The sequence below is a fragment of the Pseudomonas orientalis genome, assembly GCF_002934065.1.
GTDB lineage: Bacteria > Pseudomonadota > Gammaproteobacteria > Pseudomonadales > Pseudomonadaceae > Aquipseudomonas > Aquipseudomonas orientalis_A.
Genome location: NZ_CP018049.1, coordinates 3,497,083 through 3,551,402, shown reverse-complemented (window position 1 = coordinate 3,551,402; position 54,320 = coordinate 3,497,083). Strand labels below are relative to the sequence as shown.

The window sequence follows — 54,320 nt, the reverse complement described above, 5'->3', positions numbered from 1 at the left end:
GGCGAGGGCGCTATCTATCGGTCCCCGGTGCCCGTTGTGGTGGTGGGGAATATCACCGTCGGGGGCACGGGCAAGACGCCGCTGATCCTGTGGATGATCGAGCACTGCCGCCGCAGTGGCCTGCGCGTGGGCGTGGTCAGTCGGGGGTATGGTGCCAAGCCGCCACAGTTGCCCTGGCGAGTCGAAGCCGATCAGAGTGCCGACGTGGCCGGCGACGAACCTTTGCTGATCGTGCAGCGCTGCGGTGTCCCGTTGATGATCGATCCGGACCGCAGCCGCGCGGTGAAAGCGCTGTTGGCCAGCGAACCCCTGGACCTGATCCTTTCCGACGACGGCCTGCAACACTACCGCCTGGCCCGCGATCTCGAACTGGTACTGATCGATGCCGCCCGTGGTCTGGGCAATCGCCGTTGCCTGCCGGCCGGGCCGTTGCGCGAGCCGGTCGAGCGCCTGCACAGCGTGGATGCGCTGCTCTATAACGGTGCCGCCGAGGACCGCGAAGACGGCTTTGCCTTTGGCCTTGCGCCTGCGGCGCTGATCAACCTGCACAGTGGCGAGCGGCAGCCGGTTACCTACTTTCCGCCAGGCCAGCAGGTACACGCGGTTGCCGGTATCGGCAATCCGCAACGTTTCTTCAATACCCTTGAAACGCTACACTGGCAGCCGATCCCCCATGCGTTTGCCGACCACGCGCCCTACAGTGCCCAGGTGTTGGATTTCACACCGCATTGGCCGCTGGTCATGACTGAAAAGGACGCGGTGAAGTGCCGCGCCTTCGCCCGGCCCGACTGGTGGTACCTTGCGGTGGATGCGCTGCCGTCGCCGGCGTTTGTCGCCTGGTTCGACGCACAACTGATGCGCCTGCTGCCCAACCGTGTTTTGCCTTAAACCGTTTATTTCCAGGACATACCCATGGACACCAAATTGCTCGACATCCTTGCTTGCCCGATCTGCAAAGGCCCGCTCAAGCTCAGCGCCGATAAAACCGAGCTGATCAGCAAAGGTGCCGGCCTGGCTTATCCGATCCGTGACGGCATTCCGGTGATGCTCGAGAGCGAAGCGCGCACCCTGACCACCGATGAGCGCCTGGATAAATGACTACCGCCTTTACCGTGGTGATTCCCTCGCGCTATGCGTCGACCCGCCTGCCGGGCAAGCCGCTGCAAATGATCGGCGCCAAGCCGATGATCCAACTGGTGTGGGAACAGGCCTGCAAAAGCAGCGCTGAGCGGGTGGTAGTGGCGACTGACGATCCGCGCATCGTCGAAGCCTGCAAGGGTTTCGGTGCCGAGGCGGTGCTGACCCGCGAAGACCATAATTCCGGCACTGATCGCCTGGCCGAAGTGGCGACGCAACTGGGCCTGGCGCCCGACGCCATCGTGGTGAACGTGCAAGGTGACGAGCCGTTGATCCCGCCCAGCGTCATCGACCAGGTCGCCGCCAATCTGGCGGCCCATGGCGAGGCGCGCATGGCGACCCTGGCCGAACCGATCGAAGACAGTGAAACCTTGTTCAACCCGAACGTGGTGAAAGTGGTCAGCGATATCAACGGCCTGGCCCTGACGTTCAGCCGTTCGACCCTGCCCTGGGCGCGGGACGCCTTTGCCAGCAACCCCGGCGTACTGCCGCCAGGCGTGCCGTACCGGCGCCACATCGGCATCTATGCCTATCGCGCCGGTTTCCTGCATGACTTCGTCAGCTGGGGCCCGTGCTGGCTGGAAAACACCGAATCCCTGGAGCAACTGCGGGCCTTGTGGCACGGCGTGCGTATCCACGTGGGCGATGCGCTGGAAGCACCGCCCGCAGGCGTCGATACCCAGGAAGATCTTGAGCGCGTCCGTCGCCTGCTGGGGGCTTGATGGAAGTCCTGTTTGTCTGTCTGGGCAATATCTGCCGTTCGCCCACCGCCGAAGGCGTCTTGCGCCACAAGTTGCGCGAAGCCGGCCTGGCCGATCAGGTTGAGGTGGCGTCGGCGGGGACAGGGGAGTGGCATATCGGCAACCCACCGGACCTGCGCAGCCAACGCGCAGCGCTGGCGCGGGGCTATGACTTGTCAGCCCAGCGTGCCCAACAGGTCAGCCGCGCTGATTTTGCGCGCTATGACCTGATCCTGGCCATGGACCACAGCAACCTGCGCAACCTCAAAGCCATGCAGCCTGCGCAGGGTAAGGCGCAGCTGGATTTGTTCCTGCGCCGCTTCGACGGCGAAGGGGACGAGGTGCCAGACCCTTACTACGAAGGCGAGCAAGGCTTTGACCGGGTGCTGGACCTGATCGAGCGTGCCTGTGATTCATTGGTGATCGAATTGAAGGGCCGGCTATGACCTTGCAAGTACAAGCGCAGGTATCGCTCAAGCCATTCAACAGTTTTGGCATCGACGTACGCGCCCAGCTGTTTGCCGAGGCCCGCAGTGATGCCGATGTGCATGACGCCCTGGCCTACGCCGACGCGCACAGTGTGCCGCTGCTGGTGATCGGCGGCGGCAGCAACCTGCTGCTGACCCGGGACGTGCCCGCCCTGGTGTTGCGCATGGCGACCCAGGGCATTCGCGTGCTGCACGATGATGGCGTGCACGTGGTGGTTGAAGCGGAGGCGGGCGAAGCCTGGCACCCCTTTGTGTCGTGGACCCTGGAACAGGGTTTTTGCGGCCTGGAAAACCTCAGCCTGATCCCCGGCACGGTCGGTGCCGCGCCAATGCAAAACATCGGCGCCTACGGCGTCGAGATCAAGGACGTGTTTGCCGGCCTCACGGCGCTGGATCGCCAGACGGGCGAGCTGCGGGATTTCAGCCTGGACGAATGCAAGTTTGCTTACCGCGACAGCCTGTTCAAGCACGAAGTCGGGCGTTGGTTGATCCTGCGGGTACGCTTTGCCCTGAGCCGCGCCAGTCACCTGAAACTCGATTACGGCCCGGTGCAACAGCGCCTGGCCGCGCAGGGCATCACCGAGGCCACGCCGAAGGATGTGAGCCAGGCGATCTGCAGTATTCGCCGCGAAAAATTGCCGGACCCGGCAGAGTTGGGCAATGCCGGCAGTTTTTTCAAAAACCCCTTGGTGCCCCAGGCCCTGGCTGCCGAGCTGAAAAGCCAGTATCCGGACCTGGTGGCTTATCCTCAGGCCGACGGGCAAGTCAAGCTCGCCGCCGGTTGGCTGATCGACAAGGCGGGTTGGAAGGGCTTTCGTGACGGCGATGCCGGCGTGCATAAAATGCAAGCGCTGGTGCTGGTGAACTATGGCTCAGCCACCGGGCGGGATATTGCCAGCCTGGCGCTGCGTATCCAGCAGGACATTGCCGAGCGCTTCGGGGTCGAGCTTGAGATGGAACCTAACAGGTACTGAGCGTCCACCGCCCCACCAATGAAAATGCCCCGTATCTCACGATACGGGGCATTTTTTATAGCGCTGACAATCAGTCGTCACGGCTCATGATGCCGAAGATCTGCAACAGGCTGATAAACAGGTTGTAGATCGACACATACAGGCTGATGGTCGCCATGATGTAGTTACGCTCACCACCATGGATGATGGCGCTGGTCTGGAACAGGATGCACACCGAGGAGAACAGTACGAAGCCTGCGCTGATCGCCAGTTGCAACCCGCTGATCTGGAAGAACATGCCGGCTACTACCGCCGCCAGCAACACGAAGAAGCCTGCAGTGATGAAGCCACCCAGGAAGCTCATGTCCTTGCGGCTGATCAGCACGTACGCCGACAGGCCACCAAACACCAGCGCGGTCATGGCAAATGCCGAGCTGACCACTTCCGCACCGCCGGCCATGCCGAGGTAACGGTTAAGGATCGGGCCAAGGATAAAGCCCATGAAACCGGTCAAGGCAAACGCCGACACCAGGCCCCAGGCCGAGTCGCGCAGCTTGTTGGTCAGGAAGAACAGACCATAGAAGCCGATCAACACGACAAAGATATTCGGATAACCGACGCGCATCTGCTGGGCCACGTAAGCCATCACGCCGCTGAATGCGAGGGTAAGGGCGAGCAGGCCGTACGTATTGCGCAACACGCGGCTGACTTCAAGCTGCTCAGCCTGCGCGTTGCCATTCACTGCGTAATTCTGTTCGCGCATGGCGACACTCCTTCAGTTTTGAAACGTTCAGTCGCAAAGATCATAACAGACGCTCTGTAACAAGCTATGCAGAGAGTTTGACAGTGTGTTTCATTCGGGTATTATGGCGCCCGCTGAGACGGGATGAGCGACTATAATCCCGTGATGCACAAGGGAAATTGGCAGAGTGGTTGAATGCACCGGTCTTGAAAACCGGCGAACGTTAATAGCGTTCCCAGGGTTCGAATCCCTGGTTTCCCGCCAAGATTTACACGAAAGCCCCGCGATTGCGGGGCTTTCGTGTTTAAGGGGGTTTGGGTGAATCGCTACGGTTTTTGAGGGGCGTTCCGAAACTTTCGGGTAGGCGTTCCGAAACTTTGCCTATTTTGATGGTTTAGCAGTGGCGCCAATCCTCCTGTAAACCCGCTTTGTGATCTCCTGCTTACTGTGTCCCAGTAGCAGGCTTGCGTCGCCAATATCGATGATTTCCGATGCTGCTTTCGGTCGGATGTCGCGAAACTGAAAACCGCTAATCTTCGCGGCGAGGAGCGGATCGCCCTCTTCGATTGCTTTGGCACAAGCTTTCTCCCGCGCCTTGTCCCAGCGCAAGCGCAGCATTCCCTTCGTCATTCGCTTCCCGTGCCTGTTTATCAGCAGGTACTTCGAGACGTGGCCGGCATTCCTCTCCGTGATTTCCCGAATCAACCTGCCCAAGCTGTTTTCTCCCTCCTCTGTGTACATCAGGATCCTAAGCTTAAGCCCTGTCTTGCCTTGCGTGACCAAGAAGTAATCGCCCTCAACGTCGTCCCTGCGCATGACGATCACGTCTGCTGGCCGCTGGCCTGTCAGGTAGCCCAGGTCCATGGCTTCCTTGAGTTCCGGCTCAGCCATCCCGTAGACCGCATCCCAAACCGCGGCGTTGGCATAGTAATCACGTGGCGTTTCCTTGTTCTTGCGGATGCCCTGGCACGGATTCTCCCGCTCGGTCAGGCCCCATTCCCGCGCCATGTTGAACACGTGGGAGAGTAGGGCGATCTCCCTATTGGCCCGTACCTTGGCTGTACGGGCGTCGCGGTACCCGGCGATATTGGCTGGTGTGATTGAGTCGATGGGCGCCCCGTCAAACATGGGTCGCAATTGTTTGAGCTCGGCTAGGTTATCCTTCTGGGTGCGCTCGCCTTTTTTCGGAATGACGTCGCGAACGTATCGATCAAAGATCCCCTTCATCATCGTCAGATCGGCTGGCTTTTGCTTGGACTCAAGCTCTGCCCACTTCAATCGGGCTTTGCTCAAGTCTCCCCCAAGCGGGATTTCCTTACCCGTTGAGTCTCTGTAGTAATAACCAACCCACACTTTACCGTTCTTGCGAGGGCGCTTTCTCCGCACCATTCCCGGCGGTAAGTCCCTGTTCTCAGTGTTTCGAGGTCGCATCTCAGTTCACCCTGGAGAAGTCAGGTGTCCAAGCTGGTCGCGGCGGCGGTGTGCTCTGCTCTGCAGACGTTGGATTGGTCATGCCAAGCTTCATGCGAGCGTACATGCGTCCGACCAATGGGCGACCACCACGGCTCTCAACGAATACCCAATTGCGGTCGTTGAGCCATCTCCGTTGATGGGCTCGCTGCTTGTATCCAGTAAGGTCGGCCAGTTCTTCGTCCGAGAAAATTTCAGTGTCTAAAGTTCTGGTGCGTGAATGATGCGTATACCCCACGGCAGGCTGCGCGAGCGGGCGTTCCTGAGCGTTTAGCGTTGCATCAGCGAGCGCTGCCCCGCGCAGCTTTTCGTGGGGTACAAGTGCCTCGGCAGTGGCGCTGTAAGGAGCAGTAATGCCTGCTGCTGCGCAGCAGAGACTGTTTGTTTCTAGCGTGTCGCCACCATTGGCTGTGCGGAGCAAAGCGGGCAGGGCGTTGGTGTTGTCCTGGTGGTTCTTCATGCCGCTTTCCTCCGGTGTTCTATAGCGAGTTGGTCCATCAGGCGCTGGTGAAAGGTGAGTCGAGCTTCTGCTGCAGGCCAAGGGCGGATGGTTTCGGCCATGGGTTCGATGCCGACCAAGCAATCCCAGATAGCCGGATCGGTTGGCATGAGGTCGCGGCGTTCGGTAGCGAGCGCTATCAGGTCGGCTTTGTGGACGCTGGTGGGGAGTTCTGGTGCTATGTCGAACCGATCACAGACGCGCCACCAGATACAGTCCTCAAAGTATTCATAGGCACTGATCCATTGCTTAAGTGGCCGCGTCATGTCGCCCAGGTACGCCTCGGGTGCGTCATGAAGCAAGGCCGCGAGTTTGTGTTCTTCCGGCACCAGCTCGGCGACGATGCAGCTGTGTTGTGCCACGCTGTAGAACTCGCGGGTGTGGCCGTTGAAGCGGCAAAGGTGTGCCAGCGCGTGCGAGATGTCCCGTGGATCGATCATGTCGGCGTCGGGTTCAAGCAGGTCAAAGTGTTTGCCTGAGTGAGTAAGGATCCAGTTCATGCTGCCTCCTTAACGAGATCGGCCAGCAGCAGAGCGTTGTCGGTTGCCTTGTGCAATTGGCGCAGGGCGTCATACCCAATCAGGGCTTTCAGCTGCCGATCAAATTCCTTGTTATAACGGGTCAGGGCGCGAAGATCCTTGGTGGCCTTTGCATGTTGCTGTTGCAGTGTGCCGGCGGCCTGGGGCGTTAGGCGCAGCATCGGAATGGCGCGGCTCATACGTCACCGCCGACTGCTTTTTGATTTCGGGTATGAAGTTCCGCTTCGGTTCGAAAAAATAGCAGTGCTTTGCGGGCTTCTTCAGGACACATTGCTTCGGTTGGCCCTCGCTCTATCACCCATCGGCCTTGGGGCTCAGTGATTGAGCTATTTGCTGGGGTCGGTTCCAGCTTTGGTGCTGCTGGATCTAGTAACGCCGCAATGGCGAGTGCTTGGTCGCGCAGAGCTAGCGAGTCACGTTCGAGCTTCTTGCCGGTGCGGAACGCGCTGAATGTCTCGGCTGCGATACGCAGCTTTTCGGCGATATCCAATAGAGTTTTGCGAGCTGGCTCTCCCAACTTCGATGCATCCAATGCCCGCATGTAGTGGGCAAATAGTTGCTTGTGGTGAGTCTGGGCTTGCTCAAGCGATAGCTCCAAGTCCCGGATGGCGCCCGAGCTATCTGATTGCTGAATAGCCTTGCCTTCATCGATGCCTTCGATGCGACCATCAATCAAGCCCCCTCGATAGCCGATCCAATAAAGGATCGCGGCTGCGAAAATGATGCTGATCAATGCGCAGATTTGAATTGCAGTCATGTGGTGTGCTCCTGGCGGTGTTTTGGCTGGTGGTGGCAGCCGATTGATTGGGTTATTCGTCGTCTGGATCTGGTGGATCTGCCAGGCCACACATCAGCTTGGCCTGATAGGGCATGTAACCCTCCTCTCGGAGGGCGTCGTAGCGCTGATAGTCGGCGGCAAAGTAGCTGCACTCATCACACAGTCGGCTGGCCTGTTCTTCGGCAGACAACGGTGTATCGCAGTGTCGGCATTGATCTAGCAGTGACATATCACGCCTCGTCTTCGACGGCTTCTGGTCGCGGCATATCTTCATCCGCCTTGTAGGCGCGAATGTCGATTAGCGAGGCCACATGCTTGATATGAGCGTACTTCGGCGCCTTGCGGCTGTTGACCAGCGTTGTCACGGGCAGTTGAATTCGGCCTGTGGTAATTGCGTCGGCAAAAGATCCTTCGTTGAGGTTCCGGAAGTACCGTTCGCGCAACTTTTCCACCGGGATCAGAACGTCACCAAAGGTCCGGTACAGCAGTTCGACTGTCACCGGATCGGGTGCGGGCAGCAGTCTTAGTGGCTGTTGGTTAGCGTGTGCAGTCATTGGGTTTCTTCCGTTGAGGATGATTCCAGGCATTCAGGCAATGGCGTTTAGTCAGCTCCCGCAGATGCTCCGGCACTTCGAGGAGCGCGGCGTTGCGCTCCTCGCGTGTGCGCATGGCGACGATCTGGCGGGCGTACTCCCTAGGCCACGTCACGGTTATCAGCCGGGATGGCTGGTAGTTCGAGGCCGAGCAGTTCGGCCAGCCAGCGAATACCGGCTTGCCGAACCTTGGTCGACTGGCTGTACTGCATGCCCGCTTTCTCGTGGTACCAGTTGCTGTCTTTGATCCGCAGGTACTCCCGGTCACGCACGGGGAAAGCCGGCAGGTTGCGGTCGTTGAGCAAGCCCTTGTCACGCATGAGCGCGATCAGCTTGGGACGGGTCAGGCCGAAGTACTTGGCGGTTTTTTGGAGGTCACGTTCCATCACGGCCTCCTAAGCTGCATGCGCGGCAGGGGTCGCCACGGTAGCTAGGTGAGTGATGGATTCGGCCACCATGGAATAGATATCCACGTCACTTCCGCATACGGTGAAACACTTGGTGCGCGGCTTCTTCACGCCGATGCTCATGATTGTGGTGATTCCAGCGCGGGTCTTGTTACGGTGGATTGCCAAGTTGATCGGCAGCTCAAAACTCATATCGAGACTGAGTGCGCCGCCGGTGCGGATCAGCTCGAATACCTGCTGCTTGTGTTCAGTCTGGAATAGGCCATAACGGCGATCAGCGTGCGGCGGAGACGAAGGATCGACGGAAGTGGTTGGCCCGTTGACGATCTCCTCAATGAAGTCAGCAAGCTTGAGGTGCATCTTCTTGCTGTTGGTCAAGGTCAGTGTGTGGCGTTCGCTGCCCAGCTCAACGGTGAAATGCGTGTCTATTTTTCGGCGTTCGACCTGCAGTCGGAAGGCCATGACGTCGCGTTGCGTTTCGGCGCGCAGATGGTGGTTGAAGGTTTCGGTCAGACAGACCTGAGCCTTGAGCAGTGTCAGGGTGCGGTTGTCGAGTTTGTACTTCTTCATGCCGCGTGCCCTCCGCCATTTGGATCGAATGGCACAGTCGCGGAGCGCTGTTTCAGCTTGGGTTTGGAAGCGAAGAAAGCGCAGCCGCAGTGTTGTGCCAGGCGGCGGATTTCGAAGATGCGGGAGGGGTTAGCAGCGGCCGGGTGGACGTGCAGGGTGGCAGTGGTGTGCATGGTATTGCCTCGCTCTGTGGTGGAAGAGTGAGGCAAGTAAACAATATGTTTGTTTTTTGGTCAAAACATTTTGTTTGGTTTCAGATGAGAGAGGGGCCTTTCAGTGGCCGTATCGATGACCACCAGAAAATCCGGCCCAAAATCACAACGCGTTGAGCCATTATTTGATCAAAATCGTAGTCTTCGTCAGCGTACTCGTCGGAATTGAAACTCCTCATTTTTACCCCATTAGGGGTGCGCTGAAGAAATTTGATGCGGAAGTGTCCATCGTGATCTATCGCGTATATTTCTCCATCAATTATTCTGGTCATTCCCTTATCGATACCGACAGTGGCACCAGAAAGAATCAGTGGATGGTTGCTGTTGCCGCTATTTGTGGCAAACACCGCGTTCGAAGGATCAACGCCACAACTTCTCATGGTTGCCCTCGAAAATCGCAGTTTTGGTCCAGTAATCTCTTGAACCTCAGTGCGCGCAACCTTTCCTGGTCCCGACGAGAGTTCGACTTCCTTGTATAGCCTCAACTCAACCTCATCCTCTTCAAGTGGGGTGCTTGAATCCCACGGGGCCATGGGTTCAAGGACATACAGGGGGGAGTCATTAGCCGCTTGTGGCGCTTTCCCTCGTGCAGTATTCGGGGTCCGCATAGGGACATCTTTCCCCTCAAGCCAATCGCGTTCCACTACCAAAGTCATAGCGACTTGGCCTGCCATATAGGCAGGGACACCTCTCGCCTTCCAGTTGGTGACGTTCTGATCGTTTTCCAGATCAAGCAGCCGGGCGAGTTCCGCGCCAGAGAGTCCGGAGTCTTCCAGGGCTTGACGAAAGCGCTGGCCTTTTAGGCGTTGTGGTTGTTTGTTCATAAACAGAATGTTACAGCCCTTGCACAAAAATGATAACAAACGTATTGTTTGGTCTTGTCATTCGTTTTGTTTTCATAAGGTGATGTCATGACTACGCCTGACCAGGTGTTCGATTTGATAGTGCTGGTCGCTGAGCGGGCCGGTAAAAGCCCCTCGCAACTCGCACGAGAATGCGATGTAAGCCCTCAGCGCTTTTTCAATTGGCGACATAGAGGGGTTCCTGTTACTCAGGTTCGTCCCCTTGCGAAAGCTTTGGCATGGGGACTTTTGCCTCATGAATTGAGACCTGATTTGCCAGATATTTTTCCAGTGCCGGTTCAAGGTGTTTCGGCACAGGCGGCATAGAGCGCTAAGAAAAAAGGCGACCCTAGGGCCGCCCAGTTCCTCCCGGCACACACCACCACAGTGCTGTCGGGTCGCGACGAAGGTAGGAGGGCACACCACATGCAAACCACCTCCCTTTATCGCGCTGCCAAGACACGGATGTCTTGGGTTGCTGCCTTTTCCACCACAGATTGGGCAGCTGTTGCGCCAGAGGTGAGAGACGGATCACTCACCTCGGCACGGTGCCGGTTTCGATCTTGAGGATCTTGCCGGCGTTTGGGCCCTTTCAAGCCACGCGGCAAATGTAACACCACTGCACGCCGCGCGGCACTGGCAACTTATAAGGATTAATGCCATGAGCCGAATTGCTCTGAGTTGCGTTGATCGAGCACAGCGGGAAATCCTGACGCTCGAATTAGCGCTTTACCACGCCGCACGGGATTATACGGGTGGCGCCGCTGCAATCGCCGCCACCACCGGCCGCAATGCCACAACGCTGCAACACAAGTTGTCTCCTACGCACCCCTCGCACACGGTCAATATCCAAGAATTTGGCGAGATCCTCGAACTGACCAAGGACCGTCGGATTCTCGACGCTGTGCACAGCCTTGTTGGCGACACGATCTGGCAGGAGCTGGCCGAGTCGTACACCAATGACATGCCCGAAACCCTTACCACCGGGATTGCGCAGTTCTTCCGGCAGGTAGCGGACCTGTCCGAAACTTGGGCCAAGCATATTGGCGACGGCAAAGTCGACGACGGTGAGTTGGCTGAGATACGCCAGTTGGTGTTTCGCGGCATCCAGGGTTTGTTGGGTATGTACAACCGCGCCCGCTACGTCAACCAGACTACTAGTGGGGTGGAACGTGGCTGATATTGCTGACTTTGCAAATGACCTGGTGCAGGAGCGACTTGATCAGGCTTTGGCTGCTCGCGCAGCCCAGCTTTCTGCCACGACCCTGCATTCGTTGATGTTCTGTGATGAATGCGATGAGCCAATCCCGGAAGCTCGTCGGTTGGCACAGCCCGGTTGCACTCACTGTGTTGAATGCCAATCCGCAGACGATCTGAGGGCTTCCCGTTATGCTCAATGAGGTAATTAATCAGTTCGCGGATTATGGTCTTGAGCCTGATCAGCCATTGGTTTTCGGCAAGCTCACTCGCTGCAAAACCACCCAGGACAGGGGCAAGGAGAAAAATGGCTGGTATGTTGTCCACGAACACCGCACCGAGAAGAACGAAACTCTGATATTCGGTAGTTTCGGTGATTGGCGATCTGGCGATACCCAAAAAATCAAAGTAAAGGCCGGACGCATGAGCCCGGAAGAGCGCGAGGTAATGCGTGCTCGACAGGAAGATGCAAAGCGCAAGGCTGCCGAAATCGCGGTCAACGCGTCCCGCCGAGCGGCCAATCGCGCATCGGCATTGTTCCAGCGCATGCCAGAAAAGGGTAAAAGCACCTACCTGGATCGAAAGCAGATCGTAGGCTTTAAGGTTCGCTATGCGCCACGTACAGGCGCATTTTTAGTGCCCATGTGCAACGTGCGCGACCAGATCGTCGGCCTGCAGGTGATCTTCCCCGCGAAGCAAGAGGACACCGGGCGCGACAAAGCGTATTGGCCCTACGGTATGTCGAAGGAAGGCGCTTTCCACTTGATCGGCCCGCACCCTGAACCGGGTGAGCCGGTGCTGGTGTGTGAGGGTTATGCCACGGGTGCAAGCCTGCACATGGCGACTTCGCTGGCTGTCGCCGTCGCCTTCGACGCGGGCAACTTGCTGTCGGTCTCCAAGGCCATGCGCGAACGTTTCCCCGGTTGCCCGCTGATCATCTGTCGTGACGACGACTGGAAGACCAAGCGCCCCAACGGCGATGCCTGGAACCCTGGCGAAGAAAAGGCCAACAACGCCGCTCTGATCGTCGGTGGTCAGGTGGTTGCTCCGGTGTTCTCCGGTGAGCGCGAAACCAAGTGGACCGACTTCAACGACCTGCATATTGCAGAAGGCCTAGAGGCTGTCCGCCGTCAGGTGCTGGCGGTGGTCAGGCCTCCTGCAGCTGGTGGTTGGAAGGATCAATTGGCCCGAACCGAAAACGGATCTTTGATAGCGCACATGCAGAATGTCGAGCTGATTCTTGGCAACGATGAGCGCTGGGCGGGAGTGATCGGCTTCAGCGCGTTCAGCTCAAAAATCGTTAAGTTACGTGCTGCCCCATACGGTGGCGGTGTCGGCGACTGGGCAGATATCGACGACATGCTTGTAATGAAGTGGCTCGCACAACAGTACAACCTTCGGGTCAAGGCCAGCAGCGTGATCGAAGCGGTTAGTGTGGTTGCCCATGATCATGCCTTCCATCCTGTACGCAATTACCTACATGGTCTGGAATGGGACCGTGTTCCACGGTTGGCTACGTGGTTGACTGACATCATGGGCGTTGAAGCAACTGACTACAGTTCGAAGGTTGGTAAGCGCTGGATGGTGTCAGCGGTCGGGCGCGTGATGCAGCCAGGTTGTAAGGCTGACTCGGTGATGATCCTCGAAGGGGCACAGGGCGCTGGTAAATCAACAGCAATGTCTGTGCTTGGCGGTGCCTGGTTTATGGATACACCTTTCGCCCTGGGCGATAAGGACGGCTTCCAGGCGATCCGTGGTAAGTGGATCATTGAGTTGGGGGAGTTGGATAGTTTCAACAAAGCTGAGTCGACCAAGGCTAAGCAGTTCTTCTCTGCTTCGACTGACACCTATCGCGAGAGCTATGGCCGAAGAACGATGGACGTGCCACGCCAGTGTGTTTTTGTGGGTACGACGAACCAAGACGAATATCTCAAAGACGCCACGGGTAACCGGCGTTACTGGCCTGTCGCGTGTACCAAAGTCGATTTGGAACAGTTGCGCGAAGTCCGCGACCAGCTCTGGGCCGAAGCGATGTTCTGTTATCAGTCCGGTGACATTTGGTGGGTCAACCGGGATGAGGCTCCACTATTCGCCGAGGCGCAGGAGTCGCGCTTTGTCGTGGATGAGTGGGAAGGTCCGGTCGTCAAGTGGTTGGAAGAATCTCAGATCGGCGCAACAGCGAGCGGCGAGGATATTTTGGCTGGTGCGTTGAAGCTCGATTATGGCCACTGGGGCAAGCCTGAGCAGATGCGTGTCGGGGCGATCATGCATCGACTCGGATGGCGAAAGGTGCGACTGCCGCCGTTGCCCAAAAGTGGTATTCGGCCATATGCCTACAAGAAGCCAGATCATTGGGGCAATACATCAGCGCTGCAGGTTGATAGCGCACGGGATGAGGAGCCTTGCTTTGATTAAACGAATCGATGAAATGCTCAAGCTCTGGGCGCAGGATCTGCATTCGCCAGTGCCCGAAGGCTCTGGTGGGCCAAGTGGCGGCAACATGATTGCCATGCTGATGGAGTGCAAAGGGGAGTTGATACGCGGCACGCGTGGCAGTCGGGTACTGTTAGATGAATCGGCCGACATCGAGCTCATCGTCAACAAGCACTTGCCGCCGCAGCTGTCGGTCGTCGTGCGTGAACACTACTGCAACCACGAAAGCTTCCTGTCGCAGAAGTACACTCACTGTGGGTGTAGTCGCGATACCTACTATCAGCGCCTGCATGAAGCGCACCTGCACATTGCCGGCATGCTGATGGGGAAGGCTGCGTGACCTTTCGCACACTTCCGCCTACAACTTTCCTACTGTCCGGCCTTGCCCTACCTCAAGTTTGCAAGGTAGGACTGCTGGAGGCCGCGCATTCCGTGGCCTGTCCTACCTCCCTACCTAATATCGCACGACGCACACATGAGCGTAGCGCGTCGCATCACGCGCCGCTGGCGCGCATGCGTTTTTTTAGTTTTCTCTCTTTACACGAGAAAAAGTTAAAAGAGGTAGGGCAGTAGGGCAAGGCCCCGAATTCAGCGGGCTCCAGCTGTCCTACCTCCCTTCTGAATAGTGGGGCAGGTAGGACAGCGCCGGAGGCGCTGGAAGCCGAAATAAAGATATTCACCGACATTGCCTAGGCGTAGACCAGACATTCACCGGGTGGCATTAAAACAGGGTTGCTGCCACCGGAATCCACCTGTAAAAAGTAGTCATCTTCGATAGGTGCGACCGCAAGCAGCGGGACACACCACCACACTAGACCCGGCCATTGCGCCGGGTTTTTGCGTTTATGGGGTAGGGCGATGACAAACGAGCAGCAAGCGCTTATTGAGATGCCGATCTGGATGGTGATCCTGCTATCCCTGATCGGCGGTATTTCCGGCGAGGCATGGCGGGCCGACAAAGCGGGGGTAAGCGGCTGGTCATTGGTTCGCCGCTTGCTGCTTCGATCCGGGGCCTGTGTGGTCTGCGGGCTCTCCACCATGATGTTGTTGCACGCATCGGGCATGTCGGTCCTGGCGGCGGGGAGCATTGGCTGCCTCACCGCGATGGCCGGCGCCGATGTCGCCATTGGCCTGTACGAACGCTGGGCCGCCAAGCGGTTGGGCGTGTGCGATGTGCCGCCCTCGGGCAGCGGGCAGGTCTGATGCTCTGGAGGCAACGAAATACGTTGTCTGTAGAGGGTTGCATCAAAATGGGGCGCCGAAAAGTCGCCAGGGACCCTGGCAGCATTCGAGGGACACGGGGCATGAAACCCGCGGGAAAGCGTTAGCGAACAGTTCACCAGCTTAGTGAACTGAGGTGAACAGGTGAACTAACCCGGATTCATTTGGTGAACAGGACATTCCATCATGACCGTAATCAGCAAAACGGAGTTTGCGGCGCGACGTGGTTGGGCCAAATCGTATGTTTCTAAGCTGGCTAATCAGGATCGGCTGGTGCTGACTCACGACGGCAAAGTCGACCTGGAAGCCACCGAGGCGTTGCTCGCTGACTCTGCTGATCCGAGCAAAGCCGCTGTCGCGGACCGCCACAATCGGCTTCGCCTTCAAAGGGAGGCTCAAAACGCCGCCGAAGAACCTGCGGTGCCGCAGGTTGGGCTGGCGGCAGACTTTCAAAAGTCTCGTGCGCTGCGTGAGCACTACCTGGCACTGCAGGAGCAAGCCAACTTTCACAAACAGCAGGGTTCTCTGGTCGAGCGAGAAGCAGTTGAAACCGGTGCTTACAACGCTGGACGTCTTTTGCGGGATCAGCTCCTAGGAATGTCCCCGCAGCTCGCTCCTGAGCTGGCAGCGATGACTGATCCATGGCAAATCGAGAGGCACTTAACAGCGGCGATCCGCCGTTCTTTAGAAGACGCTGAGCGTATGTCTTCATCCGACCTTGAACATGCACTGAACACGAGTTAAGCCCATGCATACGCAATTGCCTGATGGTAAAGAGGTTTATCGTAATGCGTATTTCCGTGGGCTAAAACCTGACCCGGATATCTGGATTGATCAGTGGGCTGACGAGTATATGCGGATCCCGCGTGACACCGGGGCTGCTGAGCCAGGCCAGTATCGCACCTCACGGACTCCCTACGCTCGTGAACCCATGCAGTGCCTCTCGCCGGCGCATCCCTGCAAGCGTGTGATCACTATGGTCGCATCGCAATTGATGAAAACGCAGATCGGTCTGAACTGGATCGGCGGCCTGATTCATATGGCTCCGTCGAATATCCTCGCGCTGTTACCTAGTCTTGGCCTGGCAAAACGGGTGTCCTCCAGGATCAACAAAACCATCAAAGCCACGCCTGTGTTACGTGAGCGTGTCGCTTCCACCAGATCGCGAGATGCACGCAATACCATGGACACCAAGGAGTTCGAGGGTGGCTCACTTTATGTAACCACTGCGGGATCCGCAGCAAACCTTTCAGAGCTGTCGGCGCGTTATATCTATGGCGATGAGATCGACCGGTGGGAGGTTGACGTAGGCGAAGAGGGCGATCCTATCGAGTTGGCAGAAACGCGGGGCAGTACCTTCGGCCGCAACGCCAAGTTCTATTTCTCCAGTTCGCCGACAATTAAGGGCGCTTCGCGTATCAGCGACCTGTTCGAGTCAAGCGATCAGCGTTATTACTACGTTCCATGTCCGTACTGCGGTCACATGCAAGTACTCGAGTGGGAAAATCTTCTCTATTCTGCAGACTTTAGTGTGGTGCATTACAAGTGCGCAGCGTCCGGGATGGACTGCGACGTGCTGATTGAAGAGCACTTCAAGGGTCAAATGCTGGCCCAAGGTGAGTGGCGTTCCCAGGCTGAAGGCGATGGCGAGACCGTCGGCTTTCATCTGAATGCGCTGTATTCCCCTCCGGGTTGGATGGACTGGCGCACGCTCGCCAGGCAATTCGAAAAGGCAAAAAAAGCTCAAGCAAAGGGCGACCTAGAACCTATGCAGGTGTTCTACAACACTCGTCTAGCTAAGGTTTGGGACAGCGCACAAGAGCAGACCAAGGCATCGGTGCTAATCGAGCGCGCACGGCGGGAAGGTTTCTCCCTCGGTGCGATGCCCGCCGCCGTGATGATGATCACTGGCGCTGTCGACGTGCAGGCTGATCGCCTGGAGTTCATGGCGATGGGCTGGGGCGTCGGCATGGAGCGCTGGGTCATCGACCACAGGGTGATCGCGGGCGATCCTTCGGACGAGCGCACCTGGGCTGTGCTGGATGAACTGCTGAAAAAGCGATACCGGCATCCCTGCGGTGTTGGCCTGGGCATTCTCGCGGTTGCGGTCGACTCGGGTGGTCACCACACCGACGAGGTCTACCAGTTCTGCCGCGTACGACGCTGGCGCAACATCTTCGCCATCAAGGGCGCGAGCAAGCCCGGTAAGCCGGTGATCGCTCAGCGGCCGTCCATGGTCGACGTGACCTGGAAGGGCCAGACCGAACGCGGCGGCGCCGAGCTTTGGTTTGTCGGTACCGACACCGCAAAGGATTGGATCTACAACCGCTACCAGTTCGAGTCCGGTCCAGGGGCTTTGCATTTCGCCAATGACCTGCCGGACGAGTTCTTCGCCCAGTGCGTGGCCGAGCGCAAGGTCGCCAAGTACGTGCGCGGTCACAAGCGTATTGAGTGGATCAAGGGCAAAGCCGAACGAAACGAAGCGCTCGACCTGATGGTGTACTGCCTGGCAATGGCGCATTACCTCGGCATCAACCGGTACCAGGAACATGACTGGGAACGGGTTCGTAACTCGCTGGCCCAGGCCGGTCTGTTCGATGAAAAAGTGATTGAGGCTGAACGCGTGACAGTGGTCGAGCAGTCCCCTGCGCCGCCGCAGCCGGCACCGCAAGCCGTCGCTTCGGTCGTTCAACCGCGACCCGCTGCAACCCCACAACGCCGCAGCTCAACCAGCGGTTACCTGAAGAGACGCTGATATGTCGTTTACCCCGAAGCACCTCGAAGCCATCGAGCGCGCCATTGCACGCGGTGAAAAGACCGTGCGCTACAGCGACCGCACGGTGGAATACCGTTCCATCGATGAACTGCTCAAGGCTCGTGACGAGATCCGCACGTCGCTGAGTCAAGCCGCCGGGCCGCGCTCTCGCGTGGTTCGGCTCATGCATGGAGGCAAAGGACTCTAATGGCACGACACTATCCGACGCTGACCCGTAATGGATTCTTGCTGCCGTCGAACATCAAGGCCAGTTACGAAGGCGCGGGTGAGGGCCGACGCTCGGCCGGTTGGGAAGCCACCGACAACGGCATCAACAGCATCAACACCCCCGCCCTGCGCAACCTGCGGGCACGTTCGCGGGCGGCGGTGCGCAATGACCCGTACGCCTTCAATGTCATCGACAAGCGCGTCAGCAACCTGATCGGCACCGGCATCACGCCCAGGCCGACCACGGATGACGCTGAACTGCGCAAACTCCAGCAGCAATTGTGGGACGACTGGGTTGACGAAGCGGACGCCGATGAACTGACCGACTTCTACGGCATGCAGGCCCTGGTCGCGCGCACGGTTGAAACGGCCGGTGAGTGCTTTGTGCGATTGCGGCCGCGCAGCCTCAGTGAGGGGCTAGCGGTGCCGCTACAACTGCAGGCGCTGGCACCTGAATTTGTCCCACATGACAAGTTCGAGACGGCCAAAAACGGCAACGTCATCCGCGCCGGGATCGAGTTCAACCCGGCCGGCAAGCGCGTAGCGTATTGGATGTACTTGTCGCACCCACGCGATTCATCGTCGCTGAATGCCGGGTACAACCAGTTGGTGCGGGTGCCGGCGACGCAGGTGCTGCACATCTTCGAACCGATGGAGCCAGGGCAACTTCGCGGTGTGCCGCGTCTGGCACCGGTATTGAAAAGATTGCGCAGCCTGGACAACTACGATGACGCGGTGCTGTTTCGCCAGGAGGTGGCAAATCTGTTTGCTGGCTTCATCAAGCGCCCCGCGCCGGACAGCGGGCATCAACCGCGTGACCCAGTAACGGGGCAACTGCTGACCACCGACCGCGACGGCTTCACACCGATGGTGGCCCTGGAGCCCGGCACCATGCAGGAGCTGGGGCCAGGTGAAGAGGTGGAGTTCTCCAAACCACCGGACGCCGGCAACAACTACCCGGATTTCATGCGGCAGCAGCTGATGGCTGCGGCGGCGGGTTCGGGCACCCCGTACGAGATCCTTACCGGCGATATGCGCGAGGTCAACGACCGGGCGCTGCGGGTAGTGCTCAACGAGTTCCGGCGGCGCCTGGAGCAACTGCAATTCGGCGTTTATGTGCATCAGCTGTGTCGTCCGGTGCGTGCCGCCTGGATGGACATGGCGGTGCTGTCCGGCGCCCTAGTGCTGGATGACTACGCGCAACGTCGGCGCGAATACCTGCGCACACGCTGGGTGCCACAAGGCTGGGCCTACATTCAGCCGGTGCAGGACGTCCAGGCGCGGCGGATGGAAGTGCAGGCGGGCTTCGGTTCGCGCAGTGAGATGTGTCTGCGCAACGGCTACGACGCGGAAACCATCGACGCGGAAAACGCGGCCGACCTCGCCAGGTCCACGGAACTGGGCCTCAACTACACCACGCTTGATGCCATCGAGCCGATTGATGACAAGGAACAACCATGAGTAAAAAAGCGATCCCGCGCATTTATGACAAGGCTGGCAAGCAGGTAAAAGTCGCGGATAAAAGTTGGTACACCTTCCAGGCCAGCGGTGAAGCCGAGCAACAGACCATTGAGGTCTTTGTATACGGCGAGATCGGCACCTGGGGTGTCAGCGCTAATCAGTTTGTGCAGGACCTGCGGGCCATGGATGACGGCGTTTCCCCTGTCGTTGTGGCGTTCAACAGCATCGGCGGCGACCTGTTCGACGGCCTTGCTATTCACAACGCGCTGTCGCGCTTGGGCGAGCGCTGTACCGGGCGCATTGATGCGCTGGCGGCCAGCGCGGCCAGTGTTGCCGTGTGTGGCGCTCACCGGGTGGTCATCGCGGCCAATGCCATGCTGATGATCCATAACCCCTACACCTTTACCGGCGGTGATGCCGAGGACTTCCGGCGTGTTGCCGACGTGCTGGACCAGACTCTGGAAGCGATCATCGCGGCCTACAAGTCCAAGGCGCCGGACATCGACGAGGTCGAGCTGCGGCGCATGGTCAACGCCGAGACCTGGCTGACAGCCAACGAAGCAGTGGCCCTGGGCTTGGCAGATGAAGTGGGCGACGGGCTGAAAGTGAAAGCCTGCCTCGGTCAGGGCAGCGTGTTGCAGCGCTTCCAGAATGCCCCGGCTGAATTGCTGGCCCAGTTGGACGAAGAGCCGGATGTCGAGCCGACTGATCCTGTAAACCCTGCGGATCCAGCACCCCTATTGGATGCTGTCGGATTGGCGTTGATGGTCACCAAGGGGTGTGCGGCGGCAGGCATCAGCAACCTGGTGGACCCGATACTCGCTTCGACGAAGCTAGAAAGTGAAGCGGTAGTCACTGCGGCGCTGACCAAGGCGAAAGCGCTGCACGGTCTCTGTGTTGCGGCACGATTGCCAGAACTGACTGGCGAGTTCATCACTGCCGGCCTGGATGAAAGCGCTGTCAGGGCGCGCCTGTTCGACAAGCTGGTGAGCAGCGGCGGTGGCTTTGAAATCAACAACAGTCTACCTCTGGACGACGACCCTGAACTCAAGGTCAAGGCAAAGCAGGTTGACACCCATGCAATCTGGTCCGGCCGTCAGGCGGTTCAGAACGGAACGAAAGGAGTAAGAGCATGAAAATTGAATCGATGCACGCGGGCGAGTTCCTGCTGTCCGAAGGCCCCGGCACTATTTCACGCGAAGCAATCAACGTCGCCGCCGGGCCGGCGTTGGAGCCGGGCCAGATCCTTGGGCTGGTGACTGCTACGGGCGAGTTTGCACCCTATCAGCCGACAGCTGAGGACGGCTCTGAAAACGCCATCGCGATCCTCTACGGCCCGCTGGGGCAGTCTGATGTGGTCCGTCGCGGCCGCGCCATCGTGCGTCAGGCCGAAGTCAGCGAAGCTCATTTGACCGGCCTCGACCCCGCAGCCGAAAAGGCCCTGGCCGCCCATTTCGTGATCGTCCGTTAAGACGCTCACCTCATTTATCCATCCCGCCGAGTGCGGGATTTTTTGTTTCTGGAGAGTACCCCCATGGCCGATATCGCCATTTTTGAAGACGATGCGTTCAGCGTTTCCTCGTTGACTGCCGCAATCAATGAGCAGGAATACCTGCCGGGCCGCATCAGCAGCCTTGGCCTGTTCCGCGAAGAGGGCATTAGCACGCTGACCGTGCAGATCGAGAAGGACGGCGACACCCTTGCGTTGGTGCCAGCGGGTGAGCGTGGTACCTCGGGCCTGGTGGTCGGCGCGACTAAGCGTATGTTGATTCCGTTCAACACCGTGCACCTGCCGGAACGCTTCACCATCAAGGCAGATGAGATCCAAGGCATACGCGCCTTCGGCTCTCTCACCGAGTTGCAGGCCGTGCAGGACGTAGTCAACAAACGTCTGGGTAAGGCACGCCGCCAGTTGGATGCCACCCACGAATTTCAACGCATGGGTGCATTGAACGGGAAGGTGTTGGACGCGGACGGCAAGACCGTACTGTTGGACATCCATGACCGTTTCGGTGTCGAGCGACAGAAGCTTCCCATGGAACTGGGCAACCCGGACACTGATGTCCGTGTTAAGTGTGGCGAAGCCTTGGATATGCAGGAGGACGCTTTGGGCAACGTCACTACTACCGGCTCCCGCGCCTTTTGCGGCAAAAACTTCTGGAACAAGTTGCTCGACCACGAGTCGGTCAAAGAGACATACCTCAACACCATGCAGGCCGCGTCTCTGCGTGGCGATGCCCGTGAAAGTTTCGAGTTCGGCGGAATCGTCTGGGAGCGTTATCGCGGCAAGGTTGCTGGCGTTGCGTTCGTCCATGACGACAAGGCACTTCTGGTCCCCGAGGGCGTGCCTGACCTGTACATCTCGTCCTTCGCACCGGCCGACTACATGGAAACGGTCAACACCCAGGGCATCCCGTACTACAGCAAGATCGAGCCGCTTCCTTTCAACAAGGGTGTCGCCGGGGAAGCCCAGTCCAACCCGCTGCACCTGTGCACGCGGCCTCGCGCGCAGATCCTGCTGGAGATGTGATCGTGGCCTTCCGCGATCTGATCGACGACATCGACGAAGTGGTCTTCGAAACACTGGGCGATAGCGCACGGATCGAGGGCCGCGAAGAGCCGGTGCTTGGTATGTTTGCGGCGCCCTGGTTGCAGCCGAAGCTCGGCAAGCTCAATACCGGCTTGCGTGAGCCTCGGTTTGAGATCCGCGTCAGTGATTCGGAAGGCTTGAAACGCGGGCTTTTGGTCAGCATCGACTTGCCCGCCCTGGACGGCGGCGGCGATTACGACTTGCTGCAGCTGGAGCCGAGCGGCGACGGTCTTGTCGCCTTGATCCTGAGGCTGCGCCCATGAGCATCGGTAGCTACGTCAAACCCTCGGCCGGCGGCGGGATGATCTCGATCCAGTCATCAGCTGCAGATCTCCAGGAATTTCAGGACTTCGCCAAGTTGGTGCCCAAGGCAGCTGCTGCGGCCCACCGACGCGCGATCAACAAGACGTTGGGCTGGTTGCGCACGCACATTGCCCGCGCAGTCAGCAGGCAGGAGCGCATTGCTGTCGCGGCAGTGCGTCAACGGTTACGCAGCTACCCAGTATCCGGCGGGGCATCGAGCGGCAAGCTGTGGTTCGGCTTGAATGCCATCGAGTCCAGCCGGATCGGCCGGGCGAGGCAAACCGGCAGCGGTGTGTCGGTTGCGGGAAGGCGTTACCAAGGCGCATTTCTCAAGAAGGTCTACGGCAACAAACCAGACATTTGGATTCGCACTGCGAGCAAGCACTTCAATGCTGATGATTATCCAGACAGCACGGTGTCACCTGGTCGCGGTGCAAGTTCTGGATGGGTCGCAGAAAATGGAAATCGCTTTCCATTAGCGAAAGCCAAGGTATCTCTGGAACAAGCCCGTCCGCACTTTGAAAGCTGGGTACAAAAGGCGGACGAGCGTCTGTTGGAGATCCTGCAGCAGGAGCTCAACTTCGAACTACAGAAATACTTGAAGAGGATCGGTTAATGGCTGACCAACCTTTTAGCCTGGACCAGCTTTACCGGGCGGTTGAGCAACACCTGGTGAGCCATCTGCAAGGGGTTCAGACGGTAAGTGCCTGGCCGGACATTCAGGATCGCATCGCTTTACCAGCGGTCTTTCTGGAGCTGGCCGAGATCGAGCCCGGTACCGATATCGGCACGGGTGAAACCACATTGGTGTGTAAGTTCGAGGCACGTATCGTCGTCGACCCGATCTATCCTCTGCATCAGCAGCAGGCGGTGCAGTTGGCTACCCAACTTGCGGTCCTACTCCGGGCTCAGACCTGGGGGCTGGAAGTCGAGCCGGCAGAGTTCGTTCAGGCACTACAGGACTGGACCCAGCCAGTGTTGGATGGTTACACCGTTTGGCTGGTGGAGTGGACGCAGCAGGTGTACCTCGGCCCTGAAAAGTGGCCTTGGCCCGATCAGCCGCCCGGCATGCTGTTGTTTGGCTTTAACAACGACGTCAAAGAGGACTTTGTTCCAGCGGAGGACTTGTGAGCGGCTATGTTGCTGCCCAGCACGACCGCATGCTTGCGGGGGTGGTCAAGGATTGTTTTGTGGTAGCAGTCGACTTGGCTGCCTCTCCGCCGGTGTGTCGGGTTTCGGACGGCGAATGGACTAGCGCCTGGGTGCGCTGGCACAGCGTCGCCGCCGGCAAGGCCAGGCATTGGAGGGCTCCGTCTCTGGGTGAGCAGGGGACATTGGTCAGTGCCAGCGGTGACGTGTCACAGGGCACGTTCATTCCGGGATTGTATGGCAACGCGGGTCCGCCACCGGATAACCGGGATCATGTGGAAGTGTGGCGGTTTGATGATGGCGGCTCGCTGATTTACGACTGGCAGGCCAAGAGCTACAGCATCACCCTGCCGAGCGGTACGGTGACCATCAAAGTCGCCAGTACAGAAGTGGTCGTGACGGACAGCGCCGTGAACGTGACCACCGGCAACATCAATCTGAAAGCAGCGGTGATGATCGACGGGGCGTTACACGTCACGAAAGGCATCACCAGTGCCGGTGCGATCATCGACGCTGGTGGCAACAGCAATCACCACACACATTAATTTCAACCCACAAACAGCCCGCCCAGTGCGGGCTTTTTCATATCTGGGGTTTGCCTTATGAGTAAGTCTAGAACTGATAGCGATTCTGCCGAGGCCATTGTGGTTCCGGGGTTGAAGCCGGCACCGCTGGGTTTCCCCGTTACTGCTGAAGCGGTTGAGTCCATCGGAACAGCGCGTGTTTTTCGCGACAAGGTTTTCACCTCGCGGACATTGATCCTACCCGGCGGCGGGACGCTTCCTGTTGTTGCTGGTCGAGTTACCGCATGTGGTGATGATCAATTTGCGTTCTTGAAAGCGCATCCAGATCTGGAGCAATTGAAGGAGTAATGACAATGATCGGAATGGATCGCCACACCGGCCAACCCATTTCCGGCATCGCGCACTTGCGGCAATCGGTTCCAGACATTTTGGGTACGCCGTTGGGCAGCCGGCGGCATCGGATGGATTACGGCAGCAAGCTGCGGCGATTTGTTGACTTGCCCGTTACTGACGGCTGGAAAAGCGCCGTACAGGCGGAAGTCGCCCGCTCACTGGGTCGCTGGGAGCCGCGATTGAAGCTGGATCAAGTGCGCGTCATTTCCGTTATCGGCGGGCAAATTAACCTGAAGATCGTCGGGCAGTACCTGGGCGACAGCGTCACGCTGGAGGTGGCCGTATGAGTATAGTGGACCTGTCGTCGTTGCCGGCGCCGACCGTGTTGGAACCGCTCGACTTCGAAGAGGTTTTTCAGGAGGGGCTGGGCGTCTTTCGCGGATACATGGGCGGCAACTGGACTGCCGCGCTGGAGAGCGATCCGGTGCTTAAGGTGCTGGAGGTTGGCGCTTACATCAAGGTCGGCAACCGCGCCCGAGTCAATGACGCCGGCAAAGCGGTATTGCTGGCGCACGCCATACGCGGTGATCTCGATCACCTGGGTGCCAACGTCAACCTCAAGCGCCTGATCATTCAAGCTGAGGATCTGCTGGCCTTTCCGCCGGTTCCAGAAGTCAAAGAAGACGACGATGCGTTCCGAGAGCGCATCCAGTTGGCCTATGAGGGACTGACCACGGCCGGCCCGCGTAACAGCTACATCCTGCATGCGCGTAACGCCTCGGGGCTGGTGGCGGATGCCACGGCCGAAAGCCCGGCGCCTTGCTACGTGACGGTAACGGTGCTGGGATTGGACGGGGAGGGGGAGGCTTCTCCGGAGTTGCTCGCCACGGTGGCAACCGCGCTGAATGACGACGATGTGCGGCCGGTGGGGGATAGGGTGACTGTTCAGAGCGCCCAGGTGATCCGCTACCAAATCAAGGCGATCCTGCACATGACCAGCGCGGGCCCAGAAGCTGATGCCAGTTTAGCTGAAGCGAAAAGTCGATTGGCGGCGTGGATCAATCCGCGTAAACGGCTAGGCGTTGAAGTAGCGCGTTCCGGCGTAGACGCTCAGTTACACGTTGCCGGCGTTTCTCGGGTTGAGCTGGTCGGCTGGCAGGACTTGGCCCCGACCAAAGCTCAGGCGGCGTACTGTACGGGCTACACCGTGACGCTGGCGGCTTGACATGAAAAGCCTACTGCCGATCAACAGCACGCAGCTCGAACGGGCCATGGAGGCTACGTTTTTCGAGAAAACGATTGTCCCGCTTCGCGACCTCTACAACGCTGATACCTGCCCGGTACATTTGCTGCCGCATCTGGCATGGGCATGGTCTGTGGATCGCTGGGATTACCGATGGACCGAGGCGACCAAACGCGCCGCCATCAAGGCCTCTTATTACATACATGCCCACAAGGGCACCATCGGCGCGTTACGCCGTGTGGTAGAGCCTCTGGGCTACCTGATCGAGATTATCGAGTGGTTCAACATGAGGCCCGAAGGGACCCCAGGCACCTTTGCGTTAAAGGTCGGGGTGTTGGACACCGGTATCACTGAGGAAATGTATCAGGAGCTGGAGCGGCTGATTGATGACGCCAAGCCCGTCAGCCGTCATCTGACAGGGCTGGCGATTAGCCTGGAATCCACCGGGGCTATAAACATTTTTGCAAGCATATCTGACGGAGAAGTTATTGATGTTTATCCGCCGGTACTTAGTGACATCGAGGTGACAGGTTTTATCGGAAGCGGGATTCGAGAATGCTCCATAGATGAAATAGAAGTTTATCCTCCTGCGCCTGAACCTATCTCGGTTGACTGCTATGTCGGGGTGCCTGGTCGCGAACATTCCATAGACCATTTGGACATATACACATGATTGATGCTAATTCGAAGTTTTTCGCGTTACTGACGGCGGTTGGCGAGGCAAAGCAAGTTAAGTCAGATGCAGGGCTGCTAACTTGGAAGCTGACCCATATGGCTGTAGGGGACGCAAACGGTACTGACCCTATCCCTGATCGCTCACAGAAAACACTGATTAATGAGCGCCGCCGGGCTCCATTGAATAGCCTGGAGCCTCATCCGACTAACCCTGGGATCCTTGTAGCCGAGCAGATTATTCCGGCGGATGAAGGTGGGTTCTGGATTCGCGAATTGGGGCTTTTCGATTCTGACGGAGATTTGGTCGCTGTAGCCAATTGCGCGCCCAGTTATAAGTCGCTGCTAGCCCAAGGGTCTGGTAAGACACAAGTTATACGGATGAACTTTGTGGTTTCAAGTTCTACGAATGTCGTGTTGTTGATAGATCCGGCTGTTGTAAACGCTACTCGAAAGTATGTTGACGACTCGGTGGCGACTGCGGTCAACAGGCTTGATTTTAAACATTCGGCATTAGTTGCTACCACGGCCCCAGTGGTCCTGGCGGGCGTTCAAGCTATCGACGGTTTCGCGGTGCCTGCGGGTTCTAGGGTGCTGGTTAAAGATCAAGTTCAGGCAAAGGACAACGGGCTGTACCTGGTCAGCGCTGATTCGTGGGTGCGCACGGTTGATGCGGACACCAGCGATAAGGTTACGCCTGGTTTGCTTGTCACAGTCGAGCGGGGCACAGCTAATGCTGACACGGTCTGGCAACTAATCACCGATGGCCCCATTGTTCTTGGGACAACACCTCTAGCCTTTCAATGGACGGCAGGGCAAAACGTTCCAACGCCGCCCGTTGATGACAGGTCCAAACGTAGCGCCAATACCGAGTCTGTACGGGCTCAAATCGAAAGCCCCAAGCAGGCGTTTCCTGTGCACGTCTTTCGGAGAAACCGACTGATCAATGGCGCGTTTCAGGTCTGGCAGAGGGGTAAGTCTGGCGTTATTGGCAAAGCCAACGGTGATCCGGAAAGTGCGTTTGGCCCGGACCGATGGATGATTTACAGCCCTAAAAACGCTGTATGTAATTGGAGCCAACTCCCCGTTGAAAGGGATGCCAACATCAACGAGGCGAAATTCGGCCTACGACTCTCACGGCAAGGTGAAGGCCAGGGTTGGAATCTTAGTCAGCGCATCGAGAACGTCGAAACGCTAGCCGGTGGAAAGGTCACAGTTTCGTTTTATATGAAAAGCAGTGTGCCACATACCTGTGCTGTAATTCTCCGACAGAACTTCGGGGTGAACTCAACCGAGCCTAACGTCGATGTGGGTACTTCGGTGGAACTGACAACGGTCTATAAAAAATACGTTGTCACTCTCGACTTGGGCGCCGTGGTGAACAAGAACAAGGGAGTCGCCAACGACTTCCTCGAACTTATCTTTGCCAGTTGGGGAACGGGTGCGCACTACACCGACATTACCAATGTCCAGATTGAGGCTGGCAGTGTTGCGACTCCATATGACTATCGGACCTACCAAGAAGAACACCGTGCCTGCCTGCGCTATTTTGAAAAGTCTTTCCTGCAGGATCACCCTCTTCAATCGAATAATGGACCATCGACCTGCATAGCGAGCTTCACACAGGCAGCTGCTACGCAATCATCACAGTCAGCTTTGCGTATGGACTTTCGGGAAATCAAACGTGTTGTTCCCACCTTGAGGTTGTTCTCGCCTGGTGAGCAAACATCGGAAATATGGGCGCAATCCATCGGCAAGCCATGCACGCAGACCAATATTCAAAGCCTGTGGGCGACGGGGTTTGCGTTGTCGTGTGTGCCGCCAAGCGGGTCAGGTCCAGGGTTCACGCTTCAAATCGAGTGGACGGCAGATGCTGAACTTTAAAGGTGGTCTATATGGATAATCTTCAATACAAACATAGTCCGGCGGGTGTGCGGCGCCTGCCTGATAACGTGTTTATCCCCAATGATGTAGGTAATAAAGATTGGGTCGCATACATGGATTGGGTGGCTGATGGCGGCCAGACATTGCCGCTGTCGACCGCTGATGATGACGCCAATGCCGAACGCCGCTGGCGTGACGGTGAGCTGGAATCGGTCAAATGGTTGCGCGAGCGTCACCGTGATGAGGTCGAGTTAGGCAGTTCGACGTCATTGTCCACGGATGAATATGGGGAGCTGCTGGCCTATATGCAGCTGCTGCGCGACTGGCCTCAATCATCGAAGTTTCCGGTTCAGAAATACAGACCCAAAAAACCAAGCTGGATCGCCGTTCAAACCCAATAACGCCCCGTACTGTCGGGGCGTTTTGCATTCCGCCACACGTAATACCTACACCCTCCCGGCCTCGCTTATGCGGGGCTTTTTCGTTTCTGGAGCACTAGCTTTATGAGTTTCTTTCACGGCGTTACTACGACTGATGTCAAGACAGGCGCGCGCACTATCTCCTTGCCATCGTCTTCTATCATCGGGCTTTGCGACACCTTCACCCCAGGCGTCCTCGGCGGCGGTACCGCCAAGGCAGGCGAGCTCAAGTTGATCACCACCGAGCGCGAGGCAATTGCTGCCTTCGGCGTCGACTCGGCGATCACCAGGGCTTGTAAAGCGATCTACGCGAAAGCCAAGGCGGTGATCGTTGCCATCGGCGTTCCGAAGCTCGAAGACGCGGCGCTGCAAACCTCGGCGATCATTGGCGGCGTTCTGGCCTCGGGTCAGCGTACCGGGCTACAAGCCTTGCTCGATGGTAAAAGTCTGTACAACGCGCAGCCGCGGCTGTTGATTGCGCCGGGTCACACGGCCACTCAGGCTGTCGCCACCGCGCTTGATGGCCTGGCGCAGAAGCTGCGGGCAATCGGCATTCTTGATGGTCCTGGCACCACGGATGAGGCAGCGATGCTTTATGCCGATAATTTTGGCAGTCGCAACCTGTTCATGGTCGATCCGGGCGTTCAGTACTGGGACACCGAGTCCAGCAAGACAGTTGATGCGCCGGCCTCCGCCTGGGCGGCGGGGCTGTTCGCCTGGACCGATGCTGAATACGGCTTCTGGGCTTCGCCGTCTAACAAAGAGTTCACCGGTCTCACTGGTACGACCCGAGCTGTCGAGTACCTGGACGGCGACGAGACGTGCCGGGCCAACCTGCTGAACAACGCCAACATCGCGACGATCATTCGCGACGACGGCTATCGCTTGTGGGGGAACCGCACGCTGTCGAGCGATCCGAAGTGGGCATTCGTCACGCGCGTTCGCACGCTGTTCATCCTTATGGATGCCGTGCAGGCCGGCCATAAATGGGCTGTTGACCGCTCAATCACCAAGACCTACGTCAAGGACGTGACGGATGGGCTGGATGCGTTCATGCGCGACCTTAAAGCCCAGGGCGCGATTATCAATTTTGAGGTGTTCCCGGACACCGAGCTGAACACTGCCAGCCAGATCGCCCAGGGCAAAGTTTATTGGCGCATCCGCTTCACCGACGTGCCGCCGGCAGAAAACCCGAATTTCCTTTTCGAAGTCACCGATCAGTGGATGACCGAAGTTCTTGAAGCAGCCTAAGGGGCCTAGTTAATGATTCCTCAAACTTTGTTTAACACGAACCTGTTTGTCGACGGCGTCAACTTCGCCGGTGACGTGCCAAGTCTTACGCTGCCTAAGCTGACCACCAAGAACGATGATTATCGTGCTGGCGGCATGGCAGGTTCAATTGAGATGGACCAAGGCTTGGAAAAAATGGAGGCGTCCTTTGTTACCAAGGGCGTGCGACGTGAGTCGTTGAAATTCTTCGGTTTGGCCGATGGCACCGCGTTCAACGCGACGTTCCGGGGCGCGTTCAGGGGCCAGAAAGGGGCTGTCACGGCCGTCGTCGCCACCCTGCGTGGTCGCCTTAAAGAACTGGACCTGGGCGACTGGAAAGCCGGTGACCCCGCCGAGATCAAGCACGCCGTGGCGGTCGCTTACTACAAGCTCGAAATCGATGGGCGCCTCATGTACGAAATCGACATGGTCGCCGGTGTTCAGGTGATCGACGGCAAAGACCAACTCCTTGAAGTGCGCACCGCACTCGGCATGTAAGGGAATAGATCCAAATGAATAAAGCAACGTCTAAAGCAGTACCGGCTTGGCTATCACTCACTGCGCTTGCAGCCGTGGTAACGCTCACTCGACCTACCAATGCCAACGGCGTGCTGGTCGAAACATTGACCTTGCGGGCCCCGCTGGTACGGGAAGTGCGGGCAGCCGACCGCGCTTCTAGCGGCGACGAAGAACAGCGAGAGCTGATGTTGTTTGCTGGTTTGGCTGAGGTGGGAGTTAAGGATCTTGAGGGCCTGAAGCTGGCGGACTACCGCCGTGTTCAAGCCGCTTATGCGCACTTGGTGCCTGATACCGACTATTCGGAGTCAATGCCGTCGTGGCTGTCGGTCAACACTGATCGCGTCCAGGTCACCCTGACCTGCCCGAGCGTAATCAATGGTGTATCAGTTGATACCTTGGCCCTGCGCTCCCCAACAGTGGGTGATGTGCGCGCCGCTAATCGTGACGCGGGCGCGGACGACGAACAGCGGGAGCTGATTTTGTTTGCTGCGCTTGCCGGTGCGCCTGTCGCCGATCTGGAGGGCCTGAAGCTGGTGGATTTTAATCGCCTGCAGGCCGGCTATTTTCGTCTGGACCAAGACGACGGGGTTTAACCCTCACGTCATAAAGATGGCCGCGAAACGTCTGGCAGCGGAAACAGGATTTTCCGCTGCTGAGATTTTGTCGATGCCGTTTGCAGAAATGGTTTGGTGGCTCACGGACTGAGCCGCCTTCGATAAGGCTATCCAAATGAGGGCCATGAAATGGCGAACAAAATTGCCCTCGGGCTGGTGATCGGCGGCGCCGTCAGTTCGACAGTCGGTGCTGCGTTTAAAGATGTAACAGGGCGCATCAAGCGTCTTGAGGCTGAAGGCAACAAGGCGCGTGTCCTGCAGCGCACTATCGGTGACACCATTCGCCTGCGCGACGAGTGGAAGAAAGCCCACGACAGCGGATCAGAGGGCGCGTCCAAGTTGTTGGGCCGGTTGAACTCCAACCTCGATAGTTTGAAAAAACAGGGAATCGAAGTCGGCCGACTGGAGAAAGCCTATCGCTCTATGGGCCAGACCGCCATCAAGGCCGAGCTCAAAGCTAAGGGGCATCAGCAGATCGATGCTGGCAGGACTGGCATGAAAAGCGCTGTCGGCGCCGCTGTCGTTGGCGTCGGTGTGCTGGCAGTTCCAACGAAGGTCAGCGCTGACTTTGGGGCCATTGTTCGTGACATCGCGATCAAGGCCGGCATTGCCAACAAACCGCAAGAGCAGGAGATGTCGCGCAAGATCATTGATACGTCGCGCGACACGGGCATGGCGCGTAACGATGTAGCCGATGTGGTTAACCAATTGGTTGGCGCCGGCATGGATTTGAGCAAGGCCCTGGAATATGCGCCAGTCGCGGCCAAGTTCGTCGTGGGGCAAGGGTCAAGCGGTGTTGATACAGCAAAGATGATCAACGCACTGGGGCAGAATGCCAGGATCACAGATCCTAGGCAGATGCAGCAGGCCCTGGAAGCAATTGCCTACCAAGGGCAGGCAGGTAGCTTTGAAGCGGCCGACATGGCTAAGTGGTTTCCTGAGCTGTTGGCGAACATGGGCAGCCTCGGCATTACCGGCATGGATGCGGTTACACAATTGGGTGCCATGCTGCAAGTGCAGATGAAATCTGCCGGCGGCGCCGATGAGGCGGCAAACAATCTCAAGAACTGGATGGGCAAAATCGGCTCTGGCGACACCGTCAAGGCGTATGCAAAGGCGGGTATTGATTACAAAGGGTCGATGCAGACCGGTTTGCAAAACGGTATGTCCACCCTTGAAACCAGTATGTCACTGGCGCAGAAGTACATTCAGGCCACGGATCCGAAGCGCGCGGCGGCGATGGCTGAGGCGACGGCGAAGATCAGCAAGGAGTCCGACCCGGAGAAAGCCAAGGCCATGATGGCCTCGCTGGAAGAGTCACTGCGTACCGGTGACCTGTTCGCTGACATGCAGGTAAAGGCTGCGCTTTCTGCCTATATGCAGAACAAGGCGCTGTACAGCCAGCTTAAAAACGAATCGGGCGATGCAACGGGCATTCTCGACAAAAACCTCAGTGAGCGACGTGAGGCTTCTTCGCAGAAGTGGGCCGAAATGGCCCAGTCAATGGATGACGCCATGCGCAGCGTCGGGGACGCCCTGCGCCCGGTGACAGACACCGTGGCGGAAGGACTGACCAAAGTCACCAGGGGTATTACCTCGCTGTCTGACAGCGCACCAGGTGTGGTGACGGGCATCGCGGCGGTCGGTGGAGGGCTTGTTGCGCTCAAGGGGCTGCTCAGTTCGTTCAAAATCGCTAAAGGTTTGCTCAACGTCGCGCGGGGATCGTTGGGTGGCAAATCCGGCGAAGTGCAAAAGGTCTTTGTGACTAACTCCAAGGAGGGCGCAGGGGGCGTTGGAAAGGGCGGCGAAGCAAAAGGCAAGACCGGCAAGGCCCTGTCGTTAGTTGAGACTGGGCTCAAGACAATAGCCGCTCTCAAGGGTGAATCGGTTGATGGTGAGGGAAAGGATGAGAGTAAGACCGGTAAGCTAGACATCGTCGCGACTGGCCTCAAAGTGGTTTCGCTGGCTAAAGAAGCGGTATCTGACGATGACGGCGCGAGAGGTGAAGAGGCTGCGGCGATTGGCGACGGCGTCCAAAAGGTCTTCGTCGTTAACTTGAGTAAAATGGGGCCTGCTGGGGGGCCAGGTGAAGCCCGCCGTCGTGGTCGAAGTTCAAGACGTAATATCCCGCGACGTCGGCCGACCTCGCTGCGTGCTCGGATGCCGGCGCCGCGTCCGCCGGTACCACGGCCTGCCATACCGGCTCCGCGTCCGCCGCTGCCACGGCCTGTAGCAGCGGCACCGCGTCCGCCACTGCCACTGCCACGGCCTGCAGCGGCGGCGCCGCGTCCGGCACTGCCACTGCCACGGCCCGCAACAGCGGCACCGCGTCCGCCGGTACCACGGCCTGCAGCAGCGGCTACGCGTCCGCCGCTGACACGGCCTGCAGCAGCGGCTCCGCGTCCGCCGCTGACACGGCCCGCAGCAGCGGCTCCGCGTCCGCCGCTGCCACGGCCTGCAGTAGCGGCTCCGCGTCCGCCGCTGCCACGGCCTGCAGCACTGGCTCCGCGCCCGCCGCTTCCACGGCCTGCAGTACCGGCTTCGCGTCCGCCGCTGCCACGGCCTACAGCGCCGGCTCAGCGTCCAGCGCTGCCACGTCCTGCAGCACCGGTCCCGCGTCCGCTTATTCCACCAGTTTCGATTCCAAGCGGGGCGATAGCGAAACTGGGCGGGGTTGTGCAAGCGGTCGGTAAGATCGGTAAAGCCGCCAAGGCAATACCTGGTGGCTCGCTCATCGAGGCCGGCGCCATGGCCTTTGACACCTATGAAAATGCTAAGACCAAGGACGAAAAAGCCGAGGGTTATGGCGCGGCCGCTGGCAATCTCGCCGGTACTATGGCCGGTGCTGCTGCAGGAGCGGCTATTGGCTCGGTGGTGCCTATCATCGGCACCGCTATTGGTGGTCTGGTAGGCGCTTACTTAGGGAGCATTGGTGGTTCGGCGCTGGGCAGTGCTGCAGGTAAGTCGTGGTTCGGAGGGGAGGACGAAAAGCCCGCGCCACCGGTAACGCCGTTGCTGATGGCGCCTCGACCGGGCCCAGCCATTCCAAGCTTGGCCGCCATGGGCAAGTCATTCAACCGGGCGGACGGTACGGGTGCATTGCTGATGGCACCTGCACCGCAAGCGCCGGCCCTGGGTGATGTAGCGCGCTCTCTGGCCGTGTCAGCGCCGACCAAACCAGCGGCTGCAGCGATCCAGCCCAAAGAGCCGGAAAAGCCTGTCCCTGCCAAAGTGGATCAGCAGTTTCAGTACTCGCTGAATATGCCGGTTACGGTGCAAGGGGATGTGAAAGACCCACAACGCTTGGCTCAGGACCTCATGCCGCATATGCGGCTAATGATGGCTGACGCGGCGAAACAAAATGCCGCAAAGCTGTACGACGAACCGCACCTGTAAGGAGGGCCTATGGCTTATATGGAACAGATGCAGTCGGGCCTCAAGTACCTGGTTGAGGCCGGGGAGGCTGGCAGACGTAGCGCTGACGGCATGCTTGGACCTGTTAACGGCGCGATAAGGGAACTCACGGGGGCCGCGTCCGAGCTGGAAAATATTCCGTTCGTGGGGCCTGCTGTCGGTGCCAAGCTACAGCGGGTGATGCGCGGCGTGGATGCAGCACAGGCCAAGGCCGGCCAGGTGCTGGCTGTGTACGGACGTGCGACACGCGCCGCCACCGAGGTGCAGGATCGGATGGGCACGCTCAAGGAGCAGGCGGGTAAGGCTGCAACAGCGATCAACAAGATCGCCGGCAAGGTTAACCCCTCGTTGGCAAACATCGTTCCCACCAGTGCATTTTCCATGGATGCCACACCGGCGCCGGAAGCGGTGAAGCCGTTCCCGCACCTGCTGATCATCCAGCCCAGGGATCCTAAGATTCAGCCTTATTATTTCAACTTGGATACGGCGGCTTTCGATGAATTGACTCGCTCGACTGAATTCCGGTGGGCTTCACAGGAGCGGCTATCGCGGCGCCCGGCGCAGCAGGCCGTGGGCATGGGCGATGAAAAGCTCACACTCAAAGGTACGATTTATCCGGGCTTCAAGGGCGGCCTCAAGCAGCTCGACACTTTACGCACCATCGGTGGGCGCCTGCAGCCGCTCACTCTGACCACGGGTTATGGCGAGGTCATTGGCACCTGGTGTCTTAAGTCGATCAACGAGGAGCAGGGCGCGCTGATGCACGGCGGCATTCCGCGTAAACAAGTATTCACTCTGGAGTTCACGCGCTATGGCGACGACATGCAGAACGTCTGACGGGGACATGCTCGATGTCATATGCAATAACTTTTACGGGCACTTGAACGGCAGTGTTGAGGCGGTTCTGGACGCCAATCAGGGGTTGGCAGACGAACCCCAGCCTTTCCGCGCTGGTGTGGTGATCGTACTACCGGATCTGCCAGCCCCGGCCGAGGAAGGGATTAGCTTGTGGGACTGACTCCGAACGGCACCGCCTGCAGCTCGCTGCGTTAAGCGTAAGGAAACCTTTTATTCAGCCCGCCTTGTGCGGGTTTTTCTTTGGGAAAAACCAATGACCCCAACTTTCCGTATCGTTGCCGACGGTGCCGATATTACGTCCAAGATCAATGACCGACTGTTGTTGCTTAGGACTTCTGACAAGCCGGGTATGGAGTCCGACGAGTTTGAATTGCGTATCGATGACCGGGACGGCCAGGTGCAGTTGCCCCGGCGCGGTAGCTCAATCGAGATTTATCTGGGCTATGCCGAAACGTCATTGATGCGCCTAGGCCTTTACGCGGTCGACACGGTAGAAGTTTCCGGCCCGCCGGACACGATTGTGATCAAGGGTAAAGCCAGCGATATGCGCGGCAGTGGTAAGACTATCCGCAGCGGAAGCTGGGAGAATGCGCCGTTGTCGAAGATCGTGGCCGACATCGCGGCTCGAAATGGCTGGCAGGCAGGCTGTCCGGTGGCGACGAAGGTCGCTCGGGTGGATCAGCTCAACGAGTCCGACTTTAATTTCATCACGCGCCTGGCTAAGCAATACGATTGCACGGCCAAGGTCGCAGATGGCAAGTTGTTGGTGATGCCGCGCCAGGGAGGGCAGACAGCCAGCGGCAAAACGGTCGGGGCGATCACGTTAACCCGCAGCGATCTCAGTCGCTGGCAGTTCAGCTTGGGGGATCGCAATTCGCACAAAGCCGTGGCGACTAAGCATCAGAACAAAAATGACGGCAAGTTGGCGGTGGTCACCATCGACAACGATGACGCCCCAGACGGCTTGCCGGCGGTGCACACGGATCGGCATATCTATCCGAACAAGACTGCTGCTGAATCAGCAGCCAAGGCAAGGTTGGCGGCATTCAATCGATCGACCGCCGACGTGCGTTTCGAGATGCCTGGCAGGACTGACATTTTTGCCGAGCGACTGATCAACGCCCAGGGCTTCAAGGTCGGGCTGGATGGCGAATACCTGGCGGATTCGGTGGAGCAGGTGTTTACCCAATCTGGCTGGTCGACCACGGTCGAGTGCAATGCCGGCAAGAAAGGCAAATCCAAGGGTAAGAAAAAGAAGGAAACGAAGCCGCTCAAGGTCGTGAGCGTCGAGAAGCTGTAATGCAATCCATCGCCGCCTGAGTGCGGTATTTTTTTGTCCGGAGTTTTTATGCCCATCACTGAGCAACAGCTGCAACACATCATGCCAAACGCCCGCCGCCAAGCGGGCGTTTTTGTATCTGCCCTGAACGCCGCAATGGCGCATCGGCAGATCAATACACCGAAACGCCAGGCCGCTTTCCTGGCGCAGCTTGGTCACGAGTCTGGTCAACTGCAGTACGTCCGCGAGCTGGGCGGGGATCAATACCTGAGTAAATACGATACCGGCACTCTGGCTGCCAAGCTTGGTAATACGCCAGCTGCAGATGGTGATGGTCAGCGCTATCGTGGCCGAGGGTTGATCCAGGTGACCGGGCACGATAACTACCTGCGCTGCAGCCTGGCACTGTTCGGCGATGAGCGATTGTTGCGCACCCCCGAGCTGCTCGAGCAGCCGCAATGGGCGGCAGAGTCGGCGGCGTGGTTCTGGTCTGTAAACGGGCTGAATGCGCTCGCGGATCAGGACCAGTTCAACACCATCACTCGCCGGATCAACGGCGGCCTTAATGGTCTGGAGGATCGGCTGCAGTTGTGGGCTAGGGCGAGGGCCGTGTTATGCGTCTCTTCGATCTGATCCCCGCGCAGTTCCGTATCGCCGCTATCGGCTTGCTGTTGTTGGTGGTGGTCGCAGGATCCGCAGCATTGGCCTGGACTGCTCAGGACTGGCGTTATGGCAGCGTGCTGGAGCGGCAAGCCCGGCTGCAGGCGGACACCCTCAACGAAATATCCCAAGCGTCTGCTGCTTTGCAGCGTACCGAGCAGGACAAGCGCCATGCCCTGGAGCTCCGCCTGCAGGACAAAGACGAAACCCACTACAAGGAATTGACCGATGAGCAAATCAAGCAGGTTCGTCTGCGTGATCGCCTGGCTACTGCTGATCTGCGGCTGTCAGTCGTACTCGCCGCCACCGAAACCACCGGCAGCTGTTCAGTGCCAACCACCACCGCCACCGGCCGCGTGGTTCATGGCACCACAAGAGCCCAACTTGACCCAGCGCATGCTCAACGAATTATCGGAATCACCGATGCCGGCGACCGAGGATTGATCGCCCTGCGGGCCTGTCAGGCTTACGCAAAAGAAGTTTCTACACCGAAGTAAAAGGAGCGGCCGGGCAGGATGCGTCAACATCCAACCCGGCCACCTTCCCCGCAGATCATCCCTGCAAGTCCAGCCAAGGCTCCTGCTTCGTGCACAAAGCGGAGCGAGCCTAGCACTGTTTATCCATACAGCAAAGGTCTTGCTTTTTTATGTCTACACCCATCATCCCTTGGATGGGCGGCAAACGCCGCCTGGCCGACCGCCTTATCCCGCTCTTCCCGCCACACGAATGCTACGTTGAAGTCTTTGCCGGCGGCGCCGCGCTCTACTTCATGCGTCCCCAGGCAGCGCCTGTTGAAGTGCTTAACGACATCAACGGCGACTTGGTCACGCTGTACCGCGTCGTGCAGAACCACCTGGAAGAATTTGTCCGCCAGTTCAAATGGGCGCTCAGTTCCCGCCAGGTGTTCGAGTGGCAAAAGATGACCCGTCCGGAAACCCTCACCGACATCCAGCGCGCCGCCCGATTCTTTTACCTGCAGCACCATGCTTTTGCCGGCAAGGTGACGGGGCAGACGTTCGGCACTGCTACGACCGGCCCGGCCATTAACCTGCTGCGGATCGAGGAAAACCTGTCTGCAGCGTGGCAGCGGTTGTCCGGCACATACGTTGAGAACCTTCCTTGGTCGGACTGCGCTGAGCGCTACGACCGTGCGCACACCTTTCACTACATGGATCCGCCTTACTGGCAGACGGCAGGCTATGGCGTGGATTTTCCTTTTGAAAACTACGAGCGCATGGCCGACTTTATGCGGCTCTGCAAAGGTAAGGTGATGGTCAGCATCAACGATCACCCTGATATTCGGCGAGTGTTTGAGGGGTTTCACTTTGAGATGGTGGACATTCGTTACAGCACCGCGAATGCGCGGCAGGGCAAGACCGAAGCCACCGGAGAGTTGATAATCATGAACTGGGAGCCTGCAGCATTGGGAGGCCTGTTCTGATTTGAGAGGTAGATTGCGCATCGCAATTCGCTATTCGAGTGAGGCGGCGCATGTCCATCTCGCCTGATGCTTACTCGCGCTTATTAAGAGTGGTGGCGTAATGGGTTCATTGAACTAAGATGAACCCTTTAGAGCGTATTGTGATCTTTCAATTTCTCATTGGTAGCAGATGGACAAGCGCATTGCAGGTCTTTCATTTCTACTTAGTCTCGGCTGGGTCACAGCCATTGTGTTCGTCATAAAATCATAGAGCACTGAGGTCAATAGGCTTGGTCCATACATGCCCTTCCACTCGGAAGCGAAGTATTGGCGTGCTGTATAGCCTACGGCTCATGATTCAGCATTTGTTCGCGTTGCTTGGAACGAAGGGTACCGCGCCGTTAGGCGGGCAGGTCGAGATACCAAAACCTCCACCAGCAGTCATAGAACAACCTCGGGCAAATGTCTCAACGCCGCTCGTAGCTCATGCCAGGGGTATTGAAAAATAGGCATTTTCAAAGGACATCCTGATGCGTGCACAAAAGCGTGCGCTGCGTGGATAGCATCTTGGCCTTCATGGCAGGAAAGGCAATACAACGTTTGCTCCATCAGCATCCACCTTCGATGCCAACTGTCAAGTTCGATGCTAATCGAGTCGCGCCTGAGGTGTTTTCTATTAGCTATTTCGTCCTTCATCGACGACCAACACTTCGCCAATTCTGCATTGAGCTGTACCTTATGATAAAAATAGGTGATCCAAACCGCAGATTATAGATAAAATAGTCCAAGCGTCGAAGCAATCTACCTCTAATGCGTCCTTATAAGCGGTGACATAGCGCAATGCAAGACTAGTCTCTAGGGTTTGGCTTCGTAGAACCGCAACATTGCTGGGATCAGAGCTCATTACCGACCAGCTTTGCTTGTAAACCTCAATTTCGGCAGGGTCTCCGCTGCGAGGCGCTCGCGGTGAGAGATCTCAAAAGCCTGAAAATCAATCACCTTAGCCTGAAGCAGACCTGTGAGCCAGCCTGCCGAGTGATGGAGCTTGATGGAGAGTGTTTCTATATTTTTGGCTTGCGCAATATCACGTAGCATGCTTAGCCAATGCTTCTCGTAGAACAGTGGTGGTCAGATTTTTTCTGAGCAAGAGGGGCTCATACTTTCCCCATTCTTTTTTGCCAGTGGTATTGTCACTCATATACATTTCCTACTCTGTTTATCGCATTAACCGAGCATGTTGGTTAGGGATGTAAAATCCGGTCAATTGGGATAAGTCAACCAGTGATCCGAAAAAATGTACTATCTCTACTCTATTTTTCGTGTTTTCAGAACTCCATTAGGTGAGAACAAAGAGGGTCAATAGCGATTAAAAAAGTATTCCATAAGTTCAGTAACTATGCGGCGTTCACGGAGCGTTAGTTGGCAAAATATGGAAAAAAATTCGCTTTGGTCGGACCCCCTCGAGTGCCTGCCCGTCACTACGTACTGAACATCAATTCCAATATCAGCCAACTGAGAAAGGTATAACGCGCTGGGGCTTCTCCGCCCTTGCTCATACTTGTATTGTGCATTTGCCTTGACGCCGCCGATTGCGGCAAAATCTTTCTGTGAGTATTTCAGACGAACGCGCTCTTCTTTCAAGCGTGTGCCAATCTCATGCATAAAACCTCCGAATAGGCTATATCGTAGAGCCAGAATTGTAGGCCAATATTAAACCGGCGTAAACATACTAAAAGCAGATGGATATGTGAGTAGCATCCTAATGATAACTTGAAAGTGGCGATTCATTTTCAAATGTTTGAATAAGTGGCTCTCACTGGAGTGGCTAGTGCGATGCGTCACCTTGATACAGACTGGTGAATAGCTGCATTAGCTCAGCGCTGGGCGAGGCACGGAAGGCTGAGCGGCATTTATGATAAACGGTAAGCCGCTACCGGCTTGGCGCGCCTTCGTGATATGGATCAAATTGCAAAGGCGTGCAATGGCTCTCGAGCTTTTCGCGGAGCAGCGCTCTTTTTGTACTCTGGAAAATGCGTCTGTCGAAATGAAAAAAATGAACTTTTCCTTCTATACAAAATTTCAATTCCATACGATTCACTGCTGGGCTCAGACTGCTGAGTAATACCTATAACCTCCATCTGTAAAATAAATTGAACTTTTATTGATTGGGGTGTTTTCATTTTTAAGAAGGAAATTGTTAAAGATTTGTCATTCATTGCCGAATACCTTAGTGGACAGGGATGGCATGGAGAGGCCGCCAATCGAGTCTGTAAATATAATTTGAGAGAGTTACATGTTAAAAAATATTTTGATGAATCTAACAGTCAGATCTAAGCTGGTAATCGGCTTCGCAGTAGTGATTGTGCTCACGCTCCTGATTGCTCTGACCGGTTGGAGAGGCATAGTTTCGATGAGCGAGCGAAGTGAGCGTGTATCTGAAATCGCAAAGCTGAGTACACTGACGCGAGATATGCGAATAGCCCGGTTGGTTTACAGCAATGAATCAAACGACGAAAATGCTGCCAGCTGGCTCCATGCGTATGAAGAACTAGACCAACACCTCAATTACCTTGGCAATGTGCTGGATTCTGAACTTAACGTTCCGCATGTGAAAGTTGCAATTACAGCGATGAAAGATTACAAAGAATTTTATACGCGTTTAGTCGCAGCAACACATGATCGAGAAAATAGCAGAAAAATTTTTGGAAGTAATGGCGAAAAAGCGGGTGAAGAGCTTCAAGAACTGAATCGAATTGTGAATTCATCTGAAGGCAGTGCAAACCAACGAGCTTCCATGTTGCAAGCTCTCACTCTTTTTCAAAAAATGCGCTTCGATGTTCGTGGCTATACCTATACCCTGAAGTCTGAGGCTGAAAAACTAGCCATTGACTCAATCTCGACAACAACTGAGTACGTCAAGACTTTAGGGCAGGACGCTATTTCCCCAGATTTAGTTGTAGGTCTCGAGGAGTCGATGGGCAAGTACGGAGCGGCTATTGGCGAATTCTCTGCAGCCCAGCTAGTAATCAATCAAGCTCAGGCGGGTATTTCGAAAAATATTGATATTTTGTTGGGGGCAGCTAACCAATTAGCGAAAAACCAGGTTGAACTCCGCAGTGAAGACGTTCGTCAAGCCAGTAAGATGCTAATTGTTTGGCTTAGTATAGCAATCGTCGTAAGCATCATAGCCGCGTGGATAATAACACAATTGATAGTAGTGCCCTTACGTGAAACGCTGCAGTTAGCTAGCAGAGTAGCGGCTGGTGACTTGACATATGACATACCTGCTACACGGAAAGACGAACTCGGCATGCTGCAGTCCAGCATGAATCGAATGACCATGAATTTACGACAATTGATAGGCGGTCTGCGTGACGGTGTCACACAATTGGCGAGCGCAGCCGAGCAATTGTCAGCAGTGACTGAGCAAACGAGCGCCGGGGTTAATACGCAGCGCAGCGAAACCGATCAGGTTGCAACTGCGATGAATGAAATGGCTGCCACCGTTCTGGAAGTCGCTAGAAATGCAGAGCAAGCTTCGCATGCAGCTGTTAGTGCTTCAAAGGAGGCTCGTGACGGTGATGGTGTAGTCTCCAAGGCCGTCGTTCAGATTGAAACGCTTGCAAGTGAAGTCGGTCGGTCCAAGATCGCGATGGATGAGCTGAAACAAGAGAGCAACAAGATAGGAGGGGTCCTTGAGGTGATTAAGGCTGTCGCAGAGCAAACTAACCTGCTGGCGCTTAACGCGGCCATCGAAGCCGCTCGCGCTGGTGAGGCTGGGCGCGGTTTTGCTGTAGTTGCTGATGAGGTCAGAAGTCTCGCTCAGCGGACCCAAAAGTCAACCGAGGAGATTGCGGAACTTATTGAGGGTCTACACGACCGTACTGCGCGCGTCGCGACTTCTCTGGAAAATAGTCGTATGCTTACTGATAATAGTGTTGAGTTAACTCGAGAAGCAGGCGAGTCCATTGGAAGTATTAGTCGATCAATTTCAACCATCGAATCAATGAACCAACAAATTGCTGCATCCGCTGAGGAGCAGAGTGCGGTGGCCGAGGAAATCAACCGAAGTGTTCTGAACGTACGGGATATTTCCGAGCAGACAGCTTCCGCAAGTGAGGAGACTGCTTCATCCAGTGCGGAGTTGGCACGATTGGGTGTGCACCTGCAGGGTTTGATGAGTAAGTTTGTCATATAGGCAAGCAGATATATCAGGTCATCATTCAGATGACCAAAGCGTAGCGCGGAATGATGGTCTGCGTTGGAAGATTTGTTTTTTTAAAAAAACGATAGTTCTTCTTTACCCAGGCTAGGCTCATTCTGCGCTGATTGGTACCAGATATTTCAGAGGTGCTCAATAGACCAAGAAATGCCACTTATCAAAAGCTGGCGGAGAGTGAAACGAATCTTTTGTTTTTAGAGTCGGGGAGTACGGATCGTCAGCGCCTTTTATTCATATATATTAAATTTTCGGTATTTCGGCGGTTTGCGCTTATTCGACAGGGGTTAATGGCTAAACCAATCCTCAAGCCAAATAATGCAACTCCTGCAGAATGCGGTCTCTGCCTTGATCGGTTGCCTCGAGTAACGGAATGCCGACGGCATGGATGTCGGCCCACGCTTTTGTATAGGTTCTAGAAAATCGGCGAACGTGGAAACGTTGCTAAACTGGATTTTCTTCAACTAAAATGATCTTTTCTTGAGCGCACGTTACCTGGGCCGCACTGGATCAGCGAGGTGTTGAAAGTAGTTCTGCAACCCAAGCCTGCGTGGCCTGCCTGCTTTACACCTACTGAAGATAACGGCGTTGCGGAATATATCCCAACTCAAAATCTTAATTTTTAAGAAAAATATAGTGGATTTCAAATCCGCCTGCACCGGTTCGATTCCGGCCCGGGCCTCCACTCTTAAAAGCCTCGCAGCCATTAAGTTTCGGGGATTTTTTATGTTTACTATTTGGGCATCGCTTACGCAACTTTTTGAACCACTTCTTCAATCCCACCTTTTCTTCGGCAAAATTTGAGAATCCGTTATTAGTATATCCTATCGCGATTGGATATGGGGTTGTGTTCAAGAGCAAGGCGTATAATAATCGGCTAACGCCTATAAGCTGAATCGCCCCTAGTTTCGTAGACACCTCCAAGCCTTAAAATGAGGCCCATTAGGAGGTGCCATGAGCAACCAGCGTTATCCCGAAGAATTCAAAATCCAGGCGGTCAAGCAAGTGACCGAAAAGCAGCTTCCTGTCTCGGAGGTGGCTGCACGATTGGGTGTGTCTGTGCACAGCCTCTATGCCTGGGTTAAGCGCTACACCAAGCCTCAGGAACAGCGCGTTGAGGAGGATGATCAGAGCGCTGAGGTTCGTCGTCTACGTGCCGAGCTGAAACGGGTGACGGAGGAGCGAGACATCTTAAAAAAGGCCGCCGCGTACTTTGCCAAGGAGTGCGGCTGAAGTACGCCTTTATTAAGCAGCAAGCGGGTCATTACGCGATTCGACGGCTTTGCCTGACGCTCAAGGTTCATCCCAGCGGCTACTACGCGTGGCTATCAGAACCAAAATCTGCGCGAGCCAAGGACGATCAGCGACTGCTTGGATTGATCAAACACTCCTGGCTGGAAAGCGGTGGCGTTTATGGCTATCGAAAGATCCATGATGACCTGCGAGAGGTTGGTGAGAGCTGTGGCCGTCACCGGGTGGCTAGGTTGATGCGCCTTGAAGGTTTACGTTCTCAGACTGGGTATCGACGGAGGCCTGGAAAATACGGCGGTAAGCCAGCCGTTGCCTCACCGAACTTACTGAAGCGCCAATTCGATGTCAGAGAACCCAACAAAGTTTGGGTCACAGACATTACCTACATCCGAACATATGAAGGCTGGCTGTATTTGGCCGTGGTGCTCGATCTGTTTTCACGCCAGATCATTGGTTGGTCAATGAAGTCGCAGATGACCAGCGACGTAGCCATTGATGCACTGCTGATGGCGGTTTGGAGACGTAAGCCGAAGCAAGAGGTGATGATCCACTCGGATCAAGGCAGTCAGTACAGCAGCTCAGACTGGCGAAGCTTCTTGAAAGCTAACAACCTGGTAGCCAGCATGAGTCGTCGAGGTAATTGCCACGACAACGCTGTGGCGGAGAGCTTTTTCCAGTTGCTGAAGCGGGAACGGATCAAGCGTAAAATCTACACTACACGCCAGGATGCTCGAGATGATGTGTTCGATTACATCGAGATGTTTTACAACCCAAAACGACGCCACAGTTTCAACAATCAGCTGTCACCGGTAGAGTTTGAAAAGCGTTACGCAGCGAGCCTTGAGAGTGTCTAGAAAACCCGGGGCGATTCATTTCTCTCCCTAAACGCCACAAAAATCGAGCCGTGGTGACGTATAGCATGGCAGGAGTGGTGGGGCCTTATGATCGGTGCAAACAATAAAAGACCTGCTAAATGCTTCCTCGTTTAGTGCGCACTTTTATGAGTCGGATATGACCGATTTGGTAGAAAGCGGCCACGATATATTTATAAATTTCGGGCCTTTCTGTGGTTTGCGTTCATTCGACAGCGTGCTGGGGAGGGTAAAAACAGTTCCCAAACTCAATACGCACCCCCTGCAGAATGCGGTCTGTAGACTGACCGGTTGCCATGAGTAATGGAACGCCGTCGGCCTTCAGGACGTCGGCTTGCGTGAGTTTGCATAGCGGTCTTGAAAACCGGCGAACGTTAATAGCGTTCCCAGGGTTCGAATCCCTGGTTTCCCGCCAAGATTTACACGAAAGCCCCGCGATTGCGGGGCTTTTGTGTCTCTGGGTTTGGGCTGTACACCGGCACAAGGCAGGGGCTCCGAAATTTTCAGGTACAAGTTCCGCAGCTTTGTCTATTTGAAGGATTGACGGATGCGTCAATCCTCCGGTAAATCCGCTTTGTGATCTACTGCTTGCTGTGCCCGAGCAGAAAGCTGGCACCGCCAATATCGACGATTTCACATGCCGCCTTTAGCCGAAGATCACGAAACTGAAATCGAGAAATCTTCGCTGTGAGCAATGGGTCACCCTGATCGATTGCCTTTTTTTCGCCTTCTCCTCGCCTTGTCCCAGCGCAATCGAAACATCCACTTTTTCATCCGCCTTCCATGTTATTGATAATCAAGCACTTGGAAGAATGGTTTAGCCATGGACGCTCTGCCTTCAATGTTACAAGGTGCTTCCAAAACGATTGGTAGTGGTATAATGGCGATGTGACACTTATCACTATTCAAATCATTAGGATCAATAGCAATGTCGAAAATAACGCCCTTGGGCGCTGATCAAAGCCAAGCACCTGAAGAGCCTGTCTTGATGGTGGAAAGTCAAAGTGCGGCGCCTCTGACGCCGGTTGATGTAGCACCTGCTCCTATCAGCCCAGAAGCCATTGCGCCTTCAGCCGTCCAAGGCCGGTCACCTTCAAAGAGTTTTTTTGATGAGGACAAGCAAGCTGATACCAAGACCTTTTTTGACAGTTTAAGAAATATGGGCATTTGCATCGCCATGCTCCTTGGGCTGCCGGCTTTTTACAAAGCAACTGAATACCTTCCTCACGGGCTACAAACCTCGGCAGGTTGCTTTGTGATCGGAGCAGTGATTGTTTTAGCATCAGCCAACATTCTTTGGACTTTACAAGCTCTCAAAGAAAAATCATCTATGTGGGCCAAAGGCCTTTTCGTGATTTTGGAATTGGGCATAACCGTTATATTTGTCGTCAGTGCATTTCGTTCTTTGCCTGGATTCTAGTAGTGCCACTGGCAACCGTAGCGTGTCGCAAAGAAACGTTGCGTTGTTAATGCCTACAGCAGTGTCGAAGCGCAAGTTGCTTACTCGCATGCCCTTGGTGCTATCGCAGCCCTTGGGCTTGCAGGCATAGGACCGGAAGCTCTTGTTTACTCATCCGAGTATTCGAAATAACTCGCGTACGAACATCATTTTTGAGGCGAACGCCATCACCAATGAGAGCTTTTGGCATTTACAGTTCCGCCAAACCGACGAAGTAACGACATGTGGGTTTTGATAGCGGCGACCCTCTTGGCTGCAATAAAGAAACGCAGTTACTTAAAATTCCTCTCAACGATCAGTCCATAGCAACGTTTCGCGACGGTCGCCAAGTACAATCCACTCAGCGCAATCGAACCCAGGAAGGCGAAAACCAGGATCGCTTCGAATGTCAGTCCGTTATGTTTTGACCAGACGATTAGGTCCTGAGTGACCGTTGTTGCTACCCACAGGTAATAGGTACCCGTAGCAAAGCTAGGTAGGCCGATTAAGATCAGCGCCCAGTCGTTAAGCTCTGCCCAGGTTTTCTTTTTTCGGCTGCTCCATGCAGCAGAAATAGCTTTGACGATCTTCATAACGATTACTCCCGAGTGCGTTTTGCTTTAAGGAAGCACAAAGCTACTACGGGAACCCATTCCCAGCTACTGGCATTCCATCCACGCTGGATGCCTGATCAAACCCTTCTACAACAGGGAAGCAATCATGGGCGTTAGATGCTGATCGTCAGGTCCACAATATCGAATTCAACGTTGGCGATATTTCTCGTTGTAAAACTTTACTATGGCTTGGCATTTGGTTGGACCTTCGTAGGCTCCGGGCCCAGCTACACCGAATTCAGCGATGGCGGGCTCACTGGAGGATCCAAGACGCGAGATCCCGTTCGACCTAGTGGCCCGCTGGTCATTCTTGATGATCTTGATGAAGCCCAGCGCCGTCTCAGTGCAGCAGGAACCACAATAAGCCGGGAGATCTCCGCGTTTGCTGGGGGCAAGAGATTTCACTTCATTGATCTGGGTGGATATGAGTTGGCGGTCTGGAGTGCGCAGAAATAAACGGTTGACGCTAGCCCAGCCCACAGCAGGGTCACTTCACACAGCCGATCAAGAATCGTTTGCAGGAGTGCCACACTATGATGCTGTCTTTGAATGCTCACACATCCGTCGATGCCCCCAGATAGCTCCCAGCAAGACAGCAGTCCGGCGACGAGTGCAACATTGAGCCCAATGCGGGCGCCGGCCGACTTCATATAACCGGCAATGCCGGCGCCGAGCAGCGTTTTCTCACGGATCCCCTTCAAGTCGCATAGATATACTCGATCTAAGTTCGCGCTACCGCCGTCATCTGCCGCAGCGGCAGCGGCTACCTTGCCCGCCTCGGTCGCACGGGATACCGCAGCAGCAAGTTGCTGGGGTTGATCTTTGGTCATGGCTGTACCTCTCCCGCCGCTCACCGGCAGGCATGTAGGAGGGATTGGGGTTAGGAGTTCTGGCGTTCTGGGGGGAGGGCGCGAACCCAAAAAAGAGCCGCCGCTTTCCGGTGTAGCCGCATTCGCGGCAACCCGTGGACGAACCACAGCTGCAGCCACCCTCGCAATCGCAGCCACACCCGGAGCAGTCCAAAGTGCAGCATTCAAGCGGCCAGCTAATATTGCTGCCGGACGTATGCGCAGATGTGGCTCAAGGATTATCTCTAGTCAAGTGCCTAAACCAGTTACCTGTAGCGGCGATTTAAGATATTTTTAAAAAAACTTATAACGCGTAAAAAGGATGATTTAGAAAATGAAGGAAGAACTGCTTGTCCCTTTAGTCGGCGGTGTTGTTGTTGCGGTAATCGCAGGTGCCATATCATTATCCGTAGCAATCCTTTCTAAGGATCAAAAAACCTCTGAGTTTCGTCAGTTATGGATTGATGCTCTTCGGCAGGATGTGTCTAGACTTTCTGGCGTTCTGCATATGCTGATTGGTATGTCTAATATTATCAGTGAACAAACTGATGACCAAAAAGCAAATTTTTTGGTGTCCAGTAAAGATAACCTTATTGAAATGGTGGATTTAGTGACCCGGATTAGGCTGCGGTTGAATATAAAAGAGCACGTAGTTCTCTTGGCTTTACTTGATGAGGTATCTAATTCAAAGGACATGTCAAGACAGGCGATGGAGAGTCAGATTGAGGCAGTAGTCACTGAAGTTCAAAAGGTTTTAAAGAATGAGTGGGAAAGAGTAAAACGTGGAGAACGCTCATTTCAGATTTTGAAGTGGTCTTCAGGCTTCGTGCTTGTTCTGGGGTTGGCGGGAGTTGGGGTGTATTATTATCTTACTTGACGATCCTCAAGCATCTGCCGGGCGCCATACGTTACCGTGTGCTGCCATTCCTGCTCGCTCAGTTCATGCCGCATAGGGCCTGGCCGAACTTCCTTGGCGCGATGCTCTTCAGCGACTTGTAATTGATCATGCCCTGGCGGCCGCTCGGGTCGATGTTCACCACCGCAACGTGGTTGGATGCCAGCAACGAGTGGCACGAGCGGGCGATGCGTGCCTGCAGGTTACGCGGCTTGCGCTTTTTCATAATGACTCTGCGAGTTTGCGCAGCGCGTTACACGCAGCCCGAGATATGGGCGGCTTCCGGCGCTTGAGGATGGTTGTCCGGTCCACGTTGTGACTCGCCACAGGCTTTTCGGCCCTGCCGACGGGGGCCGAAGTTTGGACGGGTGTGGCGCGGACTGGCTCGGGCCCAACCAGCTTCTCGACAATGGGCTCTGACGTGATAGCTGCCAGGCGTTGGGCCTCTTGTTCCTCGGCAATGCACTTCGCGTCGGCCTTTTCCTGAGCTCCCTTCTGGTGTTCGGAGATTCTGAATTTGATCAGCGTCACCAGATCATCATTGGTTCTGGTCACCAGCTGCAGTAAGTCGTTGAGCAGGAAGACATAATCAATGGCAAGCTCCGCCAGACTGTTCAGGTTCAGACGAATGCTATCGGCTGCTTGGTTTGCGTCGATTTTCGCCCGGGCCAGCTCGGTACTGCGTCCTGGAGGCTGGCGATGGTGCGCTTATTCTTCATGGCGCCGGTGAAGTCCGAAACGACATCAGGCAGCGTGACTTTGCCAAGGGTCTTGTTGATTGCGGCGATGTGACCCGCCAGGGCGAGCTCTGATTTTTGCTTGATGTTGGCCTTCAAAACGGCAAACGTTAATAGCGTTCCCAGGGTTCGAATCCCTGGTTTCCCGCCAAACACATAAGAAACTCCCGCGAGCTAACGCCCTGCGGGATTTTTTTTGCCCGCGATTGCGCAGCGCCGCGACGGCCAGTGCCATTGCCCCATAAAATCCGTGGTCTTTCTGACGAGCTTTTACTCGTCACCTCGCTGTTTTTTTACTACCATCGTTAATCTGCGTACTCAAGGAAGAGCGGCTGAGCGCCTTGAGGCTGGTAGAAATTCATGCTCGATCATTGAATGAGTCATGGCTTTTACCCAGAACCTAACGACTCAGCTAACCGAAATGACCTGTTGGTGGAACCGATGAATAAAATGTGTGGCATCGTTGCAGTGCTAGGGATTGCCCTCTCGGGATGCGCTATTAAAACTCCAGAAAAACCTGAAGTGACACCACCTCCTGCCGTCGTCCAGCAAGAAGCGCCTGAAGCCGCAACTCCGGCACCCGCACAATCGCCTGCGCGATATGAGGCTGCACCTGCGAACGCCAGTGCTTACGCCGCAGTGCCTTACGCACCGCAGGCGGCAGAGCCGGAGCAAGAGCCGGAATCAGAGACAAAACTCAACCAGAATCGCGCTGAGCAGTGCCGTAAAGAGTTGGATGTTCTGAAGGTTTACAACAAGGCGTCTTACGACAAATACGAGGTCGAATACCAGGCCATTGCCAGCAAGACCGCTAAATACATGGAAGTTAAGGATTCACTGGGCGCCGATTTGAACTATATGGTCATGCCTGCCTATCAATTTCAAATTCGTGAGTTCTGCTTCCGCGTTAAGACCCGTCTGTCTGAGCTTGTGCTTCGCCAGGCCAAATAAATCCCGGGTTGCATGCCAAAACATCCAAGAGAAATCCCGCGAGCCAGCTGCTCTGCGGGATTTTTTTTGCCTGTGATCGGTGTTGATCCAGCTTCAAGTCTTGAACCGCAGCACCAAGTCGTTCAAGTTGACGGCCAGGCGTGACAACTCATTGCTTGCCATCAACGTCTGGCAGGTGCCTTCGGTGCTCTGGATGGCCAGGTCGCGAATGCTGATAAGGCTGCGATCCACGTCACGCGCTACGTGAGCCTGCTCCTCGGAAGCGGTTGCAATCTGGATATTGCGGTCGTTGATTTCCAGTACCGAATCAATGATTTGGCGCAGCGAGTGGCCTGCTTGCTCTGCGGTATCTCGGGTGGTGTAGACCTCTGAGGTGCTCTTTTGCATCAACTCGACGGCGGCTGAAGAACCGGCCTGAATCGCGGAGATCATCTGTTCGATTTCCTGGGTCGACGTCTGGGTGCGGTGCGCCAGGGCCCGAACCTCATCGGCCACCACCGCAAAACCACGGCCTTGCTCGCCTGCACGTGCTGCTTCAATGGCGGCATTCAACGCCAACAGGTTCGTTTGCTCGGCAATCGCCCTGATCACGCTCAATACTTTGGAGATGTCTTGAGCCTGGCCTGCCAGTTCTTTTACCTGGCCTGACGAGACTTCTACCAGTTCCGTCAGTCCACGCATTGCCGTCAGCGTTTCAGTCACTTTCTGATTGCCCAGATCAGCCGAGACGCTGGACTGCATGGCCGCTTCGGAGGTGGAGTTGGCATTCCTGGCGACCTCTTCAACCGCCGCGCTCATTTCGGTGACGGCGGTGGCCGCTTGCTCTATTTCGCTGTTCTGCTGTTGCAGGGTGCGGTCGGCACTCTCGGTGATCGAGGTCATTTCAACGGCTGCGGTACTCAGTTGAGCAGACGCTCCCGAGATTTCTGAAATAGTGCTCCTGAGGTTGTTCTGCATCAGATTGAGTGCCTGCATCAAGCGTGAGGCTTCGTCCGAACCTGTCACTTCAAGGTCGTGGGTGAGGTCGCCAGACGCTATATTTTCCGCCAACTCAAGCGAGGAGTTGATGGGGCTGACAATGCTTCTGGTAAACAAGCTTGCCAAGACGATTGTCAGGATAAATGCGACGACCAGTACCGAGATCAGCACGCTCACGCTATGGGTGTATACCGCTGTCGCCTCTTCGCCGGACTCCACCGCCTGACGCCCATTCTGCTCACGCAAGATGGTGAGCTGATCCTGATAGGCGATTGCTCGCTGCGCCTGCTCGGTGTTCGCAAAAACAACAGCCTGGTCATGATCGGAAATATCGAGGGCAAGCACTTGCTTGAGGCCGTCGATGTATACATTCATCGCCTCGCTGGTCTTCGCAAACTGGATTTCATCCTGCTGGCCGGAGATGAGGTGTTCACGGTAAAACGCGGTCTTCGACTGAAGTGCCTGTATGGCGTCTTCGACCAATGACTGCGATTTGTCATGCACCTCCCTGGTCGTACTCGAAAGCATGCGGATGCTTTCAAGGCGCGCGTGGAGCAGGGCGATTTGAATATCGTCAATGACCTGGACGCTGGGCAGTGAGTTTTGCTCGATGTCCTGCTCTGCGCTACGCAGGTGATCGATCTGTACATAGGAGAAACCTGCCAGGCTGATCAGCAGCAGTGTGATCAGCCCAAAGCAGACGAAAGCCCTGCGCGCGATATTCAAGGATCTTAATTTCATAAAGGCCTCCGGGGGCCGGGATTCAATGGCGTGGCTTCTCCACGTCCATTTGTGGAGCGCGGACAAAACATCCACGCGGCGCAGTGACGCTCACTCGCAGCTTGGGGGGCAGGTGCACATTCAGGAATACAAAAGAATGAATCGAGATAATAGGCGCGCTAAATAATTGCGCGATTACTAATCGCGCAGATTCTGCTGGAAGGAGTACAGAGGCAGTTCAACCAGGCGCAGGCGCGCAGGGGTGGCCGTGCCGAAGATGACTGCCGTGCGCTTCAGCCGCGGTGTAACAGCGTGTTCGGCGCCACACCGAATGCCTTGCGAAACGCGTGGCTGAAATGGGAGAAGTCGGAAAAACCGAAGTCCAGTGCCGCCTGGGACACACTGCGCACCTGACCGCGCTCGATCGCTTCACGGCTGGCGTTCAGGCGTTCTTTCCAGATCTCTGCAACGGGGGTCTTCTGGTAGCGTGCGAAGGCGCGCGTCACGGTGCGGGTCGATACATGGTGAGCCCGTGCGATGACTTCAATCGACAGGTCCGGCTCGGTCAAATGCCGTTGAATGTACTGCATGATGCGGCCGTACAGGTCGAGTTCCTGGTGGGTGGTTGTCAGGTCCTGCAGCTCAAGGCTGATCACCAGCAGGTCAAGCAATGTCGCGGCATAACGCTTTGCGATGTGTTCATCCTGCATCGACGTCGGCGTGCTCGCGGCCTGGCGCAGCATTTCGCGCAAGGGGATGACCCCTGGGCGACGGTCGTCGAGGACCATCGCGGTGTATTGCGCAATGCGCGGCAGACGCTCGGTGAGCAAGGCGCGCGGGATACGTACCAAGTGATTTTCGGTACCACCGAAGCTGAAGCGAAACGCCTGGGTTGCGTCGTAAAGAAACAAATTTCCCGCTGCGAGGTTGGCTTTGCGTGCACCTTGTTCAATTTGACCATGGCCATTTCGGGCGAAACCCAGCCATAAGTCTTCCGCCGGACCGCTGCGCAGATGCCGCTCGGATCGCTCCCAATAATGCAGTGGCGAGGACAGCGAACAGAGGTCCAGATCGCCGACGGTGTTGACCGTCAGGGCGCCATCAAAACTGCTCTGGGACAAGGGTTTGCTATCGGCCGCCAGACAGTGGCGGCAGACCACTTCTTTCCAGTAATCAAAGCGACGCGGCGCAGGAACGGCAAGGGTCGAATAGTGAGTGCTCGGGTTCATGGCACGGACCTCGGTACGGCGGGCTCGAGAAGGGGTAACGGGCGTTTTTTGGCAAGCAATTAGCAGGCCAGGCGTTTGCGCGGGACCTTGTGTGCCTGCCGCCTCGCTTATCTGTAACCGCAGGGGGGCGAATTCGCCCTGGTCATGCCCACTGAAAGTACGGATGCACCATCGCCGATCACGGACGGCCCGGCGGCCGCCGCCTGTCTTGCCCAACCAAACGGTTGTCTCGACGAGCCAAGCGACCCTTGGTCGTCCCGGTCTAATTTGCACCTCGCAGCCGCTCATACCGCCCATCCGCAGGCCTGAACGAAAATAACGAGGAGCTCACTATGGAATCTGCAATCGACACCCATCTCAAATGCCCACGCAGCCTGTCGCGCCGGGTGCCCGAGGAGTATCAGCCACCGTTCCCGATGTGGGTCGCCCGCGCAGACGAGCAGCTTGAACAAGTGGTGATGGCGTATCTCGGTGTGCAGTATCGAGGCGAGGCCCAGCGCGAAGCCGCGCTGCAAGCCATGCGTCACATTGTCGGCAGTTTCAGCCTGGCCGACGGCCCGCAGACCCATGACTTGACCCACCACACCGACAACAGCGGCTTTGACAACCTGATGGTCGTTGGCTACTGGAAAGACCCCGGCGCGTATTGCCGCTGGTTGCGCTCGGCGCCGGTGAACGACTGGTGGGCTTCACCGGACCGGCTCAATGAGGGCCTTGGCTATTTCCGGGAAATCAGCGCACCGCGCGCCGAACAGTTCGAGACGTTGTATGCCTTCCAGGACAACCTGCCCGGCGTCGGCGCCGTCATGGATGCGACCAGCGGCGAAATCGAGGAACACGGTTACTGGGGCTCGATGCGCGACCGTTTCCCGATCTCCCAGACGGACTGGATGAAGCCCACCAGCGAACTGCAAGTGGTCGCCGGTGATCCGGCCAAGGGTGGCCGGGTGGTGATCATGGGGCATGACAACCTCACGCTGATTCGCTCAGGCCAGGACTGGGCGGATGCCGAGGCGGACGAACGCTCGCTGTATCTGGACGAAATCCTGCCGACCCTGCAGGACGGCATGGACTTCCTGCGTGACAACGGCCAGGCCCTGGGCTGCTACAGCAACCGGTTCGTGCGCAATATCGACCTGGAGGGCAACTTCCT

Annotated in this window: 61 protein-coding genes, 1 tRNA gene and 5 pseudogenes (2 of these 67 only partly in view); 47 read left to right on the top strand and 20 right to left on the bottom strand. The window is 56.5% G+C overall.

Annotated elements, in window-relative coordinates:
* The 5 genes in view from lpxK to murB are tightly spaced (at most 24 nt apart) and all read left to right on the top strand, a layout consistent with a single transcriptional unit that may run on beyond the window.
* On the top strand, nt 1-888 hold the 3' portion of the coding sequence (gene lpxK / locus BOP93_RS15865; protein WP_104503392.1) for a tetraacyldisaccharide 4'-kinase. The gene continues 123 nt to the left of window position 1, outside the view; 888 of the gene's 1,011 nt are visible here — the last part of the coding sequence; its start codon lies off the left edge, out of view; it ends in the stop codon at nt 886-888.
* Nucleotides 889-912: 24 nt separating this feature from the next.
* Nucleotides 913-1,098 (top strand): Trm112 family protein, encoded by a 186-nt coding sequence (locus BOP93_RS15860; RefSeq protein WP_003174668.1) that lies wholly within the window; start codon nt 913-915, stop codon nt 1,096-1,098.
* Nucleotides 1,095-1,859, top strand: coding sequence for a 3-deoxy-manno-octulosonate cytidylyltransferase (gene kdsB, locus BOP93_RS15855; protein ID WP_104503391.1), 765 nt, complete (start codon nt 1,095-1,097; stop codon nt 1,857-1,859). The genes BOP93_RS15860 and kdsB overlap by 4 nt, the downstream gene beginning before the upstream one ends.
* A complete protein-coding gene (locus BOP93_RS15850; RefSeq protein ID WP_104503390.1) occupies nt 1,859-2,323 on the top strand; it encodes a low molecular weight protein-tyrosine-phosphatase in 465 nt (154 codons plus the stop codon). The genes kdsB and BOP93_RS15850 overlap by 1 nt, the downstream gene beginning before the upstream one ends.
* On the top strand, nt 2,320-3,339 hold the full coding sequence (gene murB, locus BOP93_RS15845; RefSeq protein ID WP_104503389.1) for a UDP-N-acetylmuramate dehydrogenase: 1,020 nt from the start codon (nt 2,320-2,322) through the stop codon (nt 3,337-3,339). Before BOP93_RS15850 ends, murB begins: the two co-directional genes overlap by 4 nt.
* Nucleotides 3,340-3,409: 70 nt before the next feature.
* On the opposite strand, the gene BOP93_RS15840 is transcribed toward murB, so the two are convergent.
* Nucleotides 3,410-4,081, bottom strand: coding sequence for a Bax inhibitor-1/YccA family protein (locus tag BOP93_RS15840; RefSeq protein WP_053256786.1), 672 nt, complete (start codon nt 4,079-4,081; stop codon nt 3,410-3,412).
* Nucleotides 4,082-4,233: 152 nt separating this feature from the next.
* On the opposite strand from BOP93_RS15840, the gene BOP93_RS15835 reads away from it, so the two are divergent.
* Nucleotides 4,234-4,324 (top strand) — tRNA-Ser (locus BOP93_RS15835).
* A 117-nt stretch (nt 4,325-4,441) separates the two neighbouring features.
* On the opposite strand, the gene BOP93_RS15830 is transcribed toward BOP93_RS15835, so the two are convergent.
* The 10 genes and pseudogenes from BOP93_RS15830 to BOP93_RS15785 all read right to left on the bottom strand — a co-directional run bounded on the left by BOP93_RS15830 (nt 4,442) and on the right by BOP93_RS15785 (nt 9,952).
* Nucleotides 4,442-5,491, bottom strand: coding sequence for a tyrosine-type recombinase/integrase (locus BOP93_RS15830; RefSeq protein ID WP_104503388.1), 1,050 nt, complete (start codon nt 5,489-5,491; stop codon nt 4,442-4,444).
* Between the two features lies 1 nt (nt 5,492).
* Entirely contained in the window at nt 5,493-5,768 is a 276-nt protein-coding gene (locus tag BOP93_RS15825) for a DUF4224 domain-containing protein (RefSeq protein WP_104505300.1), read from the bottom strand.
* Between the two features lie 218 nt (nt 5,769-5,986).
* A complete protein-coding gene (locus tag BOP93_RS15820; protein ID WP_104503387.1) occupies nt 5,987-6,529 on the bottom strand; it encodes a phosphohydrolase in 543 nt (180 codons plus the stop codon).
* Complete coding sequence (locus tag BOP93_RS15815) at nt 6,526-6,747, bottom strand: hypothetical protein (RefSeq protein ID WP_104503386.1); 222 nt, start codon at nt 6,745-6,747, stop codon at nt 6,526-6,528. The genes BOP93_RS15820 and BOP93_RS15815 overlap by 4 nt, the downstream gene beginning before the upstream one ends.
* A gap of 179 nt (nt 6,748-6,926) precedes the next feature.
* A pseudogene (locus tag BOP93_RS15810) lies at nt 6,927-7,325 on the bottom strand (hypothetical protein); the annotation flags it as partial.
* A gap of 52 nt (nt 7,326-7,377) precedes the next feature.
* Entirely contained in the window at nt 7,378-7,575 is a 198-nt protein-coding gene (locus BOP93_RS27470) for a hypothetical protein (protein ID WP_157943510.1), read from the bottom strand.
* Nucleotide 7,576: 1 nt separating this feature from the next.
* Complete coding sequence (locus tag BOP93_RS15800; RefSeq protein WP_104503384.1) at nt 7,577-7,900, bottom strand: pyocin activator PrtN family protein; 324 nt, start codon at nt 7,898-7,900, stop codon at nt 7,577-7,579.
* Nucleotides 7,901-8,040: 140 nt separating this feature from the next.
* Complete coding sequence (locus BOP93_RS15795) at nt 8,041-8,325, bottom strand: phage antirepressor KilAC domain-containing protein (RefSeq protein WP_104503383.1); 285 nt, start codon at nt 8,323-8,325, stop codon at nt 8,041-8,043.
* Between the two features lie 9 nt (nt 8,326-8,334).
* Complete coding sequence (locus BOP93_RS15790) at nt 8,335-8,916, bottom strand: hypothetical protein (protein ID WP_104503382.1); 582 nt, start codon at nt 8,914-8,916, stop codon at nt 8,335-8,337.
* A gap of 253 nt (nt 8,917-9,169) precedes the next feature.
* Nucleotides 9,170-9,952 (bottom strand): S24 family peptidase, encoded by a 783-nt coding sequence (locus BOP93_RS15785; protein ID WP_104505299.1) that lies wholly within the window; start codon nt 9,950-9,952, stop codon nt 9,170-9,172.
* Between the two features lie 87 nt (nt 9,953-10,039).
* Here BOP93_RS15785 and BOP93_RS15780 point away from each other — a divergent pair, with 87 nt between their 5' ends.
* The 33 genes from BOP93_RS15780 to BOP93_RS15620 all read left to right on the top strand — a co-directional run bounded on the left by BOP93_RS15780 (nt 10,040) and on the right by BOP93_RS15620 (nt 38,436).
* Entirely contained in the window at nt 10,040-10,297 is a 258-nt protein-coding gene (locus BOP93_RS15780; RefSeq protein ID WP_104503381.1) for a YdaS family helix-turn-helix protein, read from the top strand.
* Between the two features lie 334 nt (nt 10,298-10,631).
* A complete protein-coding gene (locus tag BOP93_RS15775) occupies nt 10,632-11,150 on the top strand; it encodes a phage regulatory CII family protein (RefSeq protein ID WP_162303218.1) in 519 nt (172 codons plus the stop codon).
* Nucleotides 11,143-11,370, top strand: coding sequence for a TraR/DksA C4-type zinc finger protein (locus tag BOP93_RS15770; RefSeq protein ID WP_104503379.1), 228 nt, complete (start codon nt 11,143-11,145; stop codon nt 11,368-11,370). Before BOP93_RS15775 ends, BOP93_RS15770 begins: the two co-directional genes overlap by 8 nt.
* On the top strand, nt 11,360-13,582 hold the full coding sequence (locus BOP93_RS15765; RefSeq protein ID WP_104503378.1) for a VapE domain-containing protein: 2,223 nt from the start codon (nt 11,360-11,362) through the stop codon (nt 13,580-13,582). The genes BOP93_RS15770 and BOP93_RS15765 overlap by 11 nt, the downstream gene beginning before the upstream one ends.
* Nucleotides 13,575-13,940: a hypothetical protein gene (locus BOP93_RS15760; RefSeq protein ID WP_069672305.1), complete on the top strand. Its 366-nt coding sequence runs from the start codon at nt 13,575-13,577 to the stop codon at nt 13,938-13,940. Before BOP93_RS15765 ends, BOP93_RS15760 begins: the two co-directional genes overlap by 8 nt.
* 518 nt (nt 13,941-14,458) lie before the next feature.
* The gene (locus tag BOP93_RS15755) at nt 14,459-14,803 is read left to right on the top strand and encodes a phage holin family protein (RefSeq protein ID WP_104503377.1); all 345 of its coding nucleotides are present in this window, start codon (nt 14,459-14,461) and stop codon (nt 14,801-14,803) included.
* Nucleotides 14,804-15,007: 204 nt separating this feature from the next.
* Nucleotides 15,008-15,565, top strand: a complete 558-nt coding sequence (locus BOP93_RS15750) for a terminase small subunit (protein ID WP_104503376.1) — start codon at nt 15,008-15,010, stop codon at nt 15,563-15,565.
* 4 nt (nt 15,566-15,569) lie between these two features.
* Nucleotides 15,570-17,576 (top strand): phage terminase large subunit family protein, encoded by a 2,007-nt coding sequence (locus BOP93_RS15745; protein ID WP_104503375.1) that lies wholly within the window; start codon nt 15,570-15,572, stop codon nt 17,574-17,576.
* 1 nt (nt 17,577) lies between these two features.
* Nucleotides 17,578-17,784, top strand: a complete 207-nt coding sequence (locus tag BOP93_RS15740) for a phage head-tail joining protein (protein ID WP_059397074.1) — start codon at nt 17,578-17,580, stop codon at nt 17,782-17,784.
* Complete coding sequence (locus BOP93_RS15735) at nt 17,784-19,265, top strand: phage portal protein (RefSeq protein ID WP_104503374.1); 1,482 nt, start codon at nt 17,784-17,786, stop codon at nt 19,263-19,265. Before BOP93_RS15740 ends, BOP93_RS15735 begins: the two co-directional genes overlap by 1 nt.
* On the top strand, nt 19,262-20,401 hold the full coding sequence (locus BOP93_RS15730) for a head maturation protease, ClpP-related (protein ID WP_104503373.1): 1,140 nt from the start codon (nt 19,262-19,264) through the stop codon (nt 20,399-20,401). Before BOP93_RS15735 ends, BOP93_RS15730 begins: the two co-directional genes overlap by 4 nt.
* On the top strand, nt 20,398-20,736 hold the full coding sequence (locus BOP93_RS15725) for a head decoration protein (RefSeq protein WP_059397071.1): 339 nt from the start codon (nt 20,398-20,400) through the stop codon (nt 20,734-20,736). Before BOP93_RS15730 ends, BOP93_RS15725 begins: the two co-directional genes overlap by 4 nt.
* 63 nt (nt 20,737-20,799) lie before the next feature.
* Entirely contained in the window at nt 20,800-21,795 is a 996-nt protein-coding gene (locus BOP93_RS15720) for a major capsid protein (protein ID WP_104503372.1), read from the top strand.
* Between the two features lie 2 nt (nt 21,796-21,797).
* A complete protein-coding gene (locus BOP93_RS15715) occupies nt 21,798-22,118 on the top strand; it encodes a head-tail joining protein (protein WP_046071190.1) in 321 nt (106 codons plus the stop codon).
* On the top strand, nt 22,115-22,774 hold the full coding sequence (locus BOP93_RS15710; RefSeq protein ID WP_104503371.1) for a hypothetical protein: 660 nt from the start codon (nt 22,115-22,117) through the stop codon (nt 22,772-22,774). Before BOP93_RS15715 ends, BOP93_RS15710 begins: the two co-directional genes overlap by 4 nt.
* Complete coding sequence (locus tag BOP93_RS15705) at nt 22,774-23,289, top strand: hypothetical protein (RefSeq protein WP_104503370.1); 516 nt, start codon at nt 22,774-22,776, stop codon at nt 23,287-23,289. Before BOP93_RS15710 ends, BOP93_RS15705 begins: the two co-directional genes overlap by 1 nt.
* Nucleotides 23,290-23,318: 29 nt before the next feature.
* The gene (locus tag BOP93_RS15700; RefSeq protein ID WP_104505298.1) at nt 23,319-23,852 is read left to right on the top strand and encodes a phage baseplate assembly protein V; all 534 of its coding nucleotides are present in this window, start codon (nt 23,319-23,321) and stop codon (nt 23,850-23,852) included.
* 57 nt (nt 23,853-23,909) lie between these two features.
* Nucleotides 23,910-24,179, top strand: coding sequence for a hypothetical protein (locus BOP93_RS15695; protein ID WP_104503369.1), 270 nt, complete (start codon nt 23,910-23,912; stop codon nt 24,177-24,179).
* Between the two features lie 5 nt (nt 24,180-24,184).
* Nucleotides 24,185-24,511, top strand: coding sequence for a GPW/gp25 family protein (locus BOP93_RS15690; protein WP_104503368.1), 327 nt, complete (start codon nt 24,185-24,187; stop codon nt 24,509-24,511).
* A complete protein-coding gene (locus tag BOP93_RS15685; protein WP_104503367.1) occupies nt 24,508-25,389 on the top strand; it encodes a baseplate assembly protein in 882 nt (293 codons plus the stop codon). The genes BOP93_RS15690 and BOP93_RS15685 overlap by 4 nt, the downstream gene beginning before the upstream one ends.
* A 1-nt stretch (nt 25,390) precedes the next feature.
* Entirely contained in the window at nt 25,391-26,080 is a 690-nt protein-coding gene (locus BOP93_RS15680; protein ID WP_104503366.1) for a phage tail protein I, read from the top strand.
* Nucleotides 26,077-27,963 carry a phage tail protein gene (locus BOP93_RS15675; protein WP_104503365.1) on the top strand — a complete coding sequence of 629 codons (1,887 nt, stop codon included), beginning with the start codon at nt 26,077-26,079 and terminating at the stop codon, nt 27,961-27,963. Before BOP93_RS15680 ends, BOP93_RS15675 begins: the two co-directional genes overlap by 4 nt.
* An 11-nt stretch (nt 27,964-27,974) precedes the next feature.
* Nucleotides 27,975-28,364, top strand: a complete 390-nt coding sequence (locus tag BOP93_RS15670) for a phage tail assembly chaperone (RefSeq protein ID WP_237140362.1) — start codon at nt 27,975-27,977, stop codon at nt 28,362-28,364.
* Between the two features lie 102 nt (nt 28,365-28,466).
* Nucleotides 28,467-29,633 (top strand): phage tail sheath subtilisin-like domain-containing protein, encoded by a 1,167-nt coding sequence (locus BOP93_RS15665; RefSeq protein ID WP_104503363.1) that lies wholly within the window; start codon nt 28,467-28,469, stop codon nt 29,631-29,633.
* 12 nt (nt 29,634-29,645) lie between these two features.
* Nucleotides 29,646-30,149: a phage major tail tube protein gene (locus BOP93_RS15660; RefSeq protein WP_104503362.1), complete on the top strand. Its 504-nt coding sequence runs from the start codon at nt 29,646-29,648 to the stop codon at nt 30,147-30,149.
* A 14-nt stretch (nt 30,150-30,163) separates the two neighbouring features.
* Nucleotides 30,164-30,763, top strand: a complete 600-nt coding sequence (locus tag BOP93_RS28050) for a phage tail assembly protein (protein ID WP_104503361.1) — start codon at nt 30,164-30,166, stop codon at nt 30,761-30,763.
* 150 nt (nt 30,764-30,913) lie between these two features.
* A complete protein-coding gene (locus tag BOP93_RS27865) occupies nt 30,914-34,180 on the top strand; it encodes a phage tail tape measure protein (protein WP_104503360.1) in 3,267 nt (1,088 codons plus the stop codon).
* Nucleotides 34,181-34,189: 9 nt separating this feature from the next.
* The gene (locus BOP93_RS15645; RefSeq protein ID WP_104503359.1) at nt 34,190-35,035 is read left to right on the top strand and encodes a phage tail protein; all 846 of its coding nucleotides are present in this window, start codon (nt 34,190-34,192) and stop codon (nt 35,033-35,035) included.
* Nucleotides 35,010-35,216 (top strand): tail protein X, encoded by a 207-nt coding sequence (locus BOP93_RS15640; protein ID WP_104503358.1) that lies wholly within the window; start codon nt 35,010-35,012, stop codon nt 35,214-35,216. Before BOP93_RS15645 ends, BOP93_RS15640 begins: the two co-directional genes overlap by 26 nt.
* Before the next feature lie 93 nt (nt 35,217-35,309).
* The gene (locus tag BOP93_RS15635; protein ID WP_104503357.1) at nt 35,310-36,356 is read left to right on the top strand and encodes a phage late control D family protein; all 1,047 of its coding nucleotides are present in this window, start codon (nt 35,310-35,312) and stop codon (nt 36,354-36,356) included.
* A 48-nt stretch (nt 36,357-36,404) separates the two neighbouring features.
* Complete coding sequence (locus tag BOP93_RS15630) at nt 36,405-36,968, top strand: glycoside hydrolase family 19 protein (protein WP_104503356.1); 564 nt, start codon at nt 36,405-36,407, stop codon at nt 36,966-36,968.
* Nucleotides 36,950-37,492 carry a lysis system i-spanin subunit Rz gene (locus BOP93_RS15625; protein ID WP_104503355.1) on the top strand — a complete coding sequence of 181 codons (543 nt, stop codon included), beginning with the start codon at nt 36,950-36,952 and terminating at the stop codon, nt 37,490-37,492. The genes BOP93_RS15630 and BOP93_RS15625 overlap by 19 nt, the downstream gene beginning before the upstream one ends.
* A 149-nt stretch (nt 37,493-37,641) precedes the next feature.
* Nucleotides 37,642-38,436, top strand: coding sequence for a DNA adenine methylase (locus tag BOP93_RS15620; protein WP_104503354.1), 795 nt, complete (start codon nt 37,642-37,644; stop codon nt 38,434-38,436).
* Nucleotides 38,437-39,771: 1,335 nt separating this feature from the next.
* On the opposite strand, the gene BOP93_RS15610 is transcribed toward BOP93_RS15620, so the two are convergent.
* Together BOP93_RS15610 and BOP93_RS27465 are read right to left on the bottom strand one after the other, a co-directional pair.
* A complete protein-coding gene (locus BOP93_RS15610) occupies nt 39,772-40,077 on the bottom strand; it encodes a helix-turn-helix domain-containing protein (protein WP_104503352.1) in 306 nt (101 codons plus the stop codon).
* A 299-nt stretch (nt 40,078-40,376) separates the two neighbouring features.
* Entirely contained in the window at nt 40,377-40,631 is a 255-nt protein-coding gene (locus BOP93_RS27465; protein ID WP_157943509.1) for a hypothetical protein, read from the bottom strand.
* A gap of 77 nt (nt 40,632-40,708) precedes the next feature.
* Here BOP93_RS27465 and BOP93_RS28260 point away from each other — a divergent pair.
* The 4 genes and pseudogenes from BOP93_RS28260 to BOP93_RS15590 all read left to right on the top strand — a co-directional run.
* Nucleotides 40,709-41,758 (top strand): annotated as a pseudogene (locus BOP93_RS28260) (methyl-accepting chemotaxis protein); the annotation flags it as partial.
* Entirely contained in the window at nt 41,741-42,613 is an 873-nt protein-coding gene (locus tag BOP93_RS28255; protein ID WP_430758798.1) for a methyl-accepting chemotaxis protein, read from the top strand. The pseudogene BOP93_RS28260 and the gene BOP93_RS28255, both read left to right, overlap by 18 nt.
* 975 nt (nt 42,614-43,588) lie before the next feature.
* Nucleotides 43,589-44,739, top strand: a protein-coding gene (locus tag BOP93_RS15595) for an IS3 family transposase (RefSeq protein WP_104502081.1) whose coding sequence is annotated in 2 segments (ribosomal slippage) — nt 43,589-43,823 and nt 43,823-44,739 — 1,152 coding nt in all. Because the reading frame shifts where the segments join, the coding sequence is not laid out codon by codon here.
* A 946-nt stretch (nt 44,740-45,685) separates the two neighbouring features.
* Nucleotides 45,686-46,177, top strand: a complete 492-nt coding sequence (locus tag BOP93_RS15590) for a hypothetical protein (RefSeq protein WP_104503349.1) — start codon at nt 45,686-45,688, stop codon at nt 46,175-46,177.
* Nucleotides 46,178-46,488: 311 nt separating this feature from the next.
* On the opposite strand, the gene BOP93_RS15585 is transcribed toward BOP93_RS15590, so the two are convergent.
* Nucleotides 46,489-46,788: a hypothetical protein gene (locus tag BOP93_RS15585; RefSeq protein ID WP_104503348.1), complete on the bottom strand. Its 300-nt coding sequence runs from the start codon at nt 46,786-46,788 to the stop codon at nt 46,489-46,491.
* Between the two features lie 161 nt (nt 46,789-46,949).
* Between BOP93_RS15585 and BOP93_RS27860 the strand changes: the two are divergent.
* A pseudogene (locus BOP93_RS27860) lies at nt 46,950-47,265 on the top strand (VOC family protein).
* On the opposite strand, the gene BOP93_RS27460 reads toward BOP93_RS27860, so the two are convergent.
* Nucleotides 47,211-47,639, bottom strand: coding sequence for a hypothetical protein (locus BOP93_RS27460; RefSeq protein WP_157943508.1), 429 nt, complete (start codon nt 47,637-47,639; stop codon nt 47,211-47,213). The pseudogene BOP93_RS27860 and the gene BOP93_RS27460 sit on opposite strands and share 55 nt — an antisense overlap.
* Before the next feature lie 352 nt (nt 47,640-47,991).
* On the opposite strand from BOP93_RS27460, the gene BOP93_RS15575 reads away from it, so the two are divergent.
* Entirely contained in the window at nt 47,992-48,534 is a 543-nt protein-coding gene (locus tag BOP93_RS15575) for a hypothetical protein (RefSeq protein WP_104503347.1), read from the top strand.
* A 64-nt stretch (nt 48,535-48,598) separates the two neighbouring features.
* On the opposite strand, the pseudogene BOP93_RS15570 reads toward BOP93_RS15575, so the two are convergent.
* Both BOP93_RS15570 and BOP93_RS27855 read right to left on the bottom strand, forming a co-directional pair.
* Nucleotides 48,599-48,778, bottom strand: a pseudogene (locus BOP93_RS15570) (hypothetical protein); the annotation flags it as partial.
* A 394-nt stretch (nt 48,779-49,172) separates the two neighbouring features.
* The gene (locus tag BOP93_RS27855; protein WP_237140361.1) at nt 49,173-49,388 is read right to left on the bottom strand and encodes a hypothetical protein; all 216 of its coding nucleotides are present in this window, start codon (nt 49,386-49,388) and stop codon (nt 49,173-49,175) included.
* A gap of 276 nt (nt 49,389-49,664) precedes the next feature.
* Between BOP93_RS27855 and BOP93_RS27850 the strand changes: the two genes are divergently transcribed.
* Nucleotides 49,665-50,240 carry a hypothetical protein gene (locus BOP93_RS27850; protein ID WP_237140360.1) on the top strand — a complete coding sequence of 192 codons (576 nt, stop codon included), beginning with the start codon at nt 49,665-49,667 and terminating at the stop codon, nt 50,238-50,240.
* 93 nt (nt 50,241-50,333) lie between these two features.
* Here BOP93_RS27850 and BOP93_RS28250 read toward each other — a convergent pair whose 3' ends face one another.
* The 3 genes and pseudogenes from BOP93_RS28250 to BOP93_RS15545 form a co-directional block, all read right to left on the bottom strand.
* Nucleotides 50,334-51,122 carry a methyl-accepting chemotaxis protein gene (locus tag BOP93_RS28250; protein ID WP_430758797.1) on the bottom strand — a complete coding sequence of 263 codons (789 nt, stop codon included), beginning with the start codon at nt 51,120-51,122 and terminating at the stop codon, nt 50,334-50,336.
* Nucleotides 51,123-51,191: 69 nt separating this feature from the next.
* Nucleotides 51,192-51,959: pseudogene (locus tag BOP93_RS28245) on the bottom strand (MCP four helix bundle domain-containing protein); the annotation flags it as partial.
* Between the two features lie 272 nt (nt 51,960-52,231).
* Nucleotides 52,232-53,167 carry a helix-turn-helix domain-containing protein gene (locus tag BOP93_RS15545; RefSeq protein WP_065884997.1) on the bottom strand — a complete coding sequence of 312 codons (936 nt, stop codon included), beginning with the start codon at nt 53,165-53,167 and terminating at the stop codon, nt 52,232-52,234.
* A gap of 332 nt (nt 53,168-53,499) precedes the next feature.
* Here BOP93_RS15545 and oxdA point away from each other — a divergent pair, with 332 nt between their 5' ends.
* Nucleotides 53,500-54,320 carry the 5' portion of an aliphatic aldoxime dehydratase gene (gene oxdA, locus BOP93_RS15540; RefSeq protein ID WP_104503344.1) on the top strand. Its footprint extends 238 nt past the window's final position, so the window shows 821 of its 1,059 coding nt (coding positions 1-821); it begins with the start codon at nt 53,500-53,502; its stop codon lies beyond the right edge, outside the window.

What these genes read in the sequence shown, in the direction of transcription:
- BOP93_RS15860 (WP_003174668.1), top strand. Translation starts at nt 913, where the DNA reads ATGGACACCAAATTGCTCGACATCCTTGCTTGCCCGATCTGCAAAGGC.
- kdsB (WP_104503391.1), top strand. Translation starts at nt 1,095, where the DNA reads ATGACTACCGCCTTTACCGTGGTGATTCCCTCGCGCTATGCGTCGACC.
- BOP93_RS15850 (WP_104503390.1), top strand. Translation starts at nt 1,859, where the DNA reads ATGGAAGTCCTGTTTGTCTGTCTGGGCAATATCTGCCGTTCGCCCACC.
- murB (WP_104503389.1), top strand. Translation starts at nt 2,320, where the DNA reads ATGACCTTGCAAGTACAAGCGCAGGTATCGCTCAAGCCATTCAACAGT.
- BOP93_RS15840 (WP_053256786.1), bottom strand. Translation starts at nt 4,081, where the DNA reads ATGCGCGAACAGAATTACGCAGTGAATGGCAACGCGCAGGCTGAGCAG.
- BOP93_RS15830 (WP_104503388.1), bottom strand. Translation starts at nt 5,491, where the DNA reads ATGCGACCTCGAAACACTGAGAACAGGGACTTACCGCCGGGAATGGTG.
- BOP93_RS15820 (WP_104503387.1), bottom strand. Translation starts at nt 6,529, where the DNA reads ATGAACTGGATCCTTACTCACTCAGGCAAACACTTTGACCTGCTTGAA.
- BOP93_RS15815 (WP_104503386.1), bottom strand. Translation starts at nt 6,747, where the DNA reads ATGAGCCGCGCCATTCCGATGCTGCGCCTAACGCCCCAGGCCGCCGGC.
- BOP93_RS27470 (WP_157943510.1), bottom strand. Translation starts at nt 7,575, where the DNA reads ATGTCACTGCTAGATCAATGCCGACACTGCGATACACCGTTGTCTGCC.
- BOP93_RS15800 (WP_104503384.1), bottom strand. Translation starts at nt 7,900, where the DNA reads ATGACTGCACACGCTAACCAACAGCCACTAAGACTGCTGCCCGCACCC.
- BOP93_RS15795 (WP_104503383.1), bottom strand. Translation starts at nt 8,325, where the DNA reads ATGGAACGTGACCTCCAAAAAACCGCCAAGTACTTCGGCCTGACCCGT.
- BOP93_RS15790 (WP_104503382.1), bottom strand. Translation starts at nt 8,916, where the DNA reads ATGAAGAAGTACAAACTCGACAACCGCACCCTGACACTGCTCAAGGCT.
- BOP93_RS15785 (WP_104505299.1), bottom strand. Translation starts at nt 9,952, where the DNA reads ATGAACAAACAACCACAACGCCTAAAAGGCCAGCGCTTTCGTCAAGCC.
- BOP93_RS15780 (WP_104503381.1), top strand. Translation starts at nt 10,040, where the DNA reads ATGACTACGCCTGACCAGGTGTTCGATTTGATAGTGCTGGTCGCTGAG.
- BOP93_RS15775 (WP_162303218.1), top strand. Translation starts at nt 10,632, where the DNA reads ATGAGCCGAATTGCTCTGAGTTGCGTTGATCGAGCACAGCGGGAAATC.
- BOP93_RS15765 (WP_104503378.1), top strand. Translation starts at nt 11,360, where the DNA reads ATGCTCAATGAGGTAATTAATCAGTTCGCGGATTATGGTCTTGAGCCT.
- BOP93_RS15755 (WP_104503377.1), top strand. Translation starts at nt 14,459, where the DNA reads ATGACAAACGAGCAGCAAGCGCTTATTGAGATGCCGATCTGGATGGTG.
- BOP93_RS15750 (WP_104503376.1), top strand. Translation starts at nt 15,008, where the DNA reads ATGACCGTAATCAGCAAAACGGAGTTTGCGGCGCGACGTGGTTGGGCC.
- BOP93_RS15745 (WP_104503375.1), top strand. Translation starts at nt 15,570, where the DNA reads ATGCATACGCAATTGCCTGATGGTAAAGAGGTTTATCGTAATGCGTAT.
- BOP93_RS15740 (WP_059397074.1), top strand. Translation starts at nt 17,578, where the DNA reads ATGTCGTTTACCCCGAAGCACCTCGAAGCCATCGAGCGCGCCATTGCA.
- BOP93_RS15735 (WP_104503374.1), top strand. Translation starts at nt 17,784, where the DNA reads ATGGCACGACACTATCCGACGCTGACCCGTAATGGATTCTTGCTGCCG.
- BOP93_RS15730 (WP_104503373.1), top strand. Translation starts at nt 19,262, where the DNA reads ATGAGTAAAAAAGCGATCCCGCGCATTTATGACAAGGCTGGCAAGCAG.
- BOP93_RS15725 (WP_059397071.1), top strand. Translation starts at nt 20,398, where the DNA reads ATGAAAATTGAATCGATGCACGCGGGCGAGTTCCTGCTGTCCGAAGGC.
- BOP93_RS15720 (WP_104503372.1), top strand. Translation starts at nt 20,800, where the DNA reads ATGGCCGATATCGCCATTTTTGAAGACGATGCGTTCAGCGTTTCCTCG.
- BOP93_RS15710 (WP_104503371.1), top strand. Translation starts at nt 22,115, where the DNA reads ATGAGCATCGGTAGCTACGTCAAACCCTCGGCCGGCGGCGGGATGATC.
- BOP93_RS15705 (WP_104503370.1), top strand. Translation starts at nt 22,774, where the DNA reads ATGGCTGACCAACCTTTTAGCCTGGACCAGCTTTACCGGGCGGTTGAG.
- BOP93_RS15700 (WP_104505298.1), top strand. Translation starts at nt 23,319, where the DNA reads ATGCTTGCGGGGGTGGTCAAGGATTGTTTTGTGGTAGCAGTCGACTTG.
- BOP93_RS15695 (WP_104503369.1), top strand. Translation starts at nt 23,910, where the DNA reads ATGAGTAAGTCTAGAACTGATAGCGATTCTGCCGAGGCCATTGTGGTT.
- BOP93_RS15690 (WP_104503368.1), top strand. Translation starts at nt 24,185, where the DNA reads ATGATCGGAATGGATCGCCACACCGGCCAACCCATTTCCGGCATCGCG.
- BOP93_RS15685 (WP_104503367.1), top strand. Translation starts at nt 24,508, where the DNA reads ATGAGTATAGTGGACCTGTCGTCGTTGCCGGCGCCGACCGTGTTGGAA.
- BOP93_RS15680 (WP_104503366.1), top strand. Translation starts at nt 25,391, where the DNA reads ATGAAAAGCCTACTGCCGATCAACAGCACGCAGCTCGAACGGGCCATG.
- BOP93_RS15675 (WP_104503365.1), top strand. Translation starts at nt 26,077, where the DNA reads ATGATTGATGCTAATTCGAAGTTTTTCGCGTTACTGACGGCGGTTGGC.
- BOP93_RS15670 (WP_237140362.1), top strand. Translation starts at nt 27,975, where the DNA reads ATGGATAATCTTCAATACAAACATAGTCCGGCGGGTGTGCGGCGCCTG.
- BOP93_RS15665 (WP_104503363.1), top strand. Translation starts at nt 28,467, where the DNA reads ATGAGTTTCTTTCACGGCGTTACTACGACTGATGTCAAGACAGGCGCG.
- BOP93_RS15660 (WP_104503362.1), top strand. Translation starts at nt 29,646, where the DNA reads ATGATTCCTCAAACTTTGTTTAACACGAACCTGTTTGTCGACGGCGTC.
- BOP93_RS28050 (WP_104503361.1), top strand. Translation starts at nt 30,164, where the DNA reads ATGAATAAAGCAACGTCTAAAGCAGTACCGGCTTGGCTATCACTCACT.
- BOP93_RS27865 (WP_104503360.1), top strand. Translation starts at nt 30,914, where the DNA reads ATGGCGAACAAAATTGCCCTCGGGCTGGTGATCGGCGGCGCCGTCAGT.
- BOP93_RS15645 (WP_104503359.1), top strand. Translation starts at nt 34,190, where the DNA reads ATGGCTTATATGGAACAGATGCAGTCGGGCCTCAAGTACCTGGTTGAG.
- BOP93_RS15640 (WP_104503358.1), top strand. Translation starts at nt 35,010, where the DNA reads ATGGCGACGACATGCAGAACGTCTGACGGGGACATGCTCGATGTCATA.
- BOP93_RS15635 (WP_104503357.1), top strand. Translation starts at nt 35,310, where the DNA reads ATGACCCCAACTTTCCGTATCGTTGCCGACGGTGCCGATATTACGTCC.
- BOP93_RS15630 (WP_104503356.1), top strand. Translation starts at nt 36,405, where the DNA reads ATGCCCATCACTGAGCAACAGCTGCAACACATCATGCCAAACGCCCGC.
- BOP93_RS15625 (WP_104503355.1), top strand. Translation starts at nt 36,950, where the DNA reads ATGCGTCTCTTCGATCTGATCCCCGCGCAGTTCCGTATCGCCGCTATC.
- BOP93_RS15620 (WP_104503354.1), top strand. Translation starts at nt 37,642, where the DNA reads ATGTCTACACCCATCATCCCTTGGATGGGCGGCAAACGCCGCCTGGCC.
- BOP93_RS15610 (WP_104503352.1), bottom strand. Translation starts at nt 40,077, where the DNA reads ATGCATGAGATTGGCACACGCTTGAAAGAAGAGCGCGTTCGTCTGAAA.
- BOP93_RS27465 (WP_157943509.1), bottom strand. Translation starts at nt 40,631, where the DNA reads ATGAATGACAAATCTTTAACAATTTCCTTCTTAAAAATGAAAACACCC.
- BOP93_RS28255 (WP_430758798.1), top strand. Translation starts at nt 41,741, where the DNA reads ATGAATCGAATGACCATGAATTTACGACAATTGATAGGCGGTCTGCGT.
- BOP93_RS15590 (WP_104503349.1), top strand. Translation starts at nt 45,686, where the DNA reads ATGTCGAAAATAACGCCCTTGGGCGCTGATCAAAGCCAAGCACCTGAA.
- BOP93_RS15585 (WP_104503348.1), bottom strand. Translation starts at nt 46,788, where the DNA reads ATGAAGATCGTCAAAGCTATTTCTGCTGCATGGAGCAGCCGAAAAAAG.
- BOP93_RS27460 (WP_157943508.1), bottom strand. Translation starts at nt 47,639, where the DNA reads ATGACCAAAGATCAACCCCAGCAACTTGCTGCTGCGGTATCCCGTGCG.
- BOP93_RS15575 (WP_104503347.1), top strand. Translation starts at nt 47,992, where the DNA reads ATGAAGGAAGAACTGCTTGTCCCTTTAGTCGGCGGTGTTGTTGTTGCG.
- BOP93_RS27850 (WP_237140360.1), top strand. Translation starts at nt 49,665, where the DNA reads ATGAGTCATGGCTTTTACCCAGAACCTAACGACTCAGCTAACCGAAAT.
- BOP93_RS28250 (WP_430758797.1), bottom strand. Translation starts at nt 51,122, where the DNA reads ATGACCTCGATCACCGAGAGTGCCGACCGCACCCTGCAACAGCAGAAC.
- BOP93_RS15545 (WP_065884997.1), bottom strand. Translation starts at nt 53,167, where the DNA reads ATGAACCCGAGCACTCACTATTCGACCCTTGCCGTTCCTGCGCCGCGT.